Source organism: Methylosinus sp. KRF6, assembly GCF_018887255.1.
Lineage (GTDB): Bacteria > Pseudomonadota > Alphaproteobacteria > Rhizobiales > Beijerinckiaceae > Methylosinus > Methylosinus sporium.
The window spans coordinates 2,113,151-2,170,821 of record NZ_JAHLJF010000001.1 but is presented as its reverse complement, the minus strand read 5'-3'; the positions used below and the strand labels follow the sequence as shown (position 1 = coordinate 2,170,821).

The 57,671-nt window shown below is 62.7% G+C and carries 48 protein-coding genes, 1 tRNA gene and 1 pseudogene (1 of these 50 cut by a window edge); 26 read left to right on the top strand and 24 right to left on the bottom strand.

Annotated elements, in window-relative coordinates; translation table 11 throughout:
- Nucleotides 1–1,406: the 3' portion of a hypothetical protein gene (locus KP010_RS10435; RefSeq protein WP_216280856.1), read on the top strand. The gene continues 643 nt to the left of window position 1, outside the view; 1,406 of the gene's 2,049 nt are visible here — the last part of the coding sequence; its start codon lies beyond the left edge, outside the window; the stop codon is at nt 1,404–1,406.
- Nucleotides 1,407–1,466: 60 nt separating this feature from the next.
- Here KP010_RS10435 and KP010_RS10430 read toward each other — a convergent pair whose 3' ends face one another.
- Together KP010_RS10430 and KP010_RS10425 are read right to left on the bottom strand one after the other, a co-directional pair.
- Nucleotides 1,467–1,850, bottom strand: coding sequence for a hypothetical protein (locus KP010_RS10430; RefSeq protein WP_216280855.1), 384 nt, complete (start codon nt 1,848–1,850; stop codon nt 1,467–1,469).
- Between the two features lie 2 nt (nt 1,851–1,852).
- Entirely contained in the window at nt 1,853–2,236 is a 384-nt protein-coding gene (locus tag KP010_RS10425) for a hypothetical protein (RefSeq protein ID WP_216280854.1), read from the bottom strand.
- A gap of 685 nt (nt 2,237–2,921) precedes the next feature.
- On the opposite strand from KP010_RS10425, the gene KP010_RS10420 reads away from it, so the two are divergent.
- From KP010_RS10420 to KP010_RS10400, 5 genes are all read left to right on the top strand, one after another.
- Nucleotides 2,922–4,316, top strand: coding sequence for a cytochrome ubiquinol oxidase subunit I (locus KP010_RS10420; protein WP_216280853.1), 1,395 nt, complete (start codon nt 2,922–2,924; stop codon nt 4,314–4,316).
- Nucleotides 4,317–4,319: 3 nt separating this feature from the next.
- Entirely contained in the window at nt 4,320–5,543 is a 1,224-nt protein-coding gene (locus tag KP010_RS10415) for a hypothetical protein (RefSeq protein ID WP_216280852.1), read from the top strand.
- Nucleotides 5,544–5,638: 95 nt separating this feature from the next.
- On the top strand, nt 5,639–5,971 hold the full coding sequence (locus KP010_RS10410; protein WP_216280851.1) for a c-type cytochrome: 333 nt from the start codon (nt 5,639–5,641) through the stop codon (nt 5,969–5,971).
- Nucleotides 5,968–7,341 (top strand): ATP-binding protein, encoded by a 1,374-nt coding sequence (locus KP010_RS10405; RefSeq protein ID WP_216280850.1) that lies wholly within the window; start codon nt 5,968–5,970, stop codon nt 7,339–7,341. The genes KP010_RS10410 and KP010_RS10405 overlap by 4 nt, the downstream gene beginning before the upstream one ends.
- Complete coding sequence (locus KP010_RS10400; RefSeq protein WP_216280849.1) at nt 7,331–7,864, top strand: response regulator transcription factor; 534 nt, start codon at nt 7,331–7,333, stop codon at nt 7,862–7,864. Before KP010_RS10405 ends, KP010_RS10400 begins: the two co-directional genes overlap by 11 nt.
- 208 nt (nt 7,865–8,072) lie before the next feature.
- On the opposite strand, the gene KP010_RS10395 is transcribed toward KP010_RS10400, so the two are convergent.
- From KP010_RS10395 to KP010_RS10385, 3 genes are all read right to left on the bottom strand, one after another.
- A complete protein-coding gene (locus KP010_RS10395) occupies nt 8,073–8,612 on the bottom strand; it encodes a hypothetical protein (protein WP_216280848.1) in 540 nt (179 codons plus the stop codon).
- A 488-nt stretch (nt 8,613–9,100) separates the two neighbouring features.
- Entirely contained in the window at nt 9,101–10,402 is a 1,302-nt protein-coding gene (locus KP010_RS10390) for an MFS transporter (protein ID WP_216280847.1), read from the bottom strand.
- A 13-nt stretch (nt 10,403–10,415) separates the two neighbouring features.
- Entirely contained in the window at nt 10,416–11,165 is a 750-nt protein-coding gene (locus tag KP010_RS10385) for a class I SAM-dependent methyltransferase (protein ID WP_166144987.1), read from the bottom strand.
- A gap of 242 nt (nt 11,166–11,407) precedes the next feature.
- Here KP010_RS10385 and KP010_RS10380 point away from each other — a divergent pair, with 242 nt between their 5' ends.
- Nucleotides 11,408–12,121 (top strand): FadR/GntR family transcriptional regulator, encoded by a 714-nt coding sequence (locus KP010_RS10380; RefSeq protein WP_166144984.1) that lies wholly within the window; start codon nt 11,408–11,410, stop codon nt 12,119–12,121.
- 326 nt (nt 12,122–12,447) lie between these two features.
- Here the strand turns inward: KP010_RS10380 and KP010_RS10375 are convergent, their stop codons facing one another.
- From KP010_RS10375 to KP010_RS10365, 3 genes are all read right to left on the bottom strand, one after another.
- Nucleotides 12,448–12,666, bottom strand: coding sequence for a helix-turn-helix transcriptional regulator (locus tag KP010_RS10375; RefSeq protein WP_064032298.1), 219 nt, complete (start codon nt 12,664–12,666; stop codon nt 12,448–12,450).
- 1 nt (nt 12,667) lies between these two features.
- Entirely contained in the window at nt 12,668–13,243 is a 576-nt protein-coding gene (locus KP010_RS10370; RefSeq protein WP_166144981.1) for a hypothetical protein, read from the bottom strand.
- Between the two features lie 69 nt (nt 13,244–13,312).
- Complete coding sequence (locus tag KP010_RS10365) at nt 13,313–13,891, bottom strand: DUF2975 domain-containing protein (protein WP_166144978.1); 579 nt, start codon at nt 13,889–13,891, stop codon at nt 13,313–13,315.
- A gap of 468 nt (nt 13,892–14,359) precedes the next feature.
- Here KP010_RS10365 and KP010_RS10360 point away from each other — a divergent pair, with 468 nt between their 5' ends.
- The 3 genes from KP010_RS10360 (at nt 14,360) to KP010_RS10350 (ending at nt 17,800) form a co-directional block, all read left to right on the top strand.
- Nucleotides 14,360–15,064, top strand: coding sequence for an outer membrane protein (locus KP010_RS10360; RefSeq protein WP_166144975.1), 705 nt, complete (start codon nt 14,360–14,362; stop codon nt 15,062–15,064).
- A 131-nt stretch (nt 15,065–15,195) separates the two neighbouring features.
- On the top strand, nt 15,196–15,564 hold the full coding sequence (locus KP010_RS10355) for a hypothetical protein (protein WP_166144972.1): 369 nt from the start codon (nt 15,196–15,198) through the stop codon (nt 15,562–15,564).
- 1,450 nt (nt 15,565–17,014) lie between these two features.
- Nucleotides 17,015–17,800 carry a sulfite exporter TauE/SafE family protein gene (locus tag KP010_RS10350; RefSeq protein WP_371824205.1) on the top strand — a complete coding sequence of 262 codons (786 nt, stop codon included), beginning with the start codon at nt 17,015–17,017 and terminating at the stop codon, nt 17,798–17,800.
- Nucleotides 17,801–18,234: 434 nt separating this feature from the next.
- Here the strand turns inward: KP010_RS10350 and KP010_RS10345 are convergent, their stop codons facing one another.
- The 4 genes from KP010_RS10345 to KP010_RS10330 form a co-directional block, all read right to left on the bottom strand.
- Nucleotides 18,235–19,113: a substrate-binding domain-containing protein gene (locus KP010_RS10345; RefSeq protein ID WP_166144966.1), complete on the bottom strand. Its 879-nt coding sequence runs from the start codon at nt 19,111–19,113 to the stop codon at nt 18,235–18,237.
- A 2-nt stretch (nt 19,114–19,115) separates the two neighbouring features.
- Complete coding sequence (locus KP010_RS10340) at nt 19,116–21,284, bottom strand: TonB-dependent siderophore receptor (protein ID WP_253203604.1); 2,169 nt, start codon at nt 21,282–21,284, stop codon at nt 19,116–19,118.
- Between the two features lie 868 nt (nt 21,285–22,152).
- The gene (locus KP010_RS10335; protein ID WP_142863966.1) at nt 22,153–23,463 is read right to left on the bottom strand and encodes a PepSY domain-containing protein; all 1,311 of its coding nucleotides are present in this window, start codon (nt 23,461–23,463) and stop codon (nt 22,153–22,155) included.
- A 16-nt stretch (nt 23,464–23,479) separates the two neighbouring features.
- Entirely contained in the window at nt 23,480–25,726 is a 2,247-nt protein-coding gene (locus tag KP010_RS10330) for a TonB-dependent siderophore receptor (protein ID WP_216280845.1), read from the bottom strand.
- 667 nt (nt 25,727–26,393) lie between these two features.
- Here KP010_RS10330 and KP010_RS10325 point away from each other — a divergent pair.
- Nucleotides 26,394–27,071, top strand: coding sequence for a response regulator transcription factor (locus KP010_RS10325; protein ID WP_216280844.1), 678 nt, complete (start codon nt 26,394–26,396; stop codon nt 27,069–27,071).
- Nucleotides 27,072–27,093: 22 nt separating this feature from the next.
- Entirely contained in the window at nt 27,094–28,458 is a 1,365-nt protein-coding gene (locus KP010_RS10320) for a HAMP domain-containing sensor histidine kinase (protein WP_246659955.1), read from the top strand.
- Nucleotides 28,459–28,770: 312 nt separating this feature from the next.
- On the opposite strand, the gene KP010_RS22755 is transcribed toward KP010_RS10320, so the two are convergent.
- Complete coding sequence (locus KP010_RS22755) at nt 28,771–28,926, bottom strand: hypothetical protein (RefSeq protein ID WP_246659952.1); 156 nt, start codon at nt 28,924–28,926, stop codon at nt 28,771–28,773.
- A gap of 85 nt (nt 28,927–29,011) precedes the next feature.
- A complete protein-coding gene (gene ispH / locus KP010_RS10310; RefSeq protein WP_216280843.1) occupies nt 29,012–30,106 on the bottom strand; it encodes a 4-hydroxy-3-methylbut-2-enyl diphosphate reductase in 1,095 nt (364 codons plus the stop codon).
- A 307-nt stretch (nt 30,107–30,413) separates the two neighbouring features.
- Here ispH and KP010_RS10305 point away from each other — a divergent pair, with 307 nt between their 5' ends.
- Together KP010_RS10305 and KP010_RS10300 are read left to right on the top strand one after the other, a co-directional pair.
- Entirely contained in the window at nt 30,414–30,662 is a 249-nt protein-coding gene (locus KP010_RS10305; RefSeq protein ID WP_142863971.1) for a helix-turn-helix transcriptional regulator, read from the top strand.
- 425 nt (nt 30,663–31,087) lie between these two features.
- Nucleotides 31,088–32,848, top strand: a complete 1,761-nt coding sequence (locus tag KP010_RS10300) for a serine hydrolase (protein ID WP_216280842.1) — start codon at nt 31,088–31,090, stop codon at nt 32,846–32,848.
- A 166-nt stretch (nt 32,849–33,014) separates the two neighbouring features.
- On the opposite strand, the gene KP010_RS10295 is transcribed toward KP010_RS10300, so the two are convergent.
- From KP010_RS10295 to KP010_RS10285, 4 genes and pseudogenes are all read right to left on the bottom strand, one after another.
- Nucleotides 33,015–35,246, bottom strand: a complete 2,232-nt coding sequence (locus KP010_RS10295) for a DUF6538 domain-containing protein (protein WP_216280841.1) — start codon at nt 35,244–35,246, stop codon at nt 33,015–33,017.
- 91 nt (nt 35,247–35,337) lie between these two features.
- Nucleotides 35,338–36,630 (bottom strand): phage integrase SAM-like domain-containing protein, encoded by a 1,293-nt coding sequence (locus tag KP010_RS10290; protein ID WP_216280840.1) that lies wholly within the window; start codon nt 36,628–36,630, stop codon nt 35,338–35,340.
- Nucleotides 36,631–36,867: 237 nt separating this feature from the next.
- Nucleotides 36,868–37,050 (bottom strand): annotated as a pseudogene (locus KP010_RS23295) (DUF6538 domain-containing protein); the annotation flags it as partial.
- 109 nt (nt 37,051–37,159) lie between these two features.
- Nucleotides 37,160–37,235, bottom strand: a tRNA-Ile gene (locus KP010_RS10285).
- Between the two features lie 184 nt (nt 37,236–37,419).
- Here KP010_RS10285 and KP010_RS10280 point away from each other — a divergent pair.
- Both KP010_RS10280 and KP010_RS10275 read left to right on the top strand, forming a co-directional pair.
- Entirely contained in the window at nt 37,420–38,166 is a 747-nt protein-coding gene (locus KP010_RS10280) for a peptidase (RefSeq protein WP_142861456.1), read from the top strand.
- Nucleotides 38,163–39,143 (top strand): L-threonylcarbamoyladenylate synthase, encoded by a 981-nt coding sequence (locus KP010_RS10275; RefSeq protein WP_142861455.1) that lies wholly within the window; start codon nt 38,163–38,165, stop codon nt 39,141–39,143. The genes KP010_RS10280 and KP010_RS10275 overlap by 4 nt, the downstream gene beginning before the upstream one ends.
- A 17-nt stretch (nt 39,144–39,160) precedes the next feature.
- On the opposite strand, the gene KP010_RS10270 is transcribed toward KP010_RS10275, so the two are convergent.
- A complete protein-coding gene (locus KP010_RS10270; RefSeq protein WP_185966375.1) occupies nt 39,161–40,198 on the bottom strand; it encodes a hypothetical protein in 1,038 nt (345 codons plus the stop codon).
- A 233-nt stretch (nt 40,199–40,431) separates the two neighbouring features.
- Between KP010_RS10270 and pgi the strand changes: the two genes are divergently transcribed.
- Nucleotides 40,432–42,072: a glucose-6-phosphate isomerase gene (gene pgi, locus KP010_RS10265; RefSeq protein ID WP_216280839.1), complete on the top strand. Its 1,641-nt coding sequence runs from the start codon at nt 40,432–40,434 to the stop codon at nt 42,070–42,072.
- 24 nt (nt 42,073–42,096) lie between these two features.
- Here the strand turns inward: pgi and KP010_RS23290 are convergent, their stop codons facing one another.
- Both KP010_RS23290 and KP010_RS10255 read right to left on the bottom strand, forming a co-directional pair.
- Nucleotides 42,097–43,230, bottom strand: coding sequence for a Mu transposase C-terminal domain-containing protein (locus tag KP010_RS23290; RefSeq protein ID WP_108917546.1), 1,134 nt, complete (start codon nt 43,228–43,230; stop codon nt 42,097–42,099).
- A gap of 21 nt (nt 43,231–43,251) precedes the next feature.
- Nucleotides 43,252–43,770: a transposase gene (locus tag KP010_RS10255; RefSeq protein WP_108917547.1), complete on the bottom strand. Its 519-nt coding sequence runs from the start codon at nt 43,768–43,770 to the stop codon at nt 43,252–43,254.
- A gap of 1,128 nt (nt 43,771–44,898) precedes the next feature.
- Between KP010_RS10255 and amoC the strand changes: the two genes are divergently transcribed.
- The 4 genes from amoC (at nt 44,899) to KP010_RS10235 (ending at nt 48,863) form a co-directional block, all read left to right on the top strand.
- Nucleotides 44,899–45,675, top strand: a complete 777-nt coding sequence (gene amoC / locus KP010_RS10250) for a bacterial ammonia monooxygenase, subunit AmoC (RefSeq protein ID WP_108917548.1) — start codon at nt 44,899–44,901, stop codon at nt 45,673–45,675.
- Nucleotides 45,676–45,814: 139 nt separating this feature from the next.
- A complete protein-coding gene (gene amoA / locus KP010_RS10245; RefSeq protein ID WP_174800257.1) occupies nt 45,815–46,585 on the top strand; it encodes a bacterial ammonia monooxygenase, subunit AmoA in 771 nt (256 codons plus the stop codon).
- A gap of 144 nt (nt 46,586–46,729) precedes the next feature.
- A complete protein-coding gene (gene amoB, locus KP010_RS10240; RefSeq protein WP_185966378.1) occupies nt 46,730–48,016 on the top strand; it encodes a bacterial ammonia monooxygenase, subunit AmoB in 1,287 nt (428 codons plus the stop codon).
- A 397-nt stretch (nt 48,017–48,413) separates the two neighbouring features.
- Nucleotides 48,414–48,863, top strand: coding sequence for a hypothetical protein (locus KP010_RS10235; protein WP_246659668.1), 450 nt, complete (start codon nt 48,414–48,416; stop codon nt 48,861–48,863).
- 619 nt (nt 48,864–49,482) lie between these two features.
- Here KP010_RS10235 and KP010_RS10230 read toward each other — a convergent pair.
- Complete coding sequence (locus KP010_RS10230; protein ID WP_216280838.1) at nt 49,483–50,259, bottom strand: hypothetical protein; 777 nt, start codon at nt 50,257–50,259, stop codon at nt 49,483–49,485.
- Between the two features lie 209 nt (nt 50,260–50,468).
- Here KP010_RS10230 and aroA point away from each other — a divergent pair, with 209 nt between their 5' ends.
- From aroA to gluQRS, 3 genes are read left to right on the top strand one after another with little or no spacing between them, the layout of a single operon-like run.
- A complete protein-coding gene (gene aroA, locus KP010_RS10225; protein ID WP_216280837.1) occupies nt 50,469–51,851 on the top strand; it encodes a 3-phosphoshikimate 1-carboxyvinyltransferase in 1,383 nt (460 codons plus the stop codon).
- Entirely contained in the window at nt 51,844–52,491 is a 648-nt protein-coding gene (cmk, locus tag KP010_RS10220; RefSeq protein WP_142861449.1) for a (d)CMP kinase, read from the top strand. The genes aroA and cmk overlap by 8 nt, the downstream gene beginning before the upstream one ends.
- 14 nt (nt 52,492–52,505) lie before the next feature.
- Entirely contained in the window at nt 52,506–53,324 is an 819-nt protein-coding gene (gluQRS, locus tag KP010_RS10215; RefSeq protein WP_166145893.1) for a tRNA glutamyl-Q(34) synthetase GluQRS, read from the top strand.
- 5 nt (nt 53,325–53,329) lie between these two features.
- Here gluQRS and KP010_RS10210 read toward each other — a convergent pair whose 3' ends face one another.
- Nucleotides 53,330–54,361: an AI-2E family transporter gene (locus tag KP010_RS10210; protein ID WP_142864784.1), complete on the bottom strand. Its 1,032-nt coding sequence runs from the start codon at nt 54,359–54,361 to the stop codon at nt 53,330–53,332.
- A 182-nt stretch (nt 54,362–54,543) separates the two neighbouring features.
- On the opposite strand from KP010_RS10210, the gene KP010_RS10205 reads away from it, so the two are divergent.
- Both KP010_RS10205 and KP010_RS10200 read left to right on the top strand, forming a co-directional pair.
- The gene (locus tag KP010_RS10205) at nt 54,544–54,774 is read left to right on the top strand and encodes a hypothetical protein (protein WP_142864783.1); all 231 of its coding nucleotides are present in this window, start codon (nt 54,544–54,546) and stop codon (nt 54,772–54,774) included.
- A gap of 24 nt (nt 54,775–54,798) precedes the next feature.
- Nucleotides 54,799–55,350 (top strand): hypothetical protein, encoded by a 552-nt coding sequence (locus tag KP010_RS10200; RefSeq protein WP_142864782.1) that lies wholly within the window; start codon nt 54,799–54,801, stop codon nt 55,348–55,350.
- 4 nt (nt 55,351–55,354) lie between these two features.
- Here the strand turns inward: KP010_RS10200 and KP010_RS10195 are convergent, their stop codons facing one another.
- Nucleotides 55,355–57,388: a M23 family metallopeptidase gene (locus KP010_RS10195; RefSeq protein ID WP_142864781.1), complete on the bottom strand. Its 2,034-nt coding sequence runs from the start codon at nt 57,386–57,388 to the stop codon at nt 55,355–55,357.
- Nucleotides 57,389–57,671 lie beyond the last annotated feature (283 nt).

The following is a 57,671-nucleotide window of genomic DNA, read 5'->3' as shown; positions in this document are numbered from 1 at the left end:
ATGACGCGATGTCGTCTCCCTTCGTCGTCGACGAATTCATCGCGCCGCTCGAGCGAAAGGAGGTCGCTGTCCCTCCGACATGCAGTGGAGCCGGGCTTACCGCGCCCGCAGCGCGGGCGGATAGAGTCTCCGAGGCTCCCGGACGGGCCGAAGTCGAGACGGCCTCGAATGCGACGATCAATGTCGGCAACCTCGCTGAACTGGACGAGTTCCTGCCCGAGCCGACCGATCCGCTCTCGGTTGCGCTCGAAAAATTCCTCGGCCGTGAGAAGAAGCGCCACGGCGACGATCGTGCGCGCGAGCGGGTCGGGCTCGTCGTCCCTTTCGTCATCGCCGTCATCGGCGATAAGCCCGTTTCCTCCGTCACGAGGCGCGAACTCGGCAAGATCGACCTCGCTCTGCCGGATATCCCCACGCGGACGAATATCCCGAAGGAGCACTGCGTCTCCCTGGCCGCTCGTTATCTCTATGCCAAGAAGAACGGGTGGGAAGGGCTCCAGCGCCTCTCGGAAAACACGCTCAGCAATCGTTACCACACGACCCTCAACACGTTTTTCGAGTGGCTTTATCAGAGGGAAGCGCTGCACGAGCAGCCCTATCGGTTCGAATTTGTTCAAAAGGACAATCCCGAGCAAGTCGATCGTGACGTCTTCGCGCCGGAGGAGGCGATCAAGCTCGTCAACTTGCCGCTCTTCACCGGATGCGAGTCGTTGTCGCGCGTCTGGAACTCTGGCGAGTTGTTCGTTCAGGACGCTCGCTATTGGGGCTATGTCCTCGCCCTCGTGACCGGCATGCGTCCGGCCGAGATCGCCCAGATCCGCTGCCGAGATCTGATCGCGATCGAGGACGAAGGCGAGCTCGTATGGTTCGTCGACTTCACCGACCGAATGATGAACGTGAAGTCGAAGAGTGCGCGCCGGATGATTCCTCTCGTCCCATTGGTGATCGAGCTCGGCCTCGTGAAACGCCGCGATCTGTTGATGGAAGCCGGTCACGAGCGGTTATTTCCAGAGTGGCCTTATATGACGAAGAAGACGGGCGAGGTCAAATATGGCCACTATCTTTCCAAGAGCTGGCAATACATCAAGCGCAAGTTCAAGTTTTCAAGGGACGGCGTCACGCTCTATTCGGCGCGACATACATTCGCGCAACGGTTGGACGAAGTCGGAAAGATTGCCGAACGTTCTCGTCATCTGGTGATGGGCCACTCCACGAGCGGCAGTGCGCGCCTGACCTACGGCGCCAGACATCTCGCGCTCGGCATCGCGAAGCTGATCAACTCCATCAAGGACCCGACCCTCGAGCGCGTCTCGGAAATCCTCTTGGACGCAAAAAGGCGCGCCGACCGCGGGGAATTGAAACGGGTCGACATCATGGAGATCGTGAGCAAGGGGGGCGATGATTGACGACGGGTGGCTGGAGAGGATTGGAATTCTGCGTGTCGCACAGGAGCCGCCCCAATCCCATTAGGTCGAACGCTCATCGAACGATATATCGTGGGGCATGCCACCGGAATGCCCCACGCCGACCTTGAAAAGGGACAAGAGGAACGCCGACGTGATCAAGTCGACGATGTATACCTCGAGCGTTTCGACGCAACCGAAGAGCACGTCGCCGTCTCCCGTGGCCGGCACGGCAACCGGAGTCCCAATCGGCTTGGGATAGCAACGGCGCGGCGCCACGGCTGCGACGCGCGGATAGGCATGGCGGGAATAATACCTCGGGCGCTTACGTTGGCGCCCGAGTTGTTCGATGAGTGACTGCAAAAGGCAGGAATCCCTGCATAGTGACAGCGGGCTTGCGCAGATTTCGTCCGTAAAATGATGTTCTTTTGAGAGGAAGAGCTTCATCCTCACTCAGCCCACGGAAACAGGGCGACCATGTCCGGCGTCCCGCGCCCATACACGGCGCGGTATTTTGAAATTGCCCGGTTCAGCCAGAACGTCACTTCCCACTCTTCGATTTCAGTCTCCTGCACACCCCACCCGTGCTTCATCCAATTCGCCGCGTAATTGAAGTCCTCCTTCGGTCCGTCGGGAGGGGGATTTGCGGCACTGGCCTTTTTGAGGATTGCAAAAAAATGCGTTGGCTCTTCTGGCTCGGGCATTTGCCCTTCAGCCGCGCTGCACAGCGATATCGCACATTCAAACTCGCCATTTTGAAAATGTGCGATGGCGGCGTGTATCTGTCGTTCGGCGGCGAGCTGTTTGCTTGTCCGGACTATACGCTTGCTCATGTCACCTCCCCTCGTCGGAGGGGATTTCTACCGCTCGAATAGCAGAGTGTCATTCTCTCGCGCCATTCTCTCGAAAACGGTCGTTTTTGAGAGAGGGTTCCACCTCCTATTCTTTGCCAGCTTGGCTGGCGCGCTCCGCTTTGGGTTATGGTTCCTCGTTCGTCATTCCGAATGGCCAAGTGGCGCCATAACCGGCCATTCGTCGCGGACGACCGCAGGGTCCGCTTCGTTTGGATTTCGCGGACGTTCGCCGCGCCGAATATCCCGCGGCCTTTCGGCTTACGCGTTGGGCCGCCCGAAGACGATTTCGGCAAATTAGCGCGCCTAACGATCTGCATTGTTTGAACCGAACGCGCGTCGTCCCCAGGGGCAGGCCAAAGGCCTGACCGCGAATCCAGAACAACCCAAAATACTCACCGCTATTATCGATTTCCGATCGCTCGTTGCGAAAGCGTCGGAATGGCCCGCCCGACGCAGCCCACGAGACATACAGGAGTGATTTCAGGAAAACCCTGATCGTCGCGCCGCGACGATCAGCGATGCCTCGTCGCACGACATATGTCCGACGTAACCGCGCCCGACGGCGAGGACCGGTTGTCGCATTGGACGTTTTGTCCAATCGCGGCGCCAGCCGACATTGCGATAGTCAGAGCCCACAATCCGTCAAAAACTAGAAAGCCTGACGATGGACATTATCGGCGCCTATCCCACTTTCTACGTGCCTTATATCGGCTCCGCGTGGGTGATGGGGATCATCGGGGTCATTCACGTCCTCGCCTCTCACACGTCGGTCGGCGCGGCTTTTCTTTTCGCGATTCTTGAGACAAAGGCCTATCGGGACGATCAGCCGCAATTGCTCGACTTCATCAGGCGCTTCGGCGTATTCCTGCTGGTGTTCTCCTATGTGATCGGCTCGATCACCGGCCCGGGCATCTGGTATGCGATCACAGTGGCGAGCCCGCGCGGCGTCAGCGGCCTCATTCACAATTTCGTCTGGGTCTGGGCGACCGAATGGATCTATTTCACGGTCGAGGTGATCGGCGTCTATGTGCTCGTCTATCTGATCGGCAAGATCGACCCGCTCACACATCTGAAATTGACATGGTCTTTCGCGCTCGCCTCCTGGGCGACGATGCTGCTGATCGTCGGCATATTGTCGTTCATGATGTGGCCGGGAAACGCGGCCTGGTACGAGACCGGGTCGACAAACGACGCCTTCTACAATCTCAATTTCTTCGCCCACCTCGGAATCCGCACCGGCTCGATGCTGGTCATGGCCGTCGTCGTCGGATTCATCGTGGCGTCGGGAATGAAGGACACGGATCTCAAAGTGTCGGTCATGCGCCTGCTGGCGCCGATCGGCGTCGTCGGCGGCTTCTTCGCCGTGATGATGTTCCTCTATTACTTGCAGACGCTGCCTGGCAATGCGCTGATCATGCTGCGCTCGCATCTTCTGCCGCGCTACGCCGACGGCATGATCGCGGTCTTCGTCGTCACGACGCTCTATCTGCTGATCGGCTGGGCGAGGCCGCAGCTCGTGAAGCCGCCGCTCGCCATCGCGCTGTTCCTGCTGCTGGCGACGATCGGCGTATGGCCGGAAGAGCGCATGCGCGAGAGCATGCGCAAGCCCTATGTCGTCGGCCAATACATCTACGGCAATCAAGTGATCTCGCGCGATGCGCCCGGCAAGGGAGTCGTCGGCGAGGTCGACGCGATCGCCGAGAAGGGACTGCTCACGCTTCACCCCTTCATTCCCGATCGCCTGCGCTCCGTGACGGCCGACAATCGACTCGAGGTCGGCGAGCTGCTCACGAAAATCGCTTGCTCGAATTGTCATTCGCTGGAGCCCAGCGCGCCCTTGCGCAGCCTGCCCGATAAATTCCACGGCTCAGGAGACAAGGATCTGATCGCAGCCTTTCTGAACGGTCCACTGAAGCACGGCGCGATCCCCTATATGCCCCGCATCGATCTGCCGCCCGATGAAACAGACGCGATTGCGAGCTATCTCGCGGCCGCCGGCGGCGCGCGACGCGGCGCGCCGACGATCGCGGCGACGCCGTCCGGCTCCAAGGAGAATTGAACGATGATCATCGGCTCCATGATGAACGCCATGCGCGATCCCGCCGGCGTGCCCGGCGCGCCCGGATTATTCGAGGCGCTCTTCGTCGGCACATGGGTCTTGCACATCGCCTTCGTTCTGCTGACCCTCGGCGCCTGCGCTCTCGCCGTCGCCGGCTTTCTGCTTCGCGAAAGCGGGCCACATTGGGCGCGGCTTTCGGCGGCGATGACGGGCGTCGCCAAGATCGGCGTCTCACTGCTGATCGTGCTCGGCGTCGCGCCTCTGCTGTTCACGCAAGTGATCTATGACCCGCAATGGTATGCGTCGAATGTCCTGTCAGCGAGCTGGGCGATCGGCTTTATCGCGACTCTGATCGTCGGCTATTGCTCGTGGTTCGTCTTCTACGCGAAGAACGAGGCTTCGGCGAAACGTGTCGTGGTCGCCTATGCCTTCGTCGCTCTGGCGATATTTCTGCTCGACGGATTGATCATGCATGCGCTGACCTACCAAGCGCTGCTCCCCGAGCGCTGGATGGACTGGTATGCGCCCGGCGGCGTCGTCGACACGAGCGGCGCGCGGTTGCACGCCGTTCAGTGGCCGCGCTATCTCTTCATCATCAGCCTGTCGGCGTTGGCGATCGCCCTGTTTCTCCTCGCTTACGCCGATTATTTCGCGCCGCGCTCCGACATCGACCCTTCCTATCTCGCCTTCGCGCGTGCGCTCGGGCGAAAGATCGCAGTCTTCGGCTCGCCCGTGTCACTGGCGCTGTTTCTCTGGTGGACGACCGATCTTCCTCCCGGAGGCCATCTCGTCGCGCATCCGCTCGCCTTGCTGCTCGCCCTGTCGCTTCCCGCTCTCGCCTGGCTGGTCTGGACCAAAAGCGCGCCGGGACGCGGCTATCTGTTTCTCGGGGCAGGGGCGGCCATGCTCCTCCTATTGTCCATATGGCGCGAGATCATTCGCGTCTCCGTGCTATCGACCTTCGGCTATTCGATCGACGACTACAAAGTGAATGTCGATTGGCCCTCGGCGATCCTGTTCGCGACCACGCTTCTGGGCGTCGGCGGACTCGTCGGCGGCTTCTATCTCACCTTGTGCTACCAGGCCGGCCGCGTAAGGGACGTCTATTTTCCCGGAGCAAACGTCGCTCGGCTCAGCTCCGCCGCGGTCGCCGTCTTAATCGTCTGGATCGCGACCTTCTTCACCTATGGCGCCGCCGTCTGGGTCAAGAATGTCTTCCTCCCCTGATTGTCTGGAGCATGATGATGACGCACGAAATTTGCGCGGCGCCCCTATCGAACGCCCGCGTCCCGCGCGCGCCGCTTCCCTTGCGACGACAGAAGATGCGATCGATCACGCTGATCGCCTCGACGGCGGTGGCGATCCTCGCTTTCTTCTCCATCCAATCAGCCCGTGCGCAAATGCCGGATGTCGCGGCGGGGCGGAAGCGGGCCGAAGTCTGCATGGCCTGCCATGGCGAGAACGGCCGCGCCGTTGTCCCGGGCGTCCCGCATCTCGCCGGACAGGATCGCGACTATTTGGCGCAGGCGCTGAGGTACTACAGGCTCGCGCAAGAGCGGCATAATCCGACCATGACGGAAATGGCGAAGCCGCTCAGCGATGCGGACATCGACAATATCGCGGGATTTTTCCATGGCCTGCGGGCGGAGAAATGACCTCTTCGATCAGGGTTGCGGCGCTGAGCCGGCGGGGCGTTCGATGGCCTCGGACAAAGGACAGGATAGCGCCGATTTCGATCGACGACTGGACAAACACGAAGAATCTCCTGCTCCTCGTCGCTCTGCGCTGGGTGGCGATCTGCGGTCAGATCGCATCGATCGCCATCGCCCATCTCTGGCTCGACATCCCACTTCCAATCTTCGAAATGGGAGAGGTGATCGTCGTTCTCTTCTTTCTCAATCTCGTCACGCTCTATCGCTGCTCGAACGACGCGCCGATCGCCGACACCGAACTGTTCGTCCAATTGCTGTTCGACGTCGCGACGCTGACGATTCAGCTCTACCTCAGCGGCGGCGCGACAAATCCATTCATTTCGCTGTTCCTGCTGCAGGTCATCCTCAGCGCTGTTCTTTTGCAGCCTCCATTCACCTGGACGATCGTCGTCCTCACCGGCGGCTGCTTCATCTGGCTCACAGCGCATTATCGTGAGATCGGCTTGGCCCATGCGCATGAACACATGCGCGGCTCGTCGAAATTCTTCGACCTCCATATCCACGGCATGTTCGTCTGCTTCGTTCTGGCCGCAGTGCTCCTTGTGTTTCTCGTGACCCGCATCAATCGCAATCTCCGCGACCAGGACGCGCACCTGTCGCAAATGCGGCAACATGCGGTGGAGCAGGAACATATCGTGCGCATGGGGCTGCTCGCCTCCGGCGCGGCGCATGAGCTGAGCACGCCGCTCGCGACGCTGTCGGTGATCCTGCAAGACTGGGAGCGAATGCCTCCGCTGGCGAACGACCCCGAGATCGGCGGCGAGCTGCACGAGATGAAGACCGCACTCGCCCGTTGCAAGGAGATCGTATCGCGCGTCCTGCTGAACGCGGGCGAGATTCGCGCGGAGCGCATGGAGCGGACGACGATCGTGAGATTTCTCGACGACGTTGCGCGCGAATGGCGAAGCCTTCGAACGCCTGCGCATTTCGCTTATTGCAAGCGCATCGGCGTCGATAGCGCCATCGCGCCGGACCTCATCCTCAAACAAACGCTATTCAACATACTGGACAATGCATTGGAAGCGTCTCCGAACTGGGTCGGGCTACAGGCGACACGAAAAGGCGATGTCCTGGTGCTGACGGTGCGGGACAAAGGACCGGGCTTTCCTCCCGACATTCTCGACCGCTTCGGGAAGCCCTATCGATCGACCAAGGATCGGCCCGAGAGCGGCCTCGGACTTTTTCTCGTAGTCAATGTCCTGCGCAAGCTCGGGGGCTCGATCGAACCACGAAACCGCGCCAGCGGCGGCGCGATCGTCGAGTTGACGCTACCTATCGGCGCTATGTCGGTCGAGGAGCGCGATGCATCCTGATCCCTTTCTCCTGATCGTCGAGGACGACGCGGCTTTCGCGCGTGCGTTGCGGAAGTCGTTCGAGCGGCGTGGATATTGCGTCAGCGTTTGTGACGGTGCGGAAACGCTCGACACGGCGCTCACGACCATCAGCCCGTCCAACGCGGTCGTCGATCTCAAGCTCGCCGGCGGATCGGGACTGGAATGCGTGAAAATTCTGCATCGGCGTGACCCCTCGATGAAGATCGTCGTGCTGACCGGTTTTGCGAGCATCACGACGGCCGTCGAGTCGATCAAGCTCGGAGCCTGTCACTATCTCGCAAAGCCTTCGAGCGTCGACGATATAGAAGCCGCCTTCACGCGCCGCGAAGGCGACAGCAGCGTCGCATTGTCACAGCGTCACAGCTCGATCAAGACGCTCGAATGGGAACGGATTCACGAAACGCTCGTGGAAACAAGCTTCAATATTTCGGAGGCCGCGCGGCGGCTCGGCATGCACAGGCGAACCCTCGCTCGGAAACTCGCCAAGCAGCGTGTCGGCTGATCGGCTGAACGATCGGCTAGCGAAGGGCGCGATAAGGGCGTTCGAGCCGACGCTTTCGATCGGCGTGAGGCGAGTCGAGCAAGAAAGCGCTCCGACGCTCCGGATGCGACACGCCCAATTCTGGATTGGTGCATAGTTTTGACAGGGGTGTTCAATGACTGAGCATATGCTCGGAAAGCAGAAAGACCTGACCCGTCGCCGCCGTGCATCAGCGCTTCGAAGTCGTGCGGTCACGAAGCCAAAAGTCGCACCTTTCCAGGATGATCGGCTGGAAGCCTTTTTGTGAGAGCAGCATTGTCGCTAGCGTCGCCCATGCGGCCGAGCCCTTGGCGCCGAGTTCGCAAATCGTCAATGCCCATAAGCTGACGAGCCGACGAACGATGCGATGACGCGCATTCAGCGTATATCCCCAAGTCTCAGCCGATCTCCGATGATCAACGAAATTGCCTGTAACGACAAGTGGTTCAAAATGGATTGCGAAATTACGAGAGAAGGACTCGTGAAAATGGTGCGAGAGGCGCTTCCGCTCGCCGCGCACGCCAAACCCGCCCTGCTGACGTTTCTTCGCAGGCGTACGGCGAACAAGACCATGGCGCCCAGACTGACCGTCACCGACGTGCTCGACCTGCGAGACGCCCGGGGCCCCATGTGCAAGTTCGCCGTTCACGATTCCGCGCCGCCGCGAGAAATATTCATTGCGCCGATAAACCAAATCGCCTTCGATCGCCGGCTTCTGCTTTCGCGACAAATCGGTCGGTATCTACGGATTTTGGAACGCCAAGCGAAGCGATAGCCCCTTTGTCACGTCCTCGAGGCTGCGCGCGGAAGGTGCATTTCCGCGCCGTAGCCGACACCGTCTCAAAGTTCGCCCGCCTTCGAGTTTGCGCGTGATGTGGGCAGGCTCGATCGATGATTCCGTTTGCTGTGCCGATTGACGTAGAGCGCCTCCGGCAATGCCTCGAGTCCATTTCCTCCGGCCGCGGCGGCTACAATCGGGCGCTCTCCACGCGGGCAAGCCGATCATCGGAGAGAGCTGTTTGACGACGGTTTGACCCCTGTTCGAGGATTCGCGCACACATCGGCCTAGCTGCGAGAACGTCTGCTGACGGGGCGATCGGACGTTCGAGATACGGGGAAGACCCGGCTGCTTGGGGTCAAACTTTCACGTTCGTTTACTGTAAGGATGCGGAGGAGCGGACGTTCGAGCCGAGGTGCCTCCGCTATAAGCCTATTGCCTCACCTTTCGCCCCTTAGCAAGCCGATGGCCGCGCCCAAAAGGCAGAGCGCTGTCATGTAATAGAAGGGCGCCGTGGGAAGGGCGCGCTCTCCGACCAAAAGGGCCATCAAAGGCGGCGTCGTTCCGCCGATGACGGCATAGGCCGTGTTGTAGGACAAAGCGAATCCCGTGAATCGCAGTTCGGGCGGGAAGCTGCGGATGATCAGATAGGGGGTGAGCGTGATCGTCCCGATCACGAAACCGCCGATCGCATAGAGATGCAGACTCCATGCGCCGCCATTACCGAGGGAGAAGCCGAGCGCGGCGACAACCGCCGCCATCGCAGCGCCGCCGATCGCATAGGCTTTCCCGCCGCCGATGATATCCGTCACGCGGCCCACGAAGACGCTGCCGAGGATCAGTAGCGTTATGGACCAGCAGTTGGCGGTGAAGACATCCGCCGCCCGATAGTCGAATTGCGACTGAAGATAGGTGGGCAAATAGAGAAAATAGGTCACGAAGACGCCGGCGAATACACAGGTCGCGGCCATGGAGACGAGAACCTCGGTCTTGCAGCGCGTGAAGACGAGCGAGATCGGCAGTCGGGCGTCAGCGACACGCCGCTCGCGAAGCGCCTCGAAGACCGGCGTCTCCCGCAAATGCTTCCTCAGATAGACCGAGATCAGGCCGAAGACGCCGCCGAGGATGAAAGGAATGCGCCAGCCCCAGGCGACGAGATCATCTGCGCTCAGGCTTGCCGTCAGTATTTTGGCGGTGAGCGCGCCCATCAATATTCCGCAGCAAAGCCCGCCCATCAACAGGCCGCAGGCGAAGCCCACCCGGGATTTGTGGACATGCTCGGCGCAGAAGATCCATGCGCCGGGCACTTCTCCGCCCACCGACAGCCCTTGCAGCAGTCGGCAGAACAGGAAGAGGAGCGGAGCGGCGAAGCCGATCGTCTGGTAATCGGGCGTCAGGCCGACCAGCAGCGTGGGAAAGGCCATCAGGAAGAGGCCGAGCGCGAACATTCTCTTGCGGCCGACGCGGTCGCCGAAATGCGCGAAGACGACGCCGCCGATCGGGCGCACGAGATAGCCGGCGGCGAAAATGCCGAAGACCTGGAGCTGCGAGAGCCATTGCGGGCTGTTGTGCGGGAAGAAGACCGCGGCGAGGGTCTTGGCGAAGAAAACGCCGACGATGAAATCATAATATTCGAGCGCGCCGCCGAGAGACGCGAGCGCCAGCGTCTTCGCCTGTTCACGAGAGAGACCGCGCAACGCTTCGATTTCGCCGGACGCCAGAGGACGGGTTTGGACTGTCATGGGTCTGTTCCGATCAATCAATGTCGCGCGCCGCGCTCGAAGGCTTCGTCGCCGTCACCAGCATATCGACGCCCTCGCGATAATTGGATCGCACATCGGCGAAGCCGAGAGCGCGCATCGTCGACAGAGTCGCCGAAGAATACATGAGACGATCGGCGGACTCGTCGCTGAAGAGATGCAGGATCCAATCCTCAAGGAGATCATAGCGCTTCGCCTCGCCAAAGACCTTGAACCAATTGCGGACGTCCGCCCGGGTAGATGCGAGCTGAAGATCGTGATCATCCAGCGCGAAACGATCGCCATTGACGAACAGGCCGCCCGGCTCGAGAACCCGTAGGATCTCCGCGAAGAGCTCGCGTCTGTAGCGATGATCGAAATTATGGATGGCGTAATTGGAGGCGACGATGTCGACGCTCGCGTCGGGCAGCGCTCTCAGATAGACGAGCGCATCGCTCTCGATGAATTCGACGCGGCCGGCGCGGGCATAGGAGGCGAGATTTTCGCGCGCCTGATTCAACATCGCCGGCGAGGCGTCGACCGCCAGAAGGCTCAGATCATCACGCTGCGAGAGCAGCGACCGCGTGCTGGTTCCCGTGCCGCAGCCGATCTCCAATGCCCGCAGCGCGGCGCCGGGCCGCCAGGCTGCGACAGTCGCGCCGAGATTCGCTGTCACCGTCACGATGTTGGGGCAGATCATCGGGAGGAAATCATATTCCTCGCCGATAGGGCCGGTAAAAAGATTGTCGTCGCCCGCCGAAGCCATGATCGTCGTCCCTTTTGCCCGTCTGCTTTTGCCGCAGGCTCCTCCCGATGTTTTTTCTGCCCGATCGCGGTGAGCCAGGATGCTCGTTCGCGAGCCGTTTCGATATCGGCTCCCAATTGGGAGGAGTCGACATCCATTTCATCGGTTGATAGGATCATCCTATGTTTATCTGCCGCCGTCAAGCTCGCGACCGCCCCGTCATCGACTGGGGAGGACCGGCGTCTTCTGATATGAGGTCGAAAATGTCGTCCCCGACCACGATTCCGCAGGCGCCTCGGCGTTCGCTCGTCGAGTCCACGATCGATCTGATCCGCGCTCAGGTCGAAAGCGGCGCTTGGAAAGTCGGCTCGAAGATCCCCAACGAGCAGGAGCTAGCCGACATGCTCAATGTGGGCCGGAACACGGTGCGCGAGGCGATCCGCGTTCTCTCCCACGCGCAGGTTCTCGAAGTCCGCCAGGGCGACGGCACTTATGTGCGAACGAATGTGGATGCGGCCGAGACCATGCTCCGGATCGGCCGCTCCAGCCTGCGAGAGCATTATGAGCTGCGGGCGATGCTAGAAGCCGAGGCGGCTCGGCTCGCCGCGATGCACCGCTCGGAGGCCGACGTCGCATTCTTGAGAGAGCTGCTGAGCCGGCGTGGCGAACGCAGGGATCATGCGGCGCGCGAGGATTTCGTCGACGCAGACATTGCGTTCCATGGAGCCATCGCGCGCATGTCTGGCAATGCGGCGCTCGCCGAGCTCTATCGCTATTTCGCGGGCTCCGTGCGCGTCTATATGTCGGAGGCGCTGGACGAAGGCGACCTCCCCAATCCAGGGCTGGACCTCCATGCCATCATCATCGATGCGATCGAGCGTCGCGACGGCGACGCGGCGGCCGCAGCGGCGCGCGCGGTGGCGACTCCCGTGATCGTTGCGCTTTCGACGGGCGGGGCGGAGCTCTCGAAAAGGTGAATATGCTTCGGGACGAGCGGAGATTGATGTTCCGCGGACTCTGTACGCTATCGAGCGCTGCGCCCAGAGCGATGGCAAGGTCCGTTCCAGGGCATAACACCGCGTTCGCCATCCCCAGCGAGGAGGACGCGCCATAAGCCGACCTTCCGCACAAAGAGGATGAACTAAAGCGTATTCTGCGATGTTGCGTACCATCGGCGCATCCGAATCTCAGGCGGGCATTCTCCAAATTCACGAGTTTCGGTGAGTGCGTTTGTTGGAGGCTTCGTCGATGCCGCGGCTCGTGGCGATGTCGCCACACGTTGATGGAACGCGGACACGAAGGCCTACCCCTCTTTCGTCTCAGCGCGGTACTCCAATATATCGCCGGGCTGGCAGTCGAGAACCTTGCAGATCTTCTCGAGCGTGTCGAAGCGCACGCCCTTGACTTTTCCCGATTTCAGCAGGCTGACGTTGGGCTCAGCGATGCCGATATGCGCGGCGAGATCGCGCGAGCGCATCTTGCGCTTGGCGAGCATCACGTCGAGGTTGACGATAATCGGCATCTTACACAAACCGCTCATGCTCGTCGACGAACTCGGCGGCGGTCTCGAGGATCACGCTGAGCGCGAACACGCAGCCGCAGAACAGCAGATAGAAAACATCCTGGGGATTGATCCAAGCGTAAGCGGGCAGCTTGGCGAGGAGCTCGGTCGAAATAAGCCCGAAGATGAAGGGGCGCACCCCGATGTTGAACACCGTGGCAGCCAAGCCTGTCAGTGCAAAAAGACGCAACGCCTCCGCCGCCTCGATGGAGAACACGCGTCCGTCGAGATAGATCCCCGTGAGACGCCACAAGCGCGCGGCCGCAAGCACGGCCAGCGCCCAGGTTGATAAGGCGATCGACGTCGAGGACCAATAGCCCAGAGCGGATACGCTCTCAGGGTCCAGGCCATAGAGCTTGTGCATGGTCTCCAGACTGTCGGTGCGATGGCCCCAGTTCCAGCTCGTCAGCCCGAGTCCGAAAACGACCCAGGCCGCAGCGACGAGGCGAATCGAAAAGCAGGCCCAACGCAGCTTCGCATTGAGTGCGACGAGCTCCACGGATGGCGGTGGGGCGCTCTCATCGATGGCAATGGTCATAACCCTCATCCTTTTTCGAAGATCCCATTGAACGGTTCGACACAGTCGCAAGGCGACCGCGCTCGAAGCTCAGACGAACCGCGCGTGCTCGCTGGCGATTTCCGCAGCGGTCTTGAGAATCACACTGAGCGCCAGAGTGAAGACGCAGCACAGCACGAAAAATACATCAATCGGAGCCAACCAAACATCCATCGGTAACTTGACAATATGCTCGGCCAAGATAAGCGCGGCGGCGAGCGGCAGCGTCGTGAGGTCCACGATCGTGGCGGCGAAGCCCCACAGGGCGACGAGGCGCAAAGTTGCAGCAGCTTCGACTGAAAAGACTCTCCCTTCCAGATAAATGCCCGTGAGCCGCCAGAGCTGGGCGACGGCGATTGCAGCCAACGGGAATTTAAGCATCACGACCGTCACGGCGCTCCAGTATCTGAAATCGGAAACTTCAGCCGGGTCCAGTCCGTAAAGACGGGACATTCGCTCGAGAAGCGCGGTTCGGTCGGTCAAGTCCCACAAAATGATCGCCGGCTCGAAAACGATCAAAACCAAAGCGGCCAGGCGGATTGAATGGCATGCCCAACGCAGCTTTGGGTTCAGTGCGAGGAGCCGCATGGAGTTGATCGGCGCGCTGTCGTGACTCGTGTCGTTGCTCATGGTCGCGATCCTCGTTTTCGCGGAATAGCTCCTGCAAGCCGAAATTAGACGATTTGCGCGTGATCAACAGCGCTCTCGACCACTGTCCCTTGCCAAACGGGCGGCCCTGCGATCTCCGCCCTCGCACCGAGCAAAATTCGCGACCTTCCATAGCATAGGCGTTGGCCCGGTTACGCACGCGCCGCTCCGGAATACCGTGGGCAGCTCGAAGGGGGCGTTCAAGCTGCGGGCTCGTCGCCGCAGCCGGTGACGAGCAGTCGAGGGACGGCTCCGAGAGCGAGGCGAAGAGCGACCGGCTTGCTCATAATTACGCTCCTCCAGGATCGGATGATCATTGACACGATATAAAATTAATGTCAAACATAATACTATTAACCCACAGCATGGGCGGGAGCCCATCCTGCGAAAAGCCGTCTGGGCGCTCCGCTGCGGCGAAGGCCAAATGATTACTCGAGCGAAGGATACGATATGAAAACCGGGATCATCGTCTGCTGCACAGCTCTGTTTTCTTTCGGCGCAGCGAACGCCGCGGATCTGCCTGCCCGCAAGGCGGAGCCCGACTTCGTGCCATCGCCGGCGCTTTTCTACGAGGGCTTCTATGTCGGTGCGCAAGCCGGATTCGCCGGTTTCGGAGACCGCGTGCAATCGGTGCTTGCGTCGAACAATGCTGTTCTCTTTTCCAAGACCGCAAGTGGCGGCAGCTTCATCGGCGGCGCCCACGCCGGCTACGATTGGCGCTACGGTTCCCTCGTATATGGCCTCGTCGGCGACATCTCGGGCGCCCGCGCCCGCGCCTACACGATCGACCCCATTTTCGGTTATGGCGTACAGAACACGATCGACGGTCAGGGATCGATTCGCGGACGCTTGGGCTTGAACTACGAGCGCGCGCTGCTTTACGTCACCGGCGGTTTGGAACTCGCGCATATCGAGCGGTCCTATCAGGCGCCCCTCGGCTCGATGACCACGAATTGGTGGTCGGTGACGCCGACCGTCGGCGCCGGCGTCGAATATGCCCTCGATACGCGCTGGAGCGCACATGTCGAAACTCGGTGGTTCGGCGGGCACACGCGAGCCGAGGCCGTGAATTTCGCACAGCCGGCGCTGGCGACGCGACACGCACAGGGCGAAGGCTCGCTGACAGCGGGCGTGAGCTATCATTTCGGCAAATGAGCGGCGATCGGGCGCCTCGTAATTAGTGGATTTCGTCAAGATGATGCGGCCGCGCCGCTCGAGGAGGCCCCTTCGGCGCGGCCAATCACAAATAGACTTCGAACCTCGCCTACCGCTCGAGAACTGTCCCCATGGTTTCGAAGCTCGCGATTTTTCTGATCTGCCTGACGATGGCGACGTTCAGCGTCGTCGCCGCCGAGGAAAGTGTAGCGCCGACCGCTCCGCCGTCGGCGCAGCTCAACCTCGTAAAGACGAAGAAAACTAAAGCCAAAGCGGCTGCGCCGCTTTGTCCACGCGGCGGGCAATGGAAGGATGATCCGACTTGTTTCGACTTCAACGATCTGCCGATGCGGGCCAAAACCAAGGGTCACGACGGGAGAGCGGGCAACAGCTCCATGGCGCCGACTCTGTTCTTAAAAGGCCCAGGGCCGGCTCTCATCAACGATCCGAACGTAAAGCCTCCCCGAGGCGGCTCGGTCGGACTTCGATTTCGGTTCTGAGCCAGCCTATCCGGCGACGGCGGATCAACAGCGCGCCGAGCACAATAAGGAAGGCGGCGAAGAGGGCGGGCGCCGATACCCAATCGTGTTCGCTATATGGTTTTGGGGCAACCCAAATCTGGTGACTTTAGGCACCGCGCTGAATTCGATCATTCAGCGGCGAATATATCTCATGAACAGCGGTCTGGAATTTCGTGCGAAATGTTGGCGCGAAAGGGTGGGGCTTTGTCGTGACTCGACCGGAGCCATGGCAAGGTCCGACTTGGGTCACAGTTCCTCCTTCGCCGTCGGGAACGGGGAACTCACGCCATAAGCCGTCACTCGTCGCGGACGACCAGAGGGGCCGCTTTCCCTGGTGTTCGCGGACATTCGTCGCGTCGGATCGCCTGAACACGGACGTTCGAGCGCTACGCGGGCGCGACTATGATGTTGGTCCTCGCCGACTTATCGACGAGCTAGACTGCGCTGCCCCATCAATATGGGACGCTCTTATTCAACCGGGAAACGCGGCGTGCAGCAACGCCATCGCTGTCGCTCTCGAAGCGGCGAGCTCGGCGTTCCATCGCTCCAGAATCTCCGCATCCGGCGCATCGCGACCTGCGAATTGCGCGAGATATTCCGCACGGTCGGCTTGGCGAGTGGAAACAGGGACCGAACCGGCGAGTCGACGCGCCTCCGCGATTCGCTCGGCTTCTTTACCTGTCGCATTGCCGAGCCGAGCCTCTGCGTCGTGGATAGACCGCCAGAGCGACGTCACCTCGGCATGGCGCGTCGCGAAGGCGATGTCGAATAGCGCACGAACGATCCCCGGCCGATGACGTCCGAGGTCGAAGTCATAGTCGAAAATATTCTCGCTGCGCAGGTCGAAAGGATTGATGAGAGCCTCGCTCCTGGTCGGATGATAGGCGTCGGGACGCGCCGGATGCCGTACGCTGTCCGCTTCCAGTAATATTTTCTGTCCGTCGCAGGAGAGGACGAAGTCGACGAAGGCCTTCGCCGTATCGAATTTCCGGGTCGACGAGGTGACGGCGATATTGCTCGGCAGAAATGCGGTGCGCGCTGGATAGGCGAAGGCGATCGGCGCGCCATTGGCGCGAGCCGAGAGCGCCAGGAAATCGATCGTCGACGTCCTCGGCGGTCAGGGCGCGACGTTCGTCTGGCGGCACGGCCTACATCCATATTGGTAGCATCTCGTATTGTTTCGCATATTTCTGACGCAGCGTCACCTGGTTTCGATCCCTTCATGTTTACACTGACGCTTTTCCATCGCATTTGAAGCCACGTCTTCGAGGCTAGCGAAACGCTATCTTCGATTTCATCTTATGTCGTTCTGTTTCGCGTATTGCGCGGCACATTGCGATCTGAAACCCGTCGGAGGTCCCCTATGCCCGTTCCGTCAGAGTCCGCGTCGTTCTCCACTGTGGGCGCGAGCGGGGGAAGCAATCGGCTCATGACAAAACCGAGGCAGGCTTTCGCTTTCATCGGCGGCGCAGCGATTGGCGCGCTCGGCGGGCTGATCGGTCTCGGAGGCGCCGAATTTCGACTGCCGCTGCTCATCGGGCCGTTTCGATTTCGCGCCCTCGAAGCGGTCATCCTCAACAAGGCGATGAGTCTCATCGTCGTCGCGACCGCTCTGCCGTTTCGCGCCGCGTCTGTCCCTTTTGCAGCTGTCGCCTCCAATTGGCCGATCATTCTCAATTTGCTCGCAGGCAGTCTGGTGGGCGCGTGGCTCGGAGCGGGATGGGCGACGAAGCTGAGCTCCCGCAACCTCTACCGAATCCTCGCCGTGCTTCTGGCGCTGATCGCCGGAGCGCTGGTCTTCGGCCATGGCGCGACGGCGACATCCGCACATCTTTCGGGACTATTGCTGATCGTCGCCGGTGTGGTCGCGGGCTTCGGCATAGGGATCGTCGCCTCGCTCATGGGAGTCGCGGGAGGCGAGCTGCTGATTCCGACTCTGGTGCTGCTCTTCGGCGCCGACATCAAGCTCGCCGGCAGCCTCTCGCTCGCCGTGAGCCTGCCGACCATGATCGTCGGCTTCACTCGTTACAGCCGCGACAGCGCCTTTGGCGTCGTGACGCGCAACAAGGCGTTTGTCCTCATCATGGCGTCGGGCTCGATAGTGGGAACTTTCATAGGCGGACGTCTTCTCGGGAGCGTGTCGGACCAGCTCTTGATCCCGGCGCTCTCCCTGATTCTCGTGGCATCGTCGGTGAAGGTCTGGCGCCACGAGTAAATCGGCGAGAGTGCCCGCTCTTCCTCAAAACGACGACCTCCTTTCGCCTGGACACGGCAATGTCTCCTATCGGCGCAGCCGGACGTTCGCCGTTCGTATGGCCCCGGTTGCAAAGGGTCGAGTTCCTCGTTCGCCGTCCCGAGCGAGGCGGACCTGGACCGAGCGACTGTCCTCTTTCCTCGGATTTCGCGGACTCTTCGCAGCGTTGGATATCCTGCGGCCCGCTTGAAGGTCTCGTGGCCCGACTTGCTTCCGGATGACGGCCGGCGGGCCCAGCGCGCTCGGCCGCGATCGACGTAGACCGCGACGAGCAGAGCCGATCGCGCCGAAAAGCGCCGCCGCGACTTGAGCCTGCTACTTCGCGCCTTCTGAAGCGAAAGTAGACAGCCAACGATGCAGCTCGGCATAGGCTTTCACCCAGCGAGGCAAGACCCCTACCGTGAACGAAACTCCGACAGCGCCACAATCGGAACGAAATTGTAATCAGCGAAGATCGCCTGCGCACTCGGCGTCATGAGATACAGCGCGAAGCGCGCCGCCGCGGCCTGCCGCTCAGGAGATTTGTCGCGCAGCAACGCCAAGGCGTAATCGGCGCGTATGGCCAACGCCTCCGGGACGGGAACGCTGACGAGTTCGGGGTCGGGGTGAATGTCCCGCCGGCTGCAATAGCCGATGAAAAGATCGACCGATCCGTCGAGAAGGAATTTCTTTGTCGGCGCGGAGCCGCTTTGTGGGACGCCCCGGTTGGTCTGCGCCGGTGGCGGCTCGGGAGGGGCGCCGCCTACGAGGGCGCGCGCTTTTTCGCGGAGGATCTGCTCGGCTCCCCGACGCACGGTCTCGGCTTTGGCGAATAGAGCCATGGCGTAATCGCCGCCCGGATCGGCTTTTGGAGTTGATGTTCCGATTTTCGTCGCTGGATCGAGCATGTAGTCGAGAAGTTGGGCCTGCGTCAGCGGATGATCGGCGCGCGCCGTCGCACAGAGCGAGTTGCTGATGAAGACGACAGGCGGGGCCGCTTTACCTTCTGCGGCGAGGCGCTGTGGATGCTGCCGATCGGCGGAAAGAAAGAGATCGGCTTCATTGCCTCTTTCTATGGCTTCGCGCAGCAGGCCCGAAGGGCCGAAGACCATGGCGATCGTCTCGCCTGTCTCCTGCTGGTAGCGGGCGGCGATCGCGGACAATGCGCCGCCGAGGCTGCCCGCTGCATGAATGTGAATCGGCGCGCCGCCGGGCGCCTCGTCAGCCGAGCATGGCGCGAGCGGCGAAACGAGCAGCGACAGAATGACGAAGCGCCGGATGTGTGAGATCGGCATGTTCAAAGCTCCATCTGCATGGAAAGACGCAAGCTGCGTGGCGCGCCGAGCGCGCCTGTGCCGAAATCCGTGCTGTTGTAGCCGTTCTGGCCGGTCGGCGCGACATTGGCCCAATAATGCGCATTGGCGATATTGTAGACGTTGAGCCGCCATGTCACCGCTCGGTCGAGCAGACGCGTGCTATAGCGCAGGCCGAGATCGGCGACGGTGTATCCGTCGACAAAGGTCGTGTTGGCGTAATTTCCGGGCCGGCTGCTGGCGAAATTGATATTGGCGTTGACGGCGAGCCCCGGAACGAACGGGATCTGATAATCCATCAAAATGTTGAACACTACATGAGACAGGCCAAGAATCTGCTTGTCGTTCGTCAGCGCCGAGCCGGTTTCGTAGAGCCTCGGATTCAGCAGCGACAGGCCCGCGAAGATGGTGAGATCGTCGGTCGCCTTTCCCGACGCCGTCAGCTCGACGCCGCGATTGATCTGCTTGCCGTTGACGCCATAAACATTTCTGACCGTATAGGCATAGGGCCGCTCGATCTGGAACAGGGCCGCTCGCAGATCGATGCGGTCGAGATCGATCTTATAGCCGAGCTCCCATTGTCGGGCGCGGTAAGGCGCGAGGATGGCTCCGGCGTTGGCGACGCCATTGGGCGCCGTGTCGCCCTGCTGGAGATTTTCCGAATAGGTGACGTAAGCGGTCTGATTGCGCGTCGGCTTGAACATCAAGCTCGCCGTCGGGCTCACGCCGCTCGTGTCGTAGGTACTGGTCGTCACGCCGGCTGCGTTCAGGTTTCGCGCGTGAATCCAGCTCTGCGACAGAGCGAATTGCGCCGACCAGAGCTCGTTGAGGCCGATGACGTCGCCGATGGTGATCGATTGCTGAGAGGTCTCGACCGACAAAAAGCGGTTCTTGAAGTCGGGAAAGGAGCGCGCGGCGAACAGGGTCGGATTGGCGAGATTTGCGCTGCCGAGCGTGACCGGGCCGAGCACATAGGGCCGATAGCGGTCCCAAAAAAAGCCATTTTCGGCGATGACGAAATCGTGCGAGAGAGGGCCGGTGAGGAAGCGACTGTTCATTGCGGCCTGATGGCTCAGCACAGTATCCAAGGAAAATGTGGTTGTCGCGGCTGTTGTCGTGTAGTTTCCGAGATTGTCGGTCAAAGTGTTGGTCGGAACAGTCGAGGCGCGATCGTTGGATTGACGCAGCAGCCCCAACGTCAGGCGCCAGTTCTGATCGAAATCATGACGCAGCTTGCCGCTGAAGATCGCCGTCTGATTGTCGTCGCCGCCGAAGGTCTGGCCATAGCCTGGACGAGTCGGATCGGGCGCCGCGGGAAAAATCGTGGCGTTGCGGCCGAGCGCGAATGTGCCGGGCAGATTCTTCGTCACGAAATTGTAGAAGCTGGCGTTGGTTTCGAGAACGGTGCTCGGCGACGCGTGAATGTCGAAAGCGAGGCTCGCCAGCTGCCGCTTCGACTGGCTGCCGTCGACATAGATTTCGCCATTCTGCTCGAGCAGATTCACCCGGTAGCCGAAACGGCGCTCGTCGTCGAGAAAGCCGCCGAGATCGGCGTGTCCGAGCCAAGCGCTCTGAGACAGATAGGAAAACGTGATCTCGCGCAATGGCTTATCCGTCGGCCGCTTGAGCACATAGTTGAATGTGCCCGCTGGATTGGATGGGCCATAGAGTGCGCTCGACAAGCCGTTCAGCACCTCGATTCGCTCGAACTGCTCCAGCGGATAATCCGTCGTCGCCGCGATATTCAACCCGTCGATGCGTGTGTTCTGCACCACGCCCGCCTGCATGCCGCGCGTCTGCGGACGAATGTTTTCGCCTTGCACCGAAGGAATGAGCCGAAAGGCCTCGCGCAGACTGAGCAATTGCTGATTCTTCACGAGATCGGCGGATACGACGTCGATCGAAAGCGGCGTATCGACGAGGACCCGGTCGCCGAACGGTCCTACGTAGCCAGTCTTCACGCGATAACCGCCGTCCACAGTCGCAGCATCCGTTGCCGCGCCGACGCTTGCGGCGATGTCGACGGCCGGAAGCTCGGTCGGCGCATCCTGCGCGCGGACCGCTGAGATCGAAAGCGCGGCAATGCTGACATGGGCGACCAAAATTTGGATCGCGCCGAGCCGTCCATGGTTCCCCAAAAGGAGGATGTTCATCCTATGTCGAGCGCCTCGCCGAAGGGCCTCGATCGACATGGCGACTGTTGCACCCATCCGCATGCGCTCCTCGTTATCTGCGAGCCCTTCGATTCGGCCTCCCGGGCATAAGAAGTCCATTGGTTATGTATTTCAATTACATAAAAAATGCAGCCCGACGAAATTTTGAGCACGATAGTGAGGCGGCGCGATCCTCGGGAATGCGCCTCGAACGGCTTGCGTTCGGAATGACTCTGCGAACGCGGGATGGGCGAGCGGGAATTGTAGGCCAGCGGAGTTCAGCCGACTCTATGCTCGTCGACGACCGCCTCCTTGCCGGCGCTCGTTTTGGCGATCGAGATTACATTGTCGGGGTGTCGTTCAAATTTCGACGCATCTGATTGGCCTATAGAGGCTGTGCGCTGCCTGAGATGATGTGTCCGCATCCGCGCGCTCGCGGCATAAGGAAAGCTATTTGCGCGCGCTTTAGCCTATGCTCGCTTTTTTTAAGTCCGTAGCCCCCCAAAAAGCAGCGACGTCTTCGCGGCGCCGACGGAGCTATTTCGGCTGGTATCGATTAATTTGCGTGTCGTTCCGCGCAGGTGACGAGCGGATCCCGCGATCCCCTGTTGTGGCCGGAAGGCGCCATAATCAGCTGTTCGTCGTGGACGGCGAGACGGTCCGCGTTCTCTGGATTTCGCGGACCTTCGCGCAGCCGGGCCGCCTGGATATAGACGTTCGTATCCCGGTCGGCCAGGCCGAAGATCTCGTGGCGCGGTTTGCTCCCGGACGGTCGCGGCATTCGCTATGCGTGGTCGGCTATACGCGTTAGCGCGCAGCGGCGTCGACGATCGGCGACGGGGGCGTGCGATCGTATGCCGAGCGCTCGCTATGGCTCGCTCTGGCCATGTCTACGCTGGCCGGAAGGCGCCGATTTGGCCGCACGTCTCTTCTTCCACCAGATATAGACTCCCGTCCCGGAGAGCATCATGATTGCGAGCCCCAGGACGCAGACGAAGATACGATAGGGCAGGCCGAAGACGCGCGCCATATGCAGGGCGGCGAGCCAATTGGTGACAGTGTCGCCGCTGCGCAGCCCCGACGGCAGGCTCAACGTCACCAGCTCGCCCGTATAGGCGTCGAAGAGAACGGAAGTCGTCGCGGTGCGTTCGCCGATATCCAGGCTCGATCGCACGCGATATTGAATGAGGCCCTTGGCCGGCTTGAAGTAGAGCGCATCGGCTCGCTCGATGGAAAAGCCACGCTCTCGCGCCTGCTCGGCCATCAGCCGCTCGCCGACGGCCTGCGCCTCCTCCCATTCGAGCATTTTGCTCGCGCCCTCGCGCGGCGGCTGCGCGGGCCATTGCCAGGGCGGCGGCGCATAGTCGAAGACCAGCTTCGTCACGCCGGTGTAGACGCTGTTCAAATTGAAGAAGACACTGGACCAGGCGAAGACGAGCAGCATCGCCCACAGCCACAATCCGCCGGCGCGATGGAGATCGAAATTGATGCGATAGAAGGAGCCGGAGAGCTTGACGAGAAAGGCCGGCTTCCAGCGCGTGAAATAGCCGCGCGAATTGCCGGGGCTCGCGCGCGGCAGCGTCAGATAGAAGGCGACGAAGCAATCGATCGTCCATAAGAGCGCGACGATTCCGAGGATCCAGGCGCCGGTCGAATCCATCGCCAATTGATAGTGCAAGCTATAGATGAAAGGCATGATGTCGGCGGCTCGGGCGGGAAACGCGCCGAGACGGCCGCGGCGGCCGAGATCCTCCCCCGTCACCGCGTCGAGGGTCACGGCGCCGAAGCCGAGCGGCTCGGCGCCCGGCGCCGCCTGCATGGTGACGCGGGCCGCGCCGGATTCGCCGCCGAGATAGACGGCGACCGCGCGCGCCTGCGGAACGAGGCTCTCCGCGCGCCTCGCGAGGGCGGCGGGCGGAAGCGTCTCGCCATGCAGTCCCGGATAGGCCTCCGGCGCGATCCAATGGCTCAGCTCCCCATAGAAGGCGAGCAACGCCCCGGTCAGTCCAACCAGGATCAGAAAGCCCGCCGTGACGAGGCCGACCCAGCGGTGGAGCCAGACGAAGAGGCGACGCGCATCGGCGCGCGTCCGTGTATCGGCGGCGCTTCGCGCCGAATTGGCCGGCGCCTCATCCGCGCCGGTGGAAAGGGGCCGTAGCTCGGTCGAGATTTGCCGCATCTCTTCCTCTCGTTTTCTAGAATTCCACACGCAACGATCCGAGGATCGTACGTCCGTCGCCGGGATATGTGAATAGCCGTCCGGCGGAGTTCGGGAAATAGGTCGTGTCGAGAAGATTCCGGACGTTGACCTGCGCCGTCAGATTCTTCACCCAAGGCAGCGCGCTCGGCTGGAAACGATACATGACCATCGCGTTCACGAGCGTGTAGGCGGGAAGCTGAAAGCTATTCTGCGCGTCGCCTTGTCGATGACCGACGTAATTGAACCCGCCGCCGAGGCTGAAACCTTCGAATTCGCCGTCGGCGTCATATTTGAGCCAGAGATTTCCGGCGTTGCGCGGCACATTCGTCATCCGATTGCCGGTGGTTCCGGAACCGCCGGTCGCCGTGCTGTCCTTGGTGATGCGCGCCTCGTCGTGACTGTAATTCGCGATCACGCTCCAATGCTCGTCGAGACGGCCGGCGAGGTCGAATTCGAAGCCTTCGCTGCGGACCGTGCCGATCGGAACCGCATAGGGCGTGCCGGGAACAGAGACGGTGATATTGGATTTCGTGATATCGTAATAGGCTAAGGTCGCCGTCAGCGCGCCATCCAAGACCGCCGCCTTGACGCCGCCTTCGAATTGCGTGCCGATCTGCGGCGCGAACAGCGGCTGCCCTGGAACAGGGAGCGCATTCGTCGCGCCGAAGGAACGACTGAAATTGCCATAGAAGGAGAGCCAGGGCAGGGGTTGGATCAGCAGGCCCACACGCGGGCTGAACGCCTCGTCATAGGCGGTGCGAAATCCTCGCGACGTCGCGGGATTATAGACTCCGCGCGCCTCTTCGTCGGAAATCGCGCTATTTCCGGTCCCGTTCTCGGCCCAGTCGTAGCGCCCTCCCAGCAGCACATGCACCTTGTCGTCGAAAAAGGAGATGACGTCCTGCCCATAGACGCCTTTCCAGACGAAGACGGTCTTGAAGAAATTATTGTCCGGCAGCTTCACATAATATTGCAGCGGCTCGATGGGGTAATAGATGTTGATCTGCGGAGCGAAAGGAGACGCTCCTGAGAAATTCGACCCACGTTGATGAAAGTCATAGTAGTCGGCGCCCAATAGGACGGCGTTGTCGAATGGGCCGATCGAAAATTTGCCGTTCACGTCGAGATTGGTGGAGAGCGTGGTCAGGACGCGGTCGCCATTGTCGTAGACGTTCCGGGTCGCGACCCCGGTCGTCTCGTTGAGAGCGGAAATACCGATTTGCCGAAGCGTCAGCAGCGCATTCGTATAATAGAAGCGGTTGGTCACATGCCAATCGTCGGAAATATCATAGGTCCAGTCATAGCCGAAGCTGCGGCGTTCCTCGCGCGACGGATTGGCCAGCTCGAGCCCCGGATTGGAGGGGGTGAAGCTCCTCGCAAGCGAAGCCGGCCTCGTCCCCACGGCCGGGATCGGGCGGTCGGGACCGAATATGTGGTTCTGATATTCGAGATCGAGATTGAATCGGAACTGCTCGATCGGATGATAGGTGATCGTCGGCCCGACGAAAGCATTCTGGTCGGTGCGATATTTTTGAATGTGGTCGTTGCGGGAAAATTCGAGATTGACCCTGTAGAGCCAGGTCTTGTCTTCCGTGAGCGGCCCGGTGGCGTCGACCGTCGTTCTGGTCGTGTTCCACGATCCGAACTGCTCCTGAACAGAGACATAGGGCGTCTCGAGCGGTCGCTTGACAACCAGATTCACGACGCCGCCCGGCTCCAGCCTCCCGAAGAGCATCGCCGCAGGCCCTTTCAATACTTCGATCGACTGGAGATTTTCTGTTTCCAGGCTGGTGTTCAGATATTGTCTCAGATTGTTCCGGTAGACGTTCGTATTGTCGATGCCCCGGATCAGAAACTGTTGATAGTTGCTGCCGAAATTGCCGCTGGCCGGGCGGACGCTGCTGACATTGCCGACGATCGCGTCCTTGACCGAGATCGCCTGCTGGTCATCCATCGCCTGGCGCGGCACGACCTGGATGTTGAATGGCGTCTTCAGGATCGACGTCCGATCCTTTCCAGAAACGGTCGCCGTGTCCATGTCGACCGTGTAGCCGGTGAAGCGCCCGCCCAGTCCCGCGCCATTCTGGCTCGAGGCCGATTTCTCTCCGCTTTTGGCGCGCGCGGGCGCCTCGCCGGCGATGTCGATGGTCGGCAGCGCGTCCTGCGCCAGCGCGAGAGAGGATGAAAGGACGAGAGCGAGCGCGCCGGCGGAAGCGCCGCGCAGCAGTGCCGAGCGAAACATGTGAGACCCCTGGTTGTGCGACGCCGAGCGTCGTCTGAAACGGATGGTCGAGAGGCCGGACGGCCTCGCGCTTGCTGGCGGGTCAGGCGCGCGGCGGCGCGCGGGACGACCAGGGTCGCGCCCATCTCGAGGGGCCTGTGGGACGTGGTTCGCGAAGGCGGCCGGATGTCGCCTGCGTGGGGAAGATGGCGACGGCTGCCTCTCCCAGGGCCAGGGTCGGAGCGTCGCCGCGATCACAGCCGAGACAGAAGGCGCAATTGCGATGATGCTTCGCGGGTCCGGCGGGCGCGCCGTCGCTCGTTCGAGCCGAGCAGAGCTCGTTTCGCGTCGCGAGGTCGAAGCCCGCCCCTTTCGTGGCGAATTCGGCTCTCTCGACGAGAAGCCCGCCGCTGGCGATCGAAAGCAGAAGGAGGCAGGCCGCGACATGGGCGAGCCATGTCGTGACGCAAACTCCCCTTTGGCCGCCGCGCCGCATCAGCCGCTCCTCGCACCGCGCTCTCGAGCGAGCGCGTCATCCGCGCAGACTCTTGGACGATCCTATATTTCAGAAATCTTTCGGGAGGGCGCGCCGGCGGAAAAGGTCGCGATGTTGCAGATTTGCCACATGCATTCTTCGAGTCTAGGCTCTCCGCCGAACCTCATTCGGATCGACACGGGAGCGGCGCCCATGCGAATTCTTGTGGTGGAAGATCAGACCGACTTGGCGGCGCAGATCGTCAAGCGCGTCGACCGGGCGGGCTATTCCGTGGACGCCGTCGGCACTCTGTCCGACGCCAGGGCGCTCATCGGGACGCAGCCCTATTCGATCGCCTTGCTCGACCGGCGGCTTCCCGACGGCGACGGCCTGTCGCTCCTTCCATGGATACAGGCGAAGCGGCCGGGCAGCCGCATATTGATGATGACCGCGCTCGATACGCTCGACGACCGCATCGAAGGACTGGATGCCGGCGCCGACGATTATCTCGTCAAGCCGTTCAGTCTCGACGAGCTGATGGCGCGCATCCGGGCGATCAGCCGGCGAAGCGAGGAGGTTCGCTCGCCTCTGATCATGGTCGGCGCTCTCTCCTTCGATCTCGAGTCTCGCACCGCTCTGGTCGAGGGTCGCGCGATCCTGCTGCACCGGCGCGAACGCACGCTGCTCGAAGCGCTGGTGCGGCGGGCGGAGCGCGTCGTCAGACGCGACACGCTCATCAGCGAGATCTACAGCGCCGACGAAGAGATTCAGCCGCAGGCGCTGACGATCCTCGTCTCACGGCTGCGCGCGCGTCTCGACGAGGAGCGCGCGGGCGTCGAGATTCATACGACGCGCGGCGTCGGCTACATGATCGCCGAGAAGCTCGCGTGAGGAAGACGCTTCCGTGAAGAAAATGCAATCGCTCACGACCCGGCTGATCGTCTATCTGCTCTTCGCGCAACTCGTCGGCGCATTCCTTCCCTGGCCCGTCGTCGCCTATCTCGCGTCGGTCGCGGAGCGCTACGGCGGGGCGGACGCGATGCTGGAAATCTACACCTATTTTCATATTCAGGATCTGGTCGCCGATTCACTCGAGACATCCCCGGATGGAGCGGTCCGTTTGACGCCCAGCGAAAAACTGAAGCTCAGGGTGGATCAGGATGCGGATGTGCGCTACGCGGCCATGCCGGCGCGCTCGACCGAATTGGCGCCGGGCTCCTCCCCGGAGCTCTATTCGAAGCTCGTTGCCGCGAAAGAAGCCGACGCGCGCGTCTTTCGCTTTCATACGGAGAGTGGTCCAGAAGCCGGAAAATGGGGCGTAGTGACTTTGGAGCAGACGCGAAACGGTCCCGTCTATATCGCTGCGAGCGGATTCCGATTTCATTGGCTGGACGTCGTCTACTTCATCATCCGAGACAAGTTCTACGAAACGGTCGCTTTCTTCGTCGGCTGGATCGCGTCCTGCTCCATCGTATTCCTCGGTCTTCGACAGGCGCTCGGCTCGCTGCGGCGGGCGGCGAAGGCGGCCGAGCGCATCGATCTCGATACGATGGGACAAGGAATCGCCGCGACGGATGTGCCGACAGAAATCCGCCCGATCATCGCAGCGATGAACGGCGCACTGGCGCGGCTCGACGACAGCGTCGCGCGTATGCGGCGCTTCACCGCCAATACGGCGCATGAGCTGCGCACGCCGCTCGCCGTCATGCGCGCGCGCCTCGAGAACGAGGAACCGTCGCCGCTGAAGAATGATCTGCTTCGCGACGCGAGCCGTCTCCACGCCACGGTGGAGCAGCTTCTGATCGCTGCGCGCATTTCGGAAAATCAGGTGACGACCGACGAGGAGGTCGATCTCTCCGAGACCGTATGTCAAATCGTCGCCGATCATTCTCCGCTCGCGCGGTGCTCGGAGCGCGGTATCGCGGTCGAGGGCGAGGATTGCGCGACCATCGTGCGCGGTAATCGGCGCGCGATCGAATCCGTCGTCGCCAATCTCATCGGAAACGCTTTGAAGGCGGAGCCGGTCGGCGGAACCGTTCTCGTGCGGCTGCGTCCCGAAGGCGAGGTGGAAGTGATCGACCATGGCGAAGGCGTCGCGCCCTGCCACCGCGAGAGGATCTTCGAACCCTTCTGGCGCAAGAGCGAGGCGACGCCGGGCTCGGGGCTCGGCCTCGCCATCGCCAAGGAGCTGATCGCCAAGCTCCACGGCCGCATCTGCGTCGAAGAGACGCCCGGCGGCGGCGCGACCTTCAAGCTGAGCTTTCAGCCGGGAAAATAAGGCGGCCGGCATTTACGCGATGGCGGAGCATAATGCCCGTCGTCTATCGGCGAGCATGGAGGGCGTCACGGTCACGGCGCTCCAGGTGACAGCGGTCATGCTCGAGGCATAGGCTCGTTCCGCCGGTTCAGGCAATGATATCCATTCCCTCAAGGGCCTGATCGCGCGCGTTTTCCCCCAGAGGGCGAATGTCCGCTGACAGCGGAACCTGCCGTTGGCGGTTCGGGGAGAATGGGTCCGTTGAGGGTCGAGTAGGAATTTGCAAGGCTACGTCGCCTTGGCCACAGAACGCCTACCGCAATGCCCCGTTGATCAACCGCGCGAGCCGAGCCCTGCGAGCGCCACCTGCTGCTCTGCGATCCCCTTTGCATCGGTCTGGTAGGCTCCAGTCAGCGCGAACGGCCCGGCTCCATCGCCGATCGGCGCGACATAGACGTGCTGCTCCGCAAGCCGCTCGCTCTCGCGCACCCAGGCCGCCGGATCCTCGACAGCCGCCGCTGTCGCATTGCGAGACGGCAGGGTGGCCGCGAGCGCCTCGACATGATTTTCCAGGCTAAGCGGTCGGCCGCAGCTCGCGCGGCAAGGGGAAGAAGACGCTCTCGTCCGCCGTCGACACCGTCTCGATTTGGAGCTCGAAGCGCTCCGCGACGGCGTCGATGATGTCGTCGACGAGAATCTCCGGGGCCGAGGCTCCCGCCGTGATCCCGAGCGAGGCGATCGAGGACAACATCCCCCATTCGACGTCGTCCGCGTGCATGACGAGCCGGGCGAGTTTGCAGCCGGCGCGTTCGGCCGTTTCCCTCAATCTTCTGGAGTTGGATGAGTTGGAGGAGCCGATCACGAGCATGGCGTCGACGGTAGGAGCGATGCGCTTGACCGCTTCTTGCCGGTTGGTGGTCGCATAGCAGATATCCTCGCGCGGCGGTCCGACGATTGCGGGAAAGCGCCGCGTCAGCGCCTCGACGATCGCGCGTGTGTCGTCGACCGACAGGGTCGTGGAAGTGGCGTAGGCGAGACGCGCCTCGTCCCTCGGCCTCAGATTCTCGACGTCTGCCAAGGTTTGGACCAGAAGGATGGCGCCGCTCGGCAATTGCCCGAGCACGCCGACCACTTCTTGATCCGGCTTGCCGACGTTGCCGATCAACACGATCTGGCGGCCTTGCGCGAAATGCCGCTCGGCCTCCCGATGCACCTTGGTCACCAGAGGACAAGCCGCGTCGATAGCGAAGAGCTGGCGCGCCTCGGCTTCTTCGACGACAGCCTTGGGAACGCCATGCGCCGAGAAGATCACCGGCCTCGATGGATCGGCGATCTCGTCGAGCTCCTCGACGAAAACCACGCCTTTGGCCTCCAACGTCGCGACGACATATTTATTATGAACAATCTCGTGACGGACATAGATCGGCGCACCATGCCGCCGTAGCGCCTCCTCCACCGTGTCTATGGCGCGCACGACCCCGGCGCAGAACCCTCGCGGAGCGCACAGAACGACGCGCAGCTTCGGCTTGATCGTCGCGCGAGGCTGTGGCCGTTCCACCGCAGCGATCCGACCGGAACGGTCGATTGCGTCGGGGGCGCTGCGAAGATCGAGAGCGTCGCCGATCGCCGAGGCGGCGCGGCTTCTCGGCGAAGTGGTGTCGACGGTCATGTCAGGAACTCCGGGGGCGTCCCGAGGCCGCGCGGTCTGGCGTGCGTCAGGGGAAATACGAATCTGCGGCAAAACGCAAAAATGACGTATCAATATTGGCTAACGCGTCGTTTTTTCGTATAGTAATTGTGTCGGGCGCTTCTGCTCGGCGACCTGGAGTGTGACAATGAGCATCAAGCTCACGGTGACACTTCGGTGGGGGAAATGGAGACTAGCCCTCTCCATTTCCTTCTAGTCCGAAGGGGTGGGGTGGGGCGAAAGCCTCATCCCACTTCTGAGGAAGATACGCCGGCCTCGGGGAAAATCAATGACGAATGAGGAGCTCATCGCGCTGAGGAAACGACTTGGCCTGACGCAGGTCGAGATGGCCGACCGCATGGGGCTCTCCACGCGCGCCTTACAGGTGATCGAGGCCGGCGAATCGCTTCGTGGGCTGCACATCGCGGCCGCCGAGAGGGTCGCGCTGGCGGTCGCCGTCGAGCGCGGAGACCCTATGCTCGCGCCGGTCGACGTCAGACGGGAGGCGCTGGCGCTGGCGCGACTGGTGACGGGCTGAGCCGCTAAACCCAGGCCTGCGGTCGAGCGCTCTGGGGTGCGACGGATGTGGGTTAGCTTTTCCGCGAAGCGGAACTTTGCGCGCCGCGGCCAATGGAGATGATCCTCTCGCGTTCACGAATGGCGAGATTGCGCCAATTCCGGACATTGACCGAGAGATTTCCTCGGCCGGAGTTCCTACAGCTCATCTGTTCAGCGTCCGCCGGTCTCGAGCGCATGAATTGATGCCGATCGCGCGCTTATCCTCGTCCCGCGCGTTGCCGCATGGATCAGTCGGCCCAGTGCGGCACTCGTGCCGTCGACTTAAAGAGTGCGCCGACCGTGATGTTGCCGCGCTCGCCGAAGGCGTCCAGGTGTTCGGCGGCAAATTTACAGAGTTGCAAATTCCTACATGCCTAGTAGACTTATCCCTACAGGATCGTGAAGATGACATTCTCTGATTTCGATTTCCGTCTGCCGCTAGCGTCCATCAAAAGGCGCGCTTTTCTAAATCACGTCCTATCCATGGCCGCTCTCGCGCCCCTCCTGGATAGCTTCCAGGGGGCCGCGGCTACGGTGGAAGGCGCCCGATCGCAATTTGACCAGACCGCCGCTTACGTCGAAGAGCAAATCCCAAAATTGCTCGATGCAATTCCTGGAATTGCGGTCGCTCTAGTGACGCGAGATCAAGTCTACCTAAAGGGATTCGGGGTCAAGAAGCAGGGCTTGCCCGCCCCGATCGGGCCGCACACGACTTTTAGCCTCCAATCGATTTCCAAGCTCTATACGGCGACTGCTGTTTTGCGCGCTTACGAACAGGGAGTTGTCGGCTTAGACGAGCCTCTATCGGAGCTGATCCCGGGTTTCACCGTCCGATCACGCTACGAATCGAACCCCGAGAAAAAGATTACGCTGCGCCATCTCCTCAGCCATACGGCGGGGTTCACCCATGAGGCCCCGGTCGGCAACAACTACTTCGTTGGAAATAAATCATTCGCCGAGCACGTGGCGAGCATCGGCGACTCATGGCTGAGGTTTCCGGTTGGAGAACGCTATGAATACTCCAATCTCGGCGTAGATCTCGCCGGCTTTGCGTTAGCGCTACGTTACAAGACCTCGCTCGACGGCGTATTCGACGAACTCCTCTATCGCCCGCTCGGCTTGCAACGCACGTCCGTCGATTTCTCGCGGATCATTCCCGACGCCGACCGCGCCGTGGGGCATGATTCTTTTATTGTCGACCTACCCGTAAAAGTGCCGATGGACGCTGCCGGCGGTGTCTACACGAGCGTCGAGGACGCCGCCAAATTTCTGCAAGCGCATTTACGTGGAACTCTCATCCGTTCGGATACCGCGAAGTTGATGGCGCAGCCTCCGTTTCCCGCGTCTGGCCAAGAATTCGGTTATGGACTCGGCCTCAGCGCTTTCACGCGGCGTGGAAATTACACGCTCGGACACGGCGGCGGCGGATTTGGCTTTCTCACGCATCTCTACTGGCTTCCCGACCATGGCGTCGGCGTCGTACTACTGACAAATGGTGTTGCGGCGGCGAATATTTCCGCGGCGCTAGGCGTCGTGGATGCAGTAAACTCTTACCGATCCGAGTTGCTCGAGCGTTTGGCGGGCGCTGCGCCTCATGCCCCACCGACGCCGAGACCGGCCGATGTCGATGTCGGGATTCTCGCGCGATACGCGGGCGTTTATATAGGCCGTGCCAGCGCTCTTGAATTTTATGTCGAAGGCGGGACCTTCAAGGCGCGCCTCTATTCCCAATTTCAGGAGCAAAAGCCGAGGTCTTTACCACTGACAATTCTGTCGCCCGCCTCGGTTTGGCTCGATCGGGGACCTGCGGCTGAAGGCTGGAAGCTGAGCTTCTCGGCTGGCACCGGGGGAAGGCCACCAAATGTCGTCAGCGTGGGCGACGGCAGCGTATGGCTGCGCGACAGCGGCGAACCCATTCCAGAAGGCATTCGCGAAGCCCTGCGTTCGTATCTCAAGGACTATGTTGTGCGCTTGAACGGTGTCGAGGTCGCGAAGATGAAATTGCAGCTGGATGGGGCTTATCTCAAATTAAGCCCTTGCGCTGGCGCGCCGAGCGCAATTTTGACCCACTTCAAAGATCTGCTCTTTTTTACTTCACATGGGGAAGCTCTCGATCTCGGAGGACCGACGCCAACCTACGCCAATATCCTGTTGGAAGCTGCATAATCCCAAAAGTCTGACGAGCGAAGGGAGGTATGCGAATTAGATCGCCTTGAAAACGCAACGTAACCAAATCGGAAAGCCGTGACGCGGACACTGTTTGACCTCGAACACGTCTGATCCTTGAGGAGTCTGCACGAAATTCTTGTCGATATCGAATGGCCGCTTGGGGTCAACAGCGGTCCGGTTCGCCCTTTATTTTTCTCGTCCGCCTGCGTCCCGGACCCGCGCCATCCGCCTCCTTCCGCTTCCGCGAGAACGGCGGCGGCAGTTTTGCCTCCACCCAAGGCAACAGGCGGATCGGCTGCGGCTGTAGATGCGTCGTCACGATCGGAATCTTCATGATGCTCGGCAGCATGTCGGCGAGCGCGATCGCGTCGCAGTAGATTTCCTCGGTCGGGGTGGCGCCCGAATGCCCCATGATGTCGCTCCGAATCTCGCTATGAATCCCCTCCTGCTTCAATGAATTGCCGAAAGACTTGCGCATCGAATGGATGACTTTCTTGCGCTCCTTGGCGTCGGGAATGGCTTGGTGCAGCCCGTCGATCAGCTCGTCGTAGAGCCGATCGCCCAGAGGGGACGAGGATGTCGGCGATTTGAGATCGGGGAAGACCATCTCATAGCCGAGCGCTCTCACGGCCGCGACATAGTCGAGAAAGCCGAGGCGGATGAGCTCCGGGTGCAGGACGACCGAGCGCTCGGAATACAGATTCTTGATGCGCCGAATTTCGCTCGTTCCGATCTTTATATAGTGGAGGCGTTGTATCTCGCCGTCGATCACCGCGTCGACGGAGGCCACGTCGTGGACGGAGAGGCCGCAGATTTCCTCGCGCCGCGCTCCGGTGTAGTGGAGCATGAGCGTCGCGAAATACAGCGCGCGGTGGAAGACGTGCGGGCCTGGGATCAAGACCTCGTCGTCTTTCCAACCGGCGCAGCCGGTAAAGAAGGCGAGGCGGAAGATGGCGGCGGCGTCGGCTTTGGTCAAGAGTCCGCGCTTCGCGCGCCCGCGTTCCGTGGACTTGCGACGCATCAGCGTCATGTCGATGTCCCGGTCGAGCTTGTGGCCGCGGCTTCGAATATGGGCGAGGATCTGGCCCAGAAATGAAAAATGCCGATTGACGGTTCCGGCGACCAAGCCGCGCTCCGATGGCGGCTTGGCCGCGCCGATCGCGCGAAGCTGGTCGAGCGTCCGGTGATTGTCTCGCGGGCTGCGGCCGTAGCTCTTGGCGACAGCGCCGAAGAGGTCGTCGAGATCGCCCAGGTGCTTCTGGTGGATGTCTTCGAACTCGACGACGCCCTGCTCGAGGAGGAGCCTCGCGAAAAGTCGTGAAATCTGACGCACCTGACGCTGCGTTTTCGTATCCCAAGCCTTGGCGTCCGCATTCTTCTTGATGACACCCTCGGCGAACACGACGAATGGATGCTCGTCGAGTGTCGGCGTCTTCGTTCTCGCCGCCTTTGCGGGACTCGGTATGGGCGCGGGGTCCGCGGGCGTTGGAGCGGGGACGGCCGGCGGCGGCGCATGTTCGTTTCGGGCGCCTTTGGCCGTCTCCTCGGCGGCTTCCCGAGGGGCGACGATCTGGGATGAGGCGAGGGTCGCAACGACGAGTATCGTCTCGGCGTGATCGACCGAGTCGCGCGGCGCCTCGGCGTGATCCTTCAGAATGTCGGCGATGGTCTTCTCGATCTCGACGCGCACGCCGTCATGCCGGCGCTCCGACTGAAAATTCGCCTCGGCGAAAGCCCGGTAGACCGTCTCCTGGGCGAGCGCGAGATTCATCGGATTGGGCTCCCCGCCGACCTCCTCGACGAGCGTCGCGAGCCGCTCCTTCTTTTCGGCGGCGACGTTCTGGCGCTGCATGAGATCGAGCATGAAGGCGGTCTCGGCGATCTCGTCCTGCGCCATTCCCTGCGCCGCCATTTGCGCGGCGGCGCGTTCGTCGACGGCGGCGGCGCGTCCGCGCGTCTCGAGCAGGCGATAGACGTGCCCCATCACGCGCTCGCTGCGGCGGCTCTTCTCGGGATCGAAATCGTTCTCCGTGCGTTCGCGCGCCGCCACGGCCTCGAGCTTGTCGAGGTGCTGCGTGAAGACGATGCGGAACACCTTCTGAATTTGCTGCTGTGAGAGGCGACTGGTCATGGCGGCCGGAAAAAAACAACGATCGGCGAGCGCGGAAATCTGGCCGGCGAGGTAGCGCGCTCTCCCGGGGTTGCTGGTGCGCAGGCCGAGAATCAGCGTCGCAGAATTTCTCGATTCGGCAAGCGCCGATGGCAGTCGCCGCCGCCAATAATAGAACGCTCCGCGACGCACGACATGGGGTATGGCGGGCACGAAAATCTCCGTGGTGTACCAGCCATGTGTCACACGGATGTGGAAACGCGCCCCAGCTGAGGCGATTTTCAAGCGATTCCAACGATTTGCGGAATTCTGGCTGGGGCGGGAGGAGCTTTAGCCGAAGGACACTGGCTGGTTGGTTGCTATCAGATTCTGCTTGCTACGGCGACGGCCATTCGATGCGGTCGAGTAACGGCAACTTCATGGATTGGATCAATTCATTCAGCCTCACTATATCTACCACGCGCGGCTTCTTCTTCGTTCCATATTTCTTACCTGTCCCGGCCTCCGCGTGCCCCATGAGCTGGTTCTTCTCATCTTGGGTGGCGCCGGCCGCGGAGAGCGCGTCGCGGAAATTATGCCTCAGCGAGTAGAGGGTTTTCAGTGGGTCCTTGATCGACAGCTCGTTACGAAGGCGATCACTCCAGAACGAGGAAAACATGTTCGAGACGGAGGTGACGCTCGCCTTCTGCTCGGCGGCAGCCCACAAGGTCTTCCATCCCTTTTGGCGAGCGTTCTCGACGAGCGCCAGGAAGCCGCCATCATCCAGCAGCTCTTTCCGCACCGGCACATAGCGCTTCCGCGCATGGGCCTTGATCGATCGGCCGCCTGCATTCGAGACTTCGAAGCAGATGATCTCCGGGTGGTCGGGGTGGGGGACGACCGTGTCCGGTCCGAGCTGGATGATCTCGGACGAGATGAGGCCGCTGGTGAGCGAAACGAGAGGTATCCAGAACTCCAGCTCGCCGCCAGCCTTGGGGTTTTCCGAGCGGACTCCTTTCCGAAACACGTCTTGGCCGAAGACGACGTCCAGCTCTGCTCTATCGAAGGGCTCGCGCTCGTTCGTGCCTGCGGGGATCTCGATATAGATGCCGCCTGTGATGGCCGTATCGATCCATCCCGCTCTTTGCGCCGTCGCGAGCAGCGTCGTGATCTGGCCGACGCGTTTGTTCACGGTCGGCGTCTTCAGGCCCGTCGTGAAAAGGTGGTCGCGGAAGGCGATGATGTGCGCACGCGTGATCTCGCCGATGTCCCGCACGCGAGCGTGCTTCTGGAAATCCTCGATCGCGAGCTCTTTCTCGTCGGCTCCATGGCGGGTGGTTTTCTTATTGGCCTGCTGACGATCGCGCTTCCATTGCTCGAAACAGTCGGTCAGCGTTTTGCCGGCCTTCTTGGTTTTCGTGATGTCGATGCCGAGCGAGATGGCGCGTTGCTCGCGGAGCTGCTCCGCCGCCTTTCGCCACTTGCCTTTGATGGTGTCGGGGTGGGGCGCTTCCTCCATCCGGCCGCCCTCGCGATCGAAAAAGATCGTGAGATATTCGAGTTCCGCGCGCAGACACGCACCCATGAAGCGCTCGAAATAGGGGGAGGATTTCGACACGGGGACGCCCAGGCGGCGGACGATGCTCTGGACGTAGCCGATGCGCTCTTCCGCATAACGGCTGATCGTCATCTCGCGAAGAGTCGCCCGTAGATCGAGATGGGCTTGCGCCACCGTGCTGTCGCGCCAAAAGAGGCTGCGCGTGACGCCCGTGTCGAAGGCGGCGCCCGGAAGCTGCCTCGAGCGAGCCTGCCAATCGTCCTCGATGAGAATCGCCTTGAACCAGTCGGCGAGGAGGCGCCAATCGGGCCACTCCCAATCGTCGACGGGCGTGAGATCGAGGGTCGCGCCCTTGTTGCGGCGGGCGTGGGCGAACTGCTGCTCGACCTCGGCGTGCACCCTCGCCGCGGCCTCGAAGGCGCGGGCTTTTTCCGGCGTGCGGAGGGAGCGCTGGATGCGGGAGTAGGGGAAGCGGTCGGCAATATCCTCCGGGACACGACGCACGTATTGGTACATGCGGCCGCGTTTCACAATATGGGACGCAAAGGGCATTTCGTCGTCCATGTGCTGCATTATGTTATGCAGTTCTTGCAGGCGCAAGAGCTGGGCGACGGCATCTGCAAATTGATTTTCAACGACTTACGCGCTCGGCGGGCCTCCCTGGTGGGCCGGGCAGGACTCGAACCTGCAACCAGACCGTTATGAGCGGCCGGCTCTAACCATTGAGCTACCGGCCCAGCCGCCGTTTCGGCCGGGGATAGTGTTCCTATAGCGGATTCGCGCCGCGCCGCAACGCCCGATCGAAAATTGGGCGCTCGCCGAATTTCGCGCGGTCAAATCCTTTGCGATGCGCTAAGTTGCGCCCGCCCGCCCTCCGGACGCGCCCGGCGTCGGAACCGGGCGGTAGCTATCGGAGCGGCGATGACCTATTGTTGTGGCATTCTCGTGCGCGGCGGCCTCGTCATGATCGCCGACACCCGCACCAATGCGGGGCTCGACAATATCTCGACCTTCCGCAAGCTCCACGTCTTCGAGCAGCCGGGCGAGCGCGTCATGATGCTCGCCACCGCGGGCAATCTCTCCGTCACCCAAGGCGCCGTCACTCTGCTCGCCGAGGGGCTCGAAAACCCCGAGACGCACGAGATCGAGCGGCTCGTCGACGCGCCCGGCATGTTGGAGGCGGCGCAACTCGTCGGCCGCGCGGTGCGGCGCTCGCACGCCATGGCGGGGGAGGGGGCGGAGGATTCCGGCGTCAGCTTCGACGTGTCACTGCTGTTCGGCGGGCAGATCGGCTCCGGTCCGCTGCGGCTGTTCATGGTCTATACGGCCGGCAATTTCATCGAATGCACGCAGGATACGCCCTATCTGCAGATCGGCGAGCACAAATACGGCAAGCCGATCCTCGACCGTGCTGTCTCTTTCGACACCGACGTGCTCGACGCTCTCAAGATCGGGCTCATCTCGATGGATTCGACGATTCGCTCCAATCTCTCCGTGGGCCTGCCGGTCGATATCGCGCTTTTGCGTCGGGATGCGCTGCGCACCGACGTCTCGACCCGCATAGACGGCTCTGATCCCTATTTCCGGGATTTGCGCGAGAGCTGGTCGCGGGCGCTGCGGGCGGCGCATATCGCCATTCCGGCGCCCCCCTATGGCGGGACGCGATGACGCGCGGCGATGATGGCGCGGCGCGGTGCGCGCCGGCGGGCGAGGAGGCGATCGAGAGAGGCGGGCGAATTTTGCGGGAGGGAGGGCTCGTCGCTTTCCCGACCGAGACGGTCTATGGGCTCGGCGCGGATGCGACTTCGGCGGAGGCGGTGGCGAAAATCTACGCCGCCAAGGGACGGCCGAGCTTCAATCCGCTCATCGCCCATGTCGCCGACATCGACGCCGCACGGCGGGAGGCGGAGCTGTCGCCGGCGGCGCTACGGCTCGCCGAGGCCTTTTGGCCGGGGCCGCTGACCTTGGTGGCGCCGCGGGCGGCGGGCGGCTCGGTCTGCGAGCTCGCCCGCGCCGGCCTCGAGAGCGTCGCTCTGCGGGCTCCCTCGGCGCCGGTGGCGCTGGCGCTGATTCTGGCGGCGGGGCGGCCCATTGCCGCGCCTTCGGCCAATCGCTCGGGCCATGTCAGCCCGGTGACGGCGGCGCATGTGCTGGGGGATATCGGGCCGAGGGTCGATCTCGTCATCGACGGCGGGCGCGCGGACAAAGGCGTCGAATCGACGATCGTGGCCTTTCTCGGCGCGCGGCCGCGGCTGCTGCGGCCGGGCGCCTTGGCGCGGGAGGCGCTGGAGCAGGTCTTGGGCGCGCCGCTGGAGGGCGAGGGCGGCGCGGCGGCGGTCGTCGCGCCGGGGATGACCGCCTCCCATTATGCGCCAATGGCGCGGCTGCGGCTGGAGGCCGAAGAGCTGCGCGCGGGCGAGGCCGGGCTCGATTTCGGCGGCCGCCTCGCCGAGCGGGGCGGGGAGGGGCCGATCTTGGATTTGTCCCCATCCGCCGATCTCGCCGAGGCGGCGGCCAATCTCTTCCTCTATCTGCGTGAGCTGGACGCGGGCGGGGCGCGCGCCGTCGCTGTGGCGCCGATTCCGGCGCATGGGCTCGGCGAGGCGATCAATGATCGGCTGAGGCGCGCGGCGGCGCCGAAATAATCACGCGGTGCAAGCAATCATGCGGCGAGGGCGGCTGTGCCGTCGCCGAGGCGGAAGTCCGCCGTCGCCGGCTCCGGCAGGCTCCGCCAGGGCGCGCATTCATAGCCGCGCGCGGCGAGGCCATCCGCGCGGGCGGAGGTCATCTCGACGACGAGGCGGGTCGTATGATTGAGCACGGGCGGGATCGCCCAGGCGAAGGGTGCGGCGTCGGCCGGGGTTCGCCGCATCAGCGCGCGACGGGCCTCGTTGTTTTCCGGCCCCATGCGACCGCGCCAGCCGGGGCGCGGCTGCTGCCAATCATTGGCGACGATGACCGGGCCGCGCAGCACATTGGCGTCGCGTTCGGTCCGCTCGATCAGCGCGATCTCCTGCGGCTTCGTTCCGGTCAGCGTGAACAGCACCGGCCGCGCCAGCGGCTCGCGCGCCAGCAGAGCGACCGCCTCCTCGAATGTCGCGCAAGTCTCGAAGGCGTAGCGCAGGAGATGATCCGGCGGCCAGCCGGTCTCACATTTCAGCGCATTGGCGAGATTGAGCGCGAAATCGTAAGGGAAGGCGGCGAGGCCGTCGATGCGGCGGCGCATCGGCGCCTGATTGATCACGGCCGAGAAGCGGCCCGGCGCCATTGCAGTGAGAACGCCGACCGCTCCCGGCCAAGTCACATTGTAGAAGCCGCCCGCCGTCCCGGCGGCCCAGGCGATCTCGACGCCGCGGCCGAGCCCGCGAAAGGGCCAGTCGAGCGAGCGCCGGATCATGGGCGCGCCGTCCGGCCCGACGAAGGCTCGGGTGGTGCAGGCGAAGAGATAGGACATGTTGAGAGTGGCCGCGCCATGGAACCCCAATATCTCGGCGATGCGCTCCAAATCCTCGAAATAACGGGAGGCGGATTTCTGCAGCCAGGATCGCGCCAGCCGATCGAGCGGCGCGAGACAGACATGGCCCCAGCGCGGCATGGGTGCGAGGCAGGCGTCGCGCAGCGCCTCGGCCGCAGCGATGCGCGCCGTCGCATGGGCGATCGGCCCGCCGTCCCGCACGTCCAGGAAAGGAATTTGCCGCACCGAGGCTCCTCCGTTTGTCATCTGAACGATATAAATCACACATGTAAGTGTCATAATACAGTCAGAAAGCAACAGGCGTATATGGTTGCCGAGGTCGGGCGGCGAATTGATTCGCGCAATTGCGTGCGTCGAGAGCATGTTGCGCCGCAAAGGCGCGCGTTCCGGCGGAAGGCCGAGAAGACAATAACGAAGCGGCGCGCCGCGAGCGTCGCCGTCGTTCCGGGAGGAAACCCATGTCCCGTCCGCGCGTTCTCGAAGCGATGGCGGCGCTGCAGGAGCGGGCGCGGATTTTGCGCGCCGCGCGCACGCTCGATCTGTTCGCCGCCGATGCCGATCGTTTCGCGAAATTTTCTGTGGCGCTCGACGATTTCCTTTTCGATTTCTCCAAGCATCGCATCGATGGCGAGACTTTGCGTCTTCTCGTCGCGCTCGCCCGCGCCGCCGATCTCGAAGGCGCGCGCGCGGCGCTGTTTTCCGGCGCGCCCATCAATCTCACCGAGGGCCGCGCCGCCGCCCATTGGGCGCTGCGCGATCTCTCGGATCGCCCGCTGATCGTCGGCGGCGAGAATATGCGCGGCGCGATCGAGGCGGAGCGCGAGAAAGTCTACGCCTTTGCGCGCGCGCTGCGCTCGGGCGAATTGCGCGGCGCCGAAGGCGCGCCCTTCACCGATATCGTCAATATCGGCATCGGCGGCTCCGATCTCGGCCCTGCCATGGCCGTGCGAGCGCTCTCGCCTTTCGCCAAAGGACCGCGCGCGCATTTCGTCTCCAATGTCGACGGCGCCGATATGGCGGATACGCTCGCCGGCCTCGATCCGGCGCGCACATTGTTCGTCGTCTCCTCCAAGACATTCACGACACAGGAGACGATGGCAAACGCCGCTCTGGCGCGCGCTTTCATCGTGGAGAAATTGGGGGAGGCTGCGGTGGCGGCGCATTTCGCCGCCGTGTCGACGCGGCTCGACAAGGTCGCAGAATTCGGCGTCGATCCGTCGCACGTCTTCGGCTTTTGGGATTGGGTCGGCGGTCGCTATTCCATCTGGTCGGCCATCAGCCTCTCGCTCGTCATCGCCATCGGCCCGGAGAATTTCACGGAATTTCTACGCGGCGGCTCCGACATGGACGCGCATTTCCGCAGCGCGCCGCTCGAGCACAACATACCGGCGCTGATGGGGCTGATCGGCGTGTTTCACCGCGACGTCGAGGGCAGGGCGGCGCAGGCGATCATTCCCTATGATCAGCGCCTCGCGCGTTTTCCCGCCTATCTGCAACAGCTCGACATGGAGTCGAACGGCAAATCGGTGACGCGCGACGGCGGCGTCGCGGAATTCGCGACAGGACCGATCGTCTTCGGCGAGCCGGGAACCAATGGTCAGCACGCTTTTTTCCAGCTACTGCATCAGGGAACCGACGTCACGCCGATCGATTTCCTCATCGCCGCCGAGCCGATCGACGCCGACGCGCATCATCACGCGCTGCTCTTCGCCAATTGCCTCGCGCAGAGCGAGGCCTTCATGCGCGGGCGCACGCTCGCGGAGGCGAAAGCGCAGCTCGCCGCCGCGGGGCTGGACGCCGCGCGTGTCGAGGCGCTGGCGCCGCACAAGGTGTTCACTGGCGATCGGCCGAGCAGCGTGCTGCTCTATTCGAAGCTCGATCCGCGCACGCTCGGGCGTCTCGTCGCGCTCTATGAGCACAAGGTTTTCGTGCAATCGGCGATCTGGGACATCAACCCCTTCGATCAATGGGGTGTGGAGCTCGGCAAGGAGCTGGCCAATCGTTTGGCGCCGATCGTCGAGAATAAGAATGCGCCGCTCGATGGGCTCGACGGATCGACGGCGGGGCTCATTCGCCGGCGGCGGGAGAGTGGCGGCTGACGCCGCGAATCTCCCGCTCTCCGTTCAGCGATCGGCGAATGTGAAAGGGCAGGCCTCGGCGCATTTGCGCACGCATAGCGTCGCCGCTTCACTGGTCACGAAGGAGCGGCCGGCCGAGTCCTCGCATAAGTCGAGGTCGCTCGACGGCGCATCTTCGCAGAGGGGAGAAACGAAAGGCGGAGCAATGGTCGATTCGCGGCGCGTCGTTACCGCACGACGATCGGAGGTCGCGGCGACGGCGAGCGCGCCCAAATCCGATTCGTCTTCGCGCAGCGGCTCGAAACGCCGCATCTCGCGCGCCTTCACGAATCGGCCCGAAGGGCGGCGCAGGAAAATGCGCGAGAGGTCGCGCGGGTCATAGCGGGCCTCGATGCGCCGGCGCCCGGCCGCGAAATCATCGGCGAGCGCGCGCGACCAATAGAGGCGGCCGAAGAGATGCAGGCCGTCCTCCGCCAGCGCGCCTTCCTCGTCCGGCAGCAGCGACAGGCGGAAATTCACGCAATCGAGCGGCATTCGCAGCAGATCGGAACGCATATGCTTGCGCCACAGCGTCAGCGGCGCACGGCAAAGATCGCGATGCTTGCGGCAATGATAGACGCCGGCGATTTCGGCGGCGAGCCAGCTCTCGAGCTCGCTCAGAGTGAGGCGTTGCGCATGGGGCCCCACATAGAGATCACGCTCGCCGCGCTCCATCGGGCCGACGTTGGTGACGAGCGGGATGCAGCCCAGGCGATTGCCGACCAGCTCTTCTATATGCGCGCCATACCGCGCGCCGGCGGGCTCGCTCCAGATCGTCTCTATGCCCGTCTCGCGGCAGGCGCGCACAAAGGCGCGGCGACCGAAGAAGCTGTTGGAATCGACGTGGATCGTCTCCGGCAATCCGGCGACCGGCCATTCGAAGCCGATTCCGCGCTCCTCCAGCCAGCGCGTCTTCTCGCAGACGGAATGGAGAATGCAAAAGCTCGCCGAAAGCCGCGTGGGCGGCGCCAAAGAAAGCGAGAAGCCCGTCGCCATACGCGTGAAAGCGTCGACGCCGAGCGTGATCCAGGGCCGGCCGATGTCCCGGCCGGCGTCTTCGTCGACGATCATCACATCGACTTTTGCGTGATCGATCTGAACGGCCTCGAGCGGCCGTGTGGCCTCTGATCTCTTCCGCACCTTTGCTCGCCGCTGTTTGCTCTATTCGGTTTCGCTGCGTCGCCGCGTACGCGTCTGAATGTCGATATCGTGCACGCGCGCTTTGATGGTTCGCCAATTGGGCGCCGGCAGCCGCTCCTTCAGGCAACGCTTTGCGATCTCGCGCACGAGCTGGCTGAACTTCGGCCGCGAGGGCTGTAGATAGAAGGTCTCTATGGCGTCGCGAATGAGCGTCTCGCGCGCCGAATCGAGCACGCGCGCGCCCTTGGGACGGCCGACCGGACGCGTCATAGGCGCGGTGACGGCGCCGCAGCTGCGGAAGGTCTTGATCATGCGATAGGCGGTGGCGCGGGAAACGCCGAGATCGCTCGTCAATTTGCGAATGACCTCTTGCGACAGGCGTTCGCCCTCGCGCGTGAGCACCTCGCGAATGACCTCCTCGCGATGGCGATTCTCATCCGGGCGCCGGCTGCGTCTCTCGCGTCCAATCGACGTCTCGAGCTTGCGTTCGGGCGCCGGAGCCAGGCGGGGATGGTCGGGGTCGAGAACATTTCCGCTCATTTCCAGGCGTTCCTCGTGCAGACTGAACCTCGAGCTTCGCGCGCTCGCCCGTTTTGTCGCCGCGCGCGTCGCCGCATGGCACTTTTTCTCATGATTACAAAACCGAAGACAATGTTCGATTTTGCACAGGCTGCACGCCTTCGTGGAGCGAGATCGGCGGGCTCTGCGTCGCCGAGGCCGTGTCTTCGCGCGGCTCGCGGCGCGAAATCCCAAGAAAACCGCGCATTTCGACGAAGTTTCACGGAATTGGAACAGTTCAAAATAGCAAAAGCGGCGACCTCGAATCGAATAGTCGCAGTCTTGCTACATAATGTCGCAGCGTAGAGTTTCGCCGACTCAGTGGATCGCATAACCGTACGTAGTCGTTTGCTCTTCAGGGCGGAGGCGCGGCAAAGGGCTGTGTCCGGGGGCTGCTATGTCCGGGCCGCTCTAGAGCGAGGCCCGGACGAGCGCGCCAAAGCGCGATGCGCGATGCGGTCAGAGATTGAGCGCTCTGTTCACCGTCGGGATGAAGATCGCGAATACGAAGATCGTGACGAGAATCCACAGCACGACCCATTTGAGCTCTTGGACTTTGTGCAGCATGTGAGCTTGCTCCTCCCGTTTTTGATTGGTCGATCGCCGCCTCTCGTGGACGGGCGCGCTCCTCTCTCTTGATCCAAGACGAGCCGAGTCACAATAAGAATATGTGGGCGTCACAATGTCGCAGTACTTAGAAAATAAATAAATCTCATATTTTGATAGCTAGTATCATTCAAATGTGCAGCTAAAATTCTGCAGATAGTCGTGGTGTCTCATTTTTTATAATATGAAATATCATATTATGACGTCGTGTAAGTATTTAATGCAGTATATGCAGCATAATGTCGCATATGTATTCTTTATGATCAATTGACAACTGCTGCGCTCGACATGATAGGTTCCGATGCTGCGAAGAGCTTTCGGGCTCTACTGCAAAGAGGCGCGGCGCGGAAATGGTCCGGCGACCGGCCTCGCGCGCCCGGCGTCGCGCGGCCGAGGGAAAAAGGGTCTCGCGAGGAACCGCGCCATAGGGAGAAGAGGCGTCATACGGGGCGGCGGGAGACCGTCTCGAACGGATGACGTCTTTCAAAGAGGAGGAAAACGACAATGAGCCTGACAACAGAGAAAGCGGCCGGATCCGTCCGGGCCGCTGAGAAAGACACCATCGTCAATTACTGGCCAGCCTATTGGACGATGATCTGTCTCTTCGTCTTCTATGTGGCGATCCGCATTTATGAGCAGTATTTCGGCTGGAAGGCGGGCCTCGATTCTTTCGCTCCCGAATTTCAGACCTATTGGCTCAATCTGATGTGGACCGAGCTGCCGCTCGAATTCATCGCCTTCTGCGGCATCGGCGGCTATCTCTGGAAAACGCGCGACCGCAATATCGACGCTGTCGCGCCGCGCGAGGAGATGCGCCGTCTGCTGACGCTGATCGGCTGGCTCGCGATCTACGCTTTCACCGTCTATTGGGGCGCCTCCTACTTCACCGAGCAGGACGGCACTTGGCATCAGACGGTCATTCGCGACACCGACTTCACGCCGAGCCATATTCTGGAGTTCTACCTCAGCTATCCGATCTACATCATCGCCGGCTGGGGCGCCTTCATGTATGCGCGCACGCGCATTCCGCAATTCGCGAAGAAAATCTCTCTGCCCTTCCTGCTGTTCTTCGCGGGCCCCTTCATGATCTTCCCGAACATCGGCCTCAACGAGTGGGGTCATACCTTCTGGTTCATGGAGGAGCTGTTCACGGCGCCGCTGCATTGGGGCTTCGTGTTCTTCGGCTGGTTCGCGCTCGCCGTCTTCGGCACCGCCTGCCAGGTGCTCGATCGCGTGATCGAGCTCTCCAAGGAATATGAGCAGGACGCCCTTTCTCTCTGATCCCTCGCGCGAAAGCGCGCTCCCTTCCTCCCGGAGCGGCCGTGTCTCTCGCGCGGCCGCGACGGAGGCGGGGCAAGCAGAAAAAACATCCGGCGCGAGATGCGCCGGGGAGGCGACAATCTCGAGGAGCAAAAGCAAAATGTCCATTTCCACAGAGGCCGGCGCGCCCGCCGGAAAGGCATGGAAATCGAAGGAGGAGTTTCTCGGCTGCGTGATGCTGACCGACTGGATTCTCCTCGTCGTTCTATTCGCGGTGGTGCTCGGTTCCTTCCACATCCACTATATGCTGCTCGCCGGCGACTGGGATTTCTGGATCGACTTCAAGGATCGCCGCATGTGGCCGACGGTGGCGCCCATCGTCGCAATGTGCTTCGCCGCCGCGGTGCAATCCTTCCTGTGGCAGAAGTTCCGTCTGCCGATCGGCGCGACGGTGGCGTGCCTCGCGCTGCTCGTCGGCGAATGGATCAACCGCTACGACAATTTCTGGGGCTGGACCTTCTTCCCGATCAATCTCGTGTTCCCGTCGGCGCTCATCCCCATGGGCTTCTGGCTCGACGTGGTGCTGATGATGTCGGGCAGCTGGCTGGTGACGGCGCTGGTCGGCTCCATGGGCTGGGGCCTCTTGTTCTATCCGATCAACTGGCCGGTGCTGGCGCAATATCACCAGTCCGCCGAGATCGACGGCGTGCTGCTGACGCTCGCCGATCTCATCGGCTTCAACTATGTCCGCACGGGCACGCCGGAATATATCCGCATGGTCGAGCGCGGCACGCTGCGCACCTTCGGCAAGGACGTTGTTCCGGTCGCGGCCTTCTTCTCCGCCTTCATTTCCATGCTGATCTACTTCCTGTGGTGGAAGATCGGCACCTGGTTCTCGAACACCAAATATATCGACGCCGACGAAATCTGATCCCGGACATTCGCCAGCGCGAGGCGGACCGGCGCAAATAGCGGCCCGCTTCGCGAAGAGATCGCAAGAATTTCAAGAGGCCTCATCGTCGCAATGGCGGCGGCGCGGCCGAGAAAACAAGGAAAAGGGAGACCGATCGAAATGATGAACAAGCTCCTCGCGACACTGGCGGGATGCGTGAGGCCGCGGGCGCTGCGCGCTCTGGCCTTCGGCCTCGCCGCGGCGATCGCCGCGACAACTCTGCCGGCGGCGACGCCCGCATCGGCGCATGGCGAACGCTCGCAGCAGGCCTTTCTGCGTATGCGCACGCTCAACTGGTACGATGTGAAATGGTCGAAGACCGAGGTCAACGTCAACGAAGAGATGGTGCTGTCCGGCAAGGTGCACGTCTTCTCCGGCTGGCCGCAGGCCGTCGCCAAGCCGGACGTCGCCTTTTTGAACGTCGGCGAGCCGGGCCCGGTGCTGATCCGCAAAGGCGCCTATGTCGGCGACGTGCCGGCGCCGCGCTCCTTCTCGCTGCAAGTCGGCAAGGACTATGAGTACAAGCTGGTGCTCAAAGCCCGCCGGCAAGGGCGTTTCCACGTCCATGTGCAGGTCAATGTCGAAGGCGGCGGACCCATCGTCGGCCCCGGCGAATGGATCACCATCAAGGGCGATATGGCGAATTTCACCAATCCGGTGACTTTGCTCGACGGCTCGACCATCGATCTCGAGACCTATGGCATCACCTGGACCTACATCTATCATTTCGCCTGGATGGCGGCCGCCGCGGTCTGGATCCTCTACTGGTTCATGACCAAGGGCCTCATCGTGCGCTATTGGTGGGTGAAGGCCGGCAAGGCCAATGATCTCATCACCACGCGTGAGAAGCGCATCGGCGGCCTGTGGCTGGCGGCCTCCATGCTGGCGGTTCTGTTCGGCTACGCCTGGGCCAATAGCGCCTTCCCGCGCACTCTGCCGATGCAGGCCGGCCTGCTGAAGGGCATCGACCCGATTCCGCTGCCTCCGGCCACTGTGACGGCGCAGTTCAAGGGCGGCTCCTATACGGTCCCCGGCCGCGAGCTGTCGGTGAAGCTGCGGGTGACCAATAATGGAACCGAGCCGGTGAAGATCGGCGAATTCACCACGGCGGGCCTGCGCTTCCTCAATCCCGCGGTGTTCACCACGCGGCCGCAGTTCCCCGAATATCTGCTCGCCGATCGCGGCCTTTCGGTCAGCGACGAGACGCCGATCGCCCCCGGCGAAACCCGCGATCTGACGGTCATCGTCCAGGACGCCCGTTTCGACATCGAGCGCCTTTCGGACCTCGCCTACGACACGGACAGCCAATTCGGCGGCCTGCTGTTCTTCTTCAGCCCGTCGGGCAATCGCGTCGGCGTCGAGATCGGCGGCCCGGTGATCCCGCGCTTCGCGGCCGGAGCGACGCTCTGAGCCGAAAATAACTTCACGCGGTTCTCTTCACTCTTCTCCGCGTGTTGGTGTGAAACTTCCTCCCCCGCCCGGTTCGTCCGGGCGGCTTTTTTTTTGGCTCGAGGATTGGGGATCGGGGCAGGGCGCTCGGGTGAAGGTTTTCTCATCCTGAGGAGCCGCGAAGCGGCGTCTCGAAGGACGAGGGAACCTTCCTGCGCGGCCATCTGGAGCTCCCCCTCGCGCTTCGAGACGCGCCCTTCGGGCGCTCCTCAGCATGAGGGGGAGGATTATTGTCTTTCATCCGATCGTTCTGGGGATCGGGCATGGCGCTTGCGTGCGGAGAGCGCGTCTCGGCCTCCGCCGGGACAGCCGAGCATTTTGCAGGGTCGCGATGCACGAGCACGAGCGAGCCGGGGACGTGCGCGCCGTTCCGGCGCAATTATTGGATCGCGGCTTTCGGCTGCTGGCGCTGCGAGAGTTTCGCGCGACCGATCAGCCGCCGGCTCTGGCTTTGATTCAGCAGAGTATTTTGCGCGATGTGCATCGCGTTCATCGCCATGGCGTCTCTTTCGGCTGCACCTTTCTGCCCGAGATCATGCAATGGCTGATCGAGCTGCTCGGCCGTCCCTCGCTGCATCCGCCGGATTATCCGGCGAGCCCCGCCTATCGCAACCCGGCCTGGCCGTCCTTTCATTGGCGCCAGGAGAGCCGGCTGTGGGACGAGGGCGTCGAGACAGTGGAGTGGCATGTCGATGTGATCTTCGCCGATTCCGCGTCTTTCGACGCTTTCGTGGCGCGCTGGCGCGACCGTTTGACCGGAGGTGGCGCGCCGGGTGAAGCCGGGGACCGATCATCGACCGCGCTCTGATGAGCGCTTTCAGCTCTTCGGGGCGCGTTCCCCCCTCTCCCCGCCTGCGGGGAGAGGGCCGGGGTGAGGGGCTCGGGGCGAGAGCCACGGACGAAAGGCGCCCCGAGCCCCTCATCCTCACCTTCTCCCCGCGAGCGGGGAGAAGGAAGGCGGCGAACGCCGCGCGAAGCGATCCGCCGGAAACGGTATGACGCGCGGCTAGGAACGAATTCAGCCCGCGCGGGCGCGCCCCGGCGCCTCGCGGCGTGGGGGGAGAAGGGCGGTTCGGGACGCTCCGGCCCCTTCGGCCGGTGCGCGAGGAAATCATCCGGGTCCAGAGCGTCCCGAAACGCGGTTGTCGTTCTCGTCGACATCCCGAGGCTTGGTCGAACCCGCGAATCCTGGGGTTTCTCGATCAAGACGCGATCGAGTCCGACGGCCTGGGATCACGAACGGTTCTTTTTTCTCCCTATGGACGGGAGAAGAACGCCGTCCGGCGACGCGCTGCCTGTCCATGGACGGGGTCGCCATCCCAGATGGAGCCGCCCCCCGCCCGCGCTCCCTGACCCGAGAAACGCGCCCTTCATGGGCGGAGGTGGGTGGCGGAACCCACCATTTACGAGATGGTGGGATGCAATTTTTAACCTGGGGGTAAATCCCCCTCAGGAACGTCAAAAAAATAGGGCAGTGAGAATTCAAATAAATTAGGCGCGTTATGCAATTTTGCGACAACAGTTGCCTCATATTCGTTCGCTACATTTTTTGACCACATGGCCGCAATCAAACCTTGAAGCAACGTCACCATTTCATTGTTAGCTGTCCGCATATCCGATTGAAGGCGCTTCTGTGCATCCGCAAAATTGTGGCATCCGGCGCTTTGTAAAACGCCGTGCATGACGATAATCTCACTTAGAAAGTAAAATGAGTTCCAGCCGGATCGTGCAAAATACCAATCCCAATCTGCATCCGTTTCTGGATAAGCCGCCGCAAGCTGGCAAGCTGCCTCGATCTCCTCGCCCTTTGGGTAGTGAAAAGCAAAATCATTGCGGATGGCGGCCAACAAACCAGACTTGCCGAAGAGCTTTTTGAGCTTGTCCAGCGCTTCCTTCCCCTGATTATCCATTGCGTCAACATATACGCGTCCTTCTGGCGAATTCAAAAAATGTTTAGTGATTACACCAGACCATGTTTCGTGCAGTACACCCGCGACAGTTCGAAGAATCATGACGCTTTGGGCAGCTGAGAGAGTGTTTTCAACAGAATCGGAGGAGTTGTAGTTAGTCGATAGGATTGCAATTTTCGTGTAGAGAGCAACCTGATTTGCCGCGTATCCGAGTAATAAAAACATTGCTCGCTCACGCGCTGGCATCGCCATTATGCGCGACTTTGGCACTTGGACCTTTAGAACGTCGCGCATTGTGACCCCTATTGTAAGCCTACCAGTCGTCCGCAGACTGACATTGTAGGTGCGAGCCAATCTCGGCAAGCGTTTCCTACGTGGCCATCGTGTCTGCTCCACAGCCTGAATTCGGAACCCTGGGGGGCTCGCGGCCGTCTGCGCTGTCGCCTGCGCGCGGCATTTGTGACGCGGCGGCGCGCGTTGTATATGCCGATGCCGCGCGGGCCATGGGAAACGGCGCCGCGGCCGGAGATCGAGCCAGATTGCACACCGACGCCGAACATTCCCCCTCGCCGCTCAGCGCCCTGCGCGCGAGCGGGCTCTCCGGACGCTGCCGCCCGCCCGGCGATAAATCCGTCTCGCATCGCTCGCTGATCCTCGGGACGCTGGCGGTGGGCGAGACGCGCGTCGAAGGGCTGCTCGAGGGCGATGATGTTCTGCGCACCGGCGAAGCCTGCTGCAAGCTCGGCGCGCGGATCGAGCGGCTCGGGCCGGGCAGTTGGAGCGTGCGCGGGCCGGGCCTCGGCTCGCTGCTGGAGCCGCGCGAGACGCTGGATTTCGGCAATGCGGGCACCGGCTCGCGGCTGATGATGGGTGTCGTCGGCGGCCATCCGATCAAAGCGCGCTTCGATGGCGACGCCTCGCTGCGCAAGCGGCCGATGCGCCGGATTCTCGATCCGCTGGTCCTGCAGGGCGCCCGCGTGCTGGAGCAGGCGGAAGGCGGACGCTGCCCCATTCTGCTGCAGGGAACCGCCGAGCCTCTGCCGATCGAATATAAGACGCCGGTGGCCTCGGCGCAGATCAAATCCGCCGTGCTGCTGGCCGGGCTCAACTCGCCGGGCCGCACTGTGGTCATCGAGACCGAGGCCTCGCGCGACCATACCGAAAAAATGCTGATCCATTTCGGCGCCCGCGTCGTCAGCGAACCTTATGGCGAGCATGGGCGCAAGGTGACGCTGGAGGGAAGGCCCGAGCTGCGCCCGAGCCTGGTGCGCGTGCCGGCCGATCCGTCCTCCGCGGCTTTCCCCATTGTCGCGGCGCTGATCGCCGAGGGCTCGGAGATCGTGGTCGAAGGGGTGATGACCAATCCGCTGCGCTGCGGGCTCCTCACCACGCTCGCCGAGATGGGCGCGAGGATCGCGCTCGAGAACGTCCGAGAGGAGGGCGGCGAGGAGGTCGCCGATATTCGCGTCGCCGCCTCGCGCCTCGCGGGCGTGGACGTTCCGGCGGCGCGCGCGCCGTCGATGATCGACGAATATCCGATACTGGCGGTGGCCGCCGCTTTCGCCGAGGGTGAGACGCGAATGCGCGGGCTGTCCGAGCTGCGGGTGAAGGAGTCCGATCGTCTCGAGGCGATCGCCGCGGGGCTGAAGGCCAATGGCGTCGATTGCGAGATCGTCGGCGATGATCTCATCGTGCGCGGCGGGGCTGGCCGCGTGAAAGGCGGGGGAAATGTCGAGACGCATCTCGACCATCGCATCGCCATGAGCTTTCTCGTCATGGGGCTCGGCGCCGACGCGCCTGCGGTGGTGGACGACGATCGCATGATCGCTACGAGCTTTCCGAATTTTCGCGCCCTGATGGAAGGGCTGGGGGCTCGCTTTGCCTGAACGGGGACTTGTCATCGCCATAGACGGGCCGGCGGCCTCGGGGAAGGGCACGCTGGCGCGCCGGCTCGCGGCGCATTTCGGCCTGCCGCATCTCGACACCGGCCTGCTCTATCGCGCCACCGCCTGCGCGCTCATCGACGAGGGGCGGCCGCTCGACGATATTCGCGCCGCTGTGGAGGCGGCGCGCGGCCTCGCGCTCTGCGATTTCGACGAGGCGCGGCTGCGCTCGCGCGAATTGGGCGAGGCCTCCTCCGTCGTCGCCGCCATTCCGCAGGTGCGCGCCGCGCTCATCGAGGCGCAGCGCAGCTTCGCCTCGCGCTCGGAAGGCGCGGTGCTGGATGGGCGCGACATAGGCACGGTGATCTGTCCCGACGCCGCGGTGAAAATCTTCGTCACCGCCAGCGCCGAGAAGCGCGCGCAGCGTCGCGCGCTGGAGCTGGCCTCGCGCGGCGAGCGCGTCGATTATGCGCATATTCTCGAGGACATCCGCCGGCGCGACGAGCGTGACAGCGGCCGCAGCTCGGCGCCGCTGAAAATCGCCGATGACGCCACGCGGCTCGACACCACCGATCTCGACATAGAGGAAGCCTTCGCGGCCGCCTGCGCCATCGTGCAGGAGAAGGCGGCGCTCGCCGGCTGACGCGGAACGCGCGAATGAGCGGGGACGGGACGAGAAAAATTTTTCGCTTCGCGCCGTCGCCGAACGGCTATCTCCATCTCGGCCACGCTTTCTCTGCGTTGCTCGATTTCGATCTCGCGCGGCGCGAGGGCGGCCGCTTCCTGCTGCGGATAGAGGATATCGACCAGGGGCGGGCGCGGCCGGAATTCGAGGCCGCGATCTATGAGGATCTCGCCTGGCTCGGCCTGTCCTGGGAGGAGCCGGTCCGCCGCCAGTCCGAGCATCTCGAGGACTACTCCGCGGCGCTCACAGAGCTCGACGCGCTGGGCCTGCTCTATTCGTGCGTGTGCTCGCGCGCCGACATCGCCCGCTCGAGCACTGGGCGCGATCTCGACGGCGCGCCGCTCTATCCTGGAACCTGCCGCGGCAAGGGGCTCGCGCGCGCCGGCGCCAATCTGCGGCTCGATATGGCGAAGGCCGCGGCTCTCGTCGGCGGCGAGGTCTCCTGGCGCGAGCATGGAAAGGTGATCGTCGCCCCGCCGCAGGATTGGGGCGACGTCGTGCTGGGGCGCAAGGATATAGGGACGAGCTATCACATCGCCGTCGTGGTCGATGATGCGCTCCAGGGCGTCACCGATGTCGTGCGGGGCAGGGATCTCTTCGAGGCGACCCGCATTCAGCGGCTGCTGCAGGAATTGCTCGGCCTGCCGGCGCCGGCCTATCGCCATCATGCGATGGTGCTGGACGAGGACGGCCGCAAGCTGGCCAAGAGCCGGCTCTCCAAGCCGTTGCGGGAGCTGCGGGCGGAAGGCGCGACGCCGGCCGATGTGCGTGCCATGGTCGGGCTGGCGTGAGACCCTCAATCCTTGTCCGGCGGTCCTTTGTCGGAGAGGAGCGCGGCGACCCAGCGGCTCGATGGAAATTGCTCGCAGAGCGTCAGAAAGGCGATGGCGATGGGCACGCCGATGAAGGCCCCCGGCAGGCCCCATAGGAAGGTCCACAGCAGCACGGAGAAGACGACGACCGTCGGCGACATTGCGAGCGCCGAGCCCGAAAAGGCCGGCTCCAGCCCGCTGCCTATGACGAGCTGGACCATGCTCAGAACGCCGAGCACGAGAAGCGCGGCATGGCCCGAGTCGAATTGGGCATAGGCGAAGAGCGCGGGCAGCAGCGTCGCCACCGCAGGGCCGATATAGGGCAGATAATTCAAGGCGAAGGTGAGCACGCCCCAGGCCGCCGCGCGATCGAGGCCGATCGCCAGCGCGAACAGAAAGACGAGGGCGCCGGTGGCGAGGCTCGCCGCAGTGCGCACCATCATGTAGCGGCGCAGCTTTTGAGCGATGCTGGCCCCGGCGTGAAGCAGCGAGCGCGCCGTCTCCTCGCTGCGCGAGGCGGCGAGCTTCTTCTCGAATCCGCCGGCTTCGGCGAGGCCCATGATCACATAGATCAGCACCACCAGAGCAAAGCCGATGAATATGTTGATCCGCGTCGCCGCGGCGCGGATCATCGCCAGCACCCAAGCCGCGCTGAAATGCTCCGTGACCAGCGACGCGACGAAAATATCGTGCGCCTCCAGCCATTTGGTCGCATTTTCGAATGAGGTTTTCACGCGCTCGACATTGTGGATGAACCAGTCGACGATCTCGCCGCCGCTCCACACGATGAGCGAGGACAGAGCGATCATCACGGCCAGCGCGATGAGAATGCTGAGGAGCAGCGCCACAGGCCGCGGTGTCATCGTCTGCAGCCATTGCTGCAAGGGCCAGAGCAGCGCGATGATGAATAGCGCGAAGACGACCGGCTCCAGCACGGACTGGCCGATCGATAAAGCCGCCAGCATCACGAATGCGATGACGATGACCGCCGCCGTATCGGCCGCTCGCTCTCCCATCGCTTCCCCCTTTGTCGCGAGCGCAGACGCTCTCGGGGACAGGTAGAGCGCCGCCGTCTTTCGAAAACGTCTCCTGCGAAGCCTCGCGGCAATAAAGCTCCGCGCCGAAGGCGGCGCGATTGCCGAGCGCGCGCCGAGCGCTAATTGGCGTCGAGCCTTTTGGATGAATTGGAGAAGCGACCATGGACAGTGAGACCGAGAATTGCTCGCGCCGCGCCTTCGCCATGGGATTGCTGGCGGCGCTCGTCGCATCGCCGCTCATCGTCGCCGGGCCCTCGGAGGCGCAAGCGCAGGAGCGGCGGTTCGTGCGCCCGTCCCATACGCCGCGTGTCGCGATCCCGCGCAGCCATGCGCGCGGCCCGCGCACGCATCGCAGCCTCTTTCGCGTGCGGCGGCGCGTTCCTGTTCGGTGAGGCGCAATTAGGGTAGGGGTCGAGATGAACGATTATAGCGTCGCGCCGGAATTCGGAGAGCAGGCGGCCGTGGCGCGTATCGGCTCCTGGCTGAAACGCAAGGCGCCCTATCTCATCGTCCTGGTTCTGGCGATATTCGGCGTCGCCTATACGAGCCTCGCCCAGCAGCCTCTCTATGGCTATTGGGAGTTTCTCGGCGTCGCCATCGGCGTCGCTTGCGTCGTGATCGGCTGGCGTCAGGCGAGCGACCGCGGCGCGCGTTTCGCGCTGGCGCGCACGCAGGCGCTGCATTGGGCGGCGTTTCTCGTCGCCATGAACATTGTTCTATGGCCGAGCGTGAACAGCTTCCTCAATGCGCCGGCGACCGGGCTCGCTCTGCTGCTGCTGCTGGCGCTCGGCACTTTCGTCGCCGGGATTCATGTCTCCTTCGACATCGCCGTGCTCGGCCTCGCCATGGCGGTCGCAGTGCCGGCCATCGCTTGGTTCAAGCAATCGGCGCTGTTCCTGATCCTGGCGGTCATCCTGCTCGGCGCTTTCGCCGCCGCCCTGTGGCGACGCGGCGACGCTTCGGCGTGAGCCTTCAGCGCCCCTGCTGCGTGGCGATGCGGGGATTGTTCGGCGCCTTGGCGATCAGCTGATCGATACGATCCCGCTCGCGCTTGAAATCGGCGAGCAGGCGGCCGTCGAACTCGCGCGTGCGCGCCAGCTTGACGCGCATCGGATCGACGAAATGGCCGTTGACCATCACCTCATAATGGAGATGCGGGCCGGTCGAGAGGCCGGACGAGCCCAAAAATCCGACGATCTGGCCCTGCTTGATGCGGGTGCCCTCGCGAATCCCGCGCGCGAAGCCGGACATGTGATTGTAGGCGGTCGAATAGCCGTTGGCGTGCTGGATCTCGACGCGGCGGCCGTAGCCGCTGTGCCATCCGGCCTCCACCACCACGCCATTGCCGGCCGCCAGAATGGGCGTGCCGATCGGCGCCGCCCAATCGACGCCCGTATGCATCTTGTAATAGCCGAGGATCGGATGGCGGCGCATTCCGAAGCCGGATCGCGTCTCGCCCGCGGCGATCGGCTTGCGCACCAGGAATTTGCGGCTCGAGCGGCCGTTCTCGTCGTAATAATCGACGAGCCCGTCGTCTCCGGTCTGATAGCGATAATAGCGCAACGTCTCGTTGCGCGTGGTGATGGATGCGTAGAGCAGGGCTTCGCGCCCCGAGCCTTCCTCGTTCTCGTCATAGAGGACGTCGAGCGAATCGCCGCCATTGACGCCGCGCTGCAGATCGAGATCGCTGGCGAAGATGCGGACGAGCTCATTGATGATGGGGCGCGGAATATCCTGCTTCAGCGCTGTTTCGTAGAGCGAATCATAAAGGCGCATAGCGCCGGGATCGTCGTCCCTTTCGCCGCCGTCCTCGTCTATGCTCGCCGCGCCGCGCCGACCGACCTTGGCCAGATTGGCCGGCGCCGTCACCTGGAGGAAGGCCCCGCGGTCGGTCGCCGCCACCATGGTCTCCAGACGGTCGTCGGCATAGATGGAGATGCGGGCGAGCTGCAGATTGGCGCCGGAAGCGTCGAAATCGGCGAACAGCAGCTTGATCCTCTGGCCCTCGCGCGCCGCGGTCTCGACGCGCTTGCCGCCGAAGGCCGCCGCGACCGCGCCGATCGTCGCCTTGGGCACGCCATTGGCGACGAGCGCGTCGACGAGAGTCTCGCCGCGACGCAGCACGATGAGCTTCTCGTCCATTTGCGTCGGCTGCGGCCCTGCCGAGCGGGGCGCGATGGTGACGTTTTCCGGCACCATGCGCACTTCTATGGCCGAGAAGGGCGCCGTGACCGAAGGGGCTCCGGTCGTGGCGTAGGCGAGGGCCTGCGGATCGAGGGAAGCGCGGCTGGTGCGCGACAGCAGCAATTGCCCGGGGAGGGGCAGCGCCGCCTTGGCGCCGGCCGCGAGCTGTGTCTTCGCCTGCTCGGCGACCTGCGCCCGACATTCCTCGAGCGACAGCGCCGCGCTCTGCCGCTCGGTCTCGTCGCTCGCGAAATCGCGGGTGACGAAAGACACCTCGGCGTCGTCGGGCGCTATCTCCGGCTCTGCCGCGCTATCGGTGGCGTTGCGGGAGTCCGCCAGCAGCTTCAGCGGATTGAAGGCGGGCACTTCCTCGGCGAAACTTGTCGGCGCCAGCGTCAGCGTCGTCGCCACATGCGTATAGGCGCGCGTGCGCATCACTTCTTTGTCGCCGGCGCGGGCCGTCGTCGTCGTCTTGAACGTCTGCTTGGCCGCGATAATATCCACCGAACGCAAAATTCGGTCGCCCTTCTTGGGATTGACGACCTGAGCGTCCCTCTCGTCCTTGCGCCCGATCTGCGCGCGGGTCGGCGCCTCGGCGAAACGGGACTGATGGTCGAGCGCCGTATAGGCCGCCGAACTGATGAGCAGAGCGCCGGAGAGGCCGGTGAGCACAGTGCCGGACAGCCAGCGGACGGAAACGCGACGGCGGTCGAGCGGCGAGTGTCGCTGGCCGTCCGCTTCTATGGCCGGCTGATCGCCGAGGTCGGTCCAATCGACCTCCGCCAGAGCGTGAGCGAGGCGCCTGTTCGCATCGAGGGGCATTGAGTGGCGGCCGATCCGTTTTCGGGTTCGATAAACGACTGAGACGCGGAGCGCTTCGATGGGCGGCTTCGGGAGCGGCTCCCGAAGCTGCAAAACGAAGCCTGCGCATTATGGCCCAATTGCGGCGCTGAAGTTATCCACCGACGAATCGCCCGGATTTCCGAGGGTTTATGGCTTCGACGACGGTTTCGTGAAAATTCTCGAAACCGCTTGTTGACAGTTTGGAGAGGGTGGCCCTATAAAGCGGCCATCGACGGCGGCGCTGCCAACGAGCAGCGAACGA

Excerpts from the sequence above, each read along its gene's own strand:
- KP010_RS10300 (WP_216280842.1), top strand. The coding sequence starts at position 31,088 with ATGACATTCTCTGATTTCGATTTCCGTCTGCCGCTAGCGTCCATCAAA.
- KP010_RS10205 (WP_142864783.1), top strand. The coding sequence starts at position 54,544 with ATGGACAGTGAGACCGAGAATTGCTCGCGCCGCGCCTTCGCCATGGGA.
- KP010_RS10430 (WP_216280855.1), bottom strand. The coding sequence starts at position 1,850 with ATGAAGCTCTTCCTCTCAAAAGAACATCATTTTACGGACGAAATCTGC.
- aroA (WP_216280837.1), top strand. The coding sequence starts at position 50,469 with ATGGGAAACGGCGCCGCGGCCGGAGATCGAGCCAGATTGCACACCGAC.
- KP010_RS10420 (WP_216280853.1), top strand. The coding sequence starts at position 2,922 with ATGGACATTATCGGCGCCTATCCCACTTTCTACGTGCCTTATATCGGC.
- KP010_RS10355 (WP_166144972.1), top strand. The coding sequence starts at position 15,196 with ATGGTTTCGAAGCTCGCGATTTTTCTGATCTGCCTGACGATGGCGACG.
- KP010_RS10390 (WP_216280847.1), bottom strand. The coding sequence starts at position 10,402 with ATGACAGTCCAAACCCGTCCTCTGGCGTCCGGCGAAATCGAAGCGTTG.
- amoB (WP_185966378.1), top strand. The coding sequence starts at position 46,730 with ATGAACAAGCTCCTCGCGACACTGGCGGGATGCGTGAGGCCGCGGGCG.
- KP010_RS10415 (WP_216280852.1), top strand. The coding sequence starts at position 4,320 with ATGATCATCGGCTCCATGATGAACGCCATGCGCGATCCCGCCGGCGTG.
- KP010_RS10325 (WP_216280844.1), top strand. The coding sequence starts at position 26,394 with ATGCGAATTCTTGTGGTGGAAGATCAGACCGACTTGGCGGCGCAGATC.
- KP010_RS10400 (WP_216280849.1), top strand. The coding sequence starts at position 7,331 with ATGCATCCTGATCCCTTTCTCCTGATCGTCGAGGACGACGCGGCTTTC.
- KP010_RS10195 (WP_142864781.1), bottom strand. The coding sequence starts at position 57,388 with ATGCCCCTCGATGCGAACAGGCGCCTCGCTCACGCTCTGGCGGAGGTC.
- KP010_RS10375 (WP_064032298.1), bottom strand. The coding sequence starts at position 12,666 with ATGCCGATTATCGTCAACCTCGACGTGATGCTCGCCAAGCGCAAGATG.
- KP010_RS10280 (WP_142861456.1), top strand. The coding sequence starts at position 37,420 with ATGACCTATTGTTGTGGCATTCTCGTGCGCGGCGGCCTCGTCATGATC.
- KP010_RS10330 (WP_216280845.1), bottom strand. The coding sequence starts at position 25,726 with ATGTTTCGCTCGGCACTGCTGCGCGGCGCTTCCGCCGGCGCGCTCGCT.
- KP010_RS10405 (WP_216280850.1), top strand. The coding sequence starts at position 5,968 with ATGACCTCTTCGATCAGGGTTGCGGCGCTGAGCCGGCGGGGCGTTCGA.
- KP010_RS10230 (WP_216280838.1), bottom strand. The coding sequence starts at position 50,259 with ATGCGCGACGTTCTAAAGGTCCAAGTGCCAAAGTCGCGCATAATGGCG.
- KP010_RS10290 (WP_216280840.1), bottom strand. The coding sequence starts at position 36,630 with ATGACGATCAGCCGTTATGCGGAAGAGCGCATCGGCTACGTCCAGAGC.
- pgi (WP_216280839.1), top strand. The coding sequence starts at position 40,432 with ATGTCCCGTCCGCGCGTTCTCGAAGCGATGGCGGCGCTGCAGGAGCGG.
- KP010_RS10275 (WP_142861455.1), top strand. The coding sequence starts at position 38,163 with ATGACGCGCGGCGATGATGGCGCGGCGCGGTGCGCGCCGGCGGGCGAG.
- KP010_RS10345 (WP_166144966.1), bottom strand. The coding sequence starts at position 19,113 with ATGCCGATCTCACACATCCGGCGCTTCGTCATTCTGTCGCTGCTCGTT.
- KP010_RS10370 (WP_166144981.1), bottom strand. The coding sequence starts at position 13,243 with ATGACCATTGCCATCGATGAGAGCGCCCCACCGCCATCCGTGGAGCTC.
- KP010_RS10340 (WP_253203604.1), bottom strand. The coding sequence starts at position 21,284 with ATGAACATCCTCCTTTTGGGGAACCATGGACGGCTCGGCGCGATCCAA.
- KP010_RS10380 (WP_166144984.1), top strand. The coding sequence starts at position 11,408 with ATGTCGTCCCCGACCACGATTCCGCAGGCGCCTCGGCGTTCGCTCGTC.
- KP010_RS10200 (WP_142864782.1), top strand. The coding sequence starts at position 54,799 with ATGAACGATTATAGCGTCGCGCCGGAATTCGGAGAGCAGGCGGCCGTG.
- KP010_RS10385 (WP_166144987.1), bottom strand. The coding sequence starts at position 11,165 with ATGGCTTCGGCGGGCGACGACAATCTTTTTACCGGCCCTATCGGCGAG.
- gluQRS (WP_166145893.1), top strand. The coding sequence starts at position 52,506 with ATGAGCGGGGACGGGACGAGAAAAATTTTTCGCTTCGCGCCGTCGCCG.
- amoA (WP_174800257.1), top strand. The coding sequence starts at position 45,815 with ATGTCCATTTCCACAGAGGCCGGCGCGCCCGCCGGAAAGGCATGGAAA.
- KP010_RS10350 (WP_371824205.1), top strand. The coding sequence starts at position 17,015 with ATGACAAAACCGAGGCAGGCTTTCGCTTTCATCGGCGGCGCAGCGATT.
- ispH (WP_216280843.1), bottom strand. The coding sequence starts at position 30,106 with ATGACCGTCGACACCACTTCGCCGAGAAGCCGCGCCGCCTCGGCGATC.
- KP010_RS10410 (WP_216280851.1), top strand. The coding sequence starts at position 5,639 with ATGCGATCGATCACGCTGATCGCCTCGACGGCGGTGGCGATCCTCGCT.
- KP010_RS10305 (WP_142863971.1), top strand. The coding sequence starts at position 30,414 with ATGACGAATGAGGAGCTCATCGCGCTGAGGAAACGACTTGGCCTGACG.
- KP010_RS10365 (WP_166144978.1), bottom strand. The coding sequence starts at position 13,891 with ATGAGCAACGACACGAGTCACGACAGCGCGCCGATCAACTCCATGCGG.
- KP010_RS10360 (WP_166144975.1), top strand. The coding sequence starts at position 14,360 with ATGAAAACCGGGATCATCGTCTGCTGCACAGCTCTGTTTTCTTTCGGC.
- KP010_RS10210 (WP_142864784.1), bottom strand. The coding sequence starts at position 54,361 with ATGGGAGAGCGAGCGGCCGATACGGCGGCGGTCATCGTCATCGCATTC.
- amoC (WP_108917548.1), top strand. The coding sequence starts at position 44,899 with ATGAGCCTGACAACAGAGAAAGCGGCCGGATCCGTCCGGGCCGCTGAG.
- KP010_RS10320 (WP_246659955.1), top strand. The coding sequence starts at position 27,094 with ATGCAATCGCTCACGACCCGGCTGATCGTCTATCTGCTCTTCGCGCAA.
- KP010_RS10255 (WP_108917547.1), bottom strand. The coding sequence starts at position 43,770 with ATGAGCGGAAATGTTCTCGACCCCGACCATCCCCGCCTGGCTCCGGCG.
- KP010_RS10425 (WP_216280854.1), bottom strand. The coding sequence starts at position 2,236 with ATGAGCAAGCGTATAGTCCGGACAAGCAAACAGCTCGCCGCCGAACGA.
- KP010_RS10335 (WP_142863966.1), bottom strand. The coding sequence starts at position 23,463 with ATGCGGCAAATCTCGACCGAGCTACGGCCCCTTTCCACCGGCGCGGAT.